This window comes from Pseudofulvibacter geojedonensis (assembly GCF_042675745.1).
Taxonomy (GTDB): Bacteria; Bacteroidota; Bacteroidia; order Flavobacteriales; family Flavobacteriaceae; genus Pseudofulvibacter; species Pseudofulvibacter geojedonensis.
This window is the reverse complement of record NZ_JBHTJM010000002.1, coordinates 1-57,671: the sequence shown is the minus strand read 5'-3', so window position 1 is coordinate 57,671 and position 57,671 is coordinate 1. Positions and strand designations below refer to the sequence as shown.

General features: G+C 30.1%; 50 protein-coding genes and 2 pseudogenes (1 of these 52 running past the window's edge). 31 read left to right on the top strand and 21 right to left on the bottom strand.

The window, feature by feature from the left end; all coding sequences use genetic code 11:
• A protein-coding gene (locus tag ACFQ1O_RS01015; RefSeq protein WP_377712388.1) for an SAM hydrolase/SAM-dependent halogenase family protein crosses the window boundary here: on the bottom strand, positions 1-718 show its 5' portion. 116 nt of this gene lie to the left of the window's left edge; only the first 718 of its 834 coding nucleotides appear in the window; it begins with the start codon at positions 716-718; its stop codon lies off the left edge, out of view.
• Between the two features lie 153 nt (positions 719-871).
• Between ACFQ1O_RS01015 and ACFQ1O_RS01010 the strand changes: the two genes are divergently transcribed.
• The 6 genes from ACFQ1O_RS01010 (at position 872) to ACFQ1O_RS00985 (ending at position 6,032) form a co-directional block, all read left to right on the top strand.
• Entirely contained in the window at positions 872-1,825 is a 954-nt protein-coding gene (locus tag ACFQ1O_RS01010) for a PhoH family protein (RefSeq protein WP_377712386.1), read from the top strand.
• An 81-nt stretch (positions 1,826-1,906) separates the two neighbouring features.
• Positions 1,907-2,725, top strand: coding sequence for a hypothetical protein (locus tag ACFQ1O_RS01005; RefSeq protein WP_377712384.1), 819 nt, complete (start codon positions 1,907-1,909; stop codon positions 2,723-2,725).
• A gap of 109 nt (positions 2,726-2,834) precedes the next feature.
• On the top strand, positions 2,835-3,782 hold the full coding sequence (locus ACFQ1O_RS01000) for a phosphoribosylaminoimidazolesuccinocarboxamide synthase (protein WP_377712381.1): 948 nt from the start codon (positions 2,835-2,837) through the stop codon (positions 3,780-3,782).
• A 102-nt stretch (positions 3,783-3,884) separates the two neighbouring features.
• Positions 3,885-5,117, top strand: coding sequence for a peroxiredoxin family protein (locus ACFQ1O_RS00995; protein WP_377712378.1), 1,233 nt, complete (start codon positions 3,885-3,887; stop codon positions 5,115-5,117).
• Between the two features lie 283 nt (positions 5,118-5,400).
• Entirely contained in the window at positions 5,401-5,574 is a 174-nt protein-coding gene (locus tag ACFQ1O_RS00990) for a hypothetical protein (protein WP_377712376.1), read from the top strand.
• A gap of 8 nt (positions 5,575-5,582) precedes the next feature.
• A complete protein-coding gene (locus ACFQ1O_RS00985; RefSeq protein WP_377712374.1) occupies positions 5,583-6,032 on the top strand; it encodes a hypothetical protein in 450 nt (149 codons plus the stop codon).
• A gap of 51 nt (positions 6,033-6,083) precedes the next feature.
• Here ACFQ1O_RS00985 and lptB read toward each other — a convergent pair whose 3' ends face one another.
• The 4 genes from lptB to ACFQ1O_RS00965 form a co-directional block, all read right to left on the bottom strand.
• Positions 6,084-6,824: an LPS export ABC transporter ATP-binding protein gene (gene lptB / locus ACFQ1O_RS00980; protein ID WP_377712372.1), complete on the bottom strand. Its 741-nt coding sequence runs from the start codon at positions 6,822-6,824 to the stop codon at positions 6,084-6,086.
• 67 nt (positions 6,825-6,891) lie between these two features.
• Positions 6,892-7,242 (bottom strand): carboxymuconolactone decarboxylase family protein, encoded by a 351-nt coding sequence (locus ACFQ1O_RS00975; protein WP_377712368.1) that lies wholly within the window; start codon positions 7,240-7,242, stop codon positions 6,892-6,894.
• 2 nt (positions 7,243-7,244) lie between these two features.
• On the bottom strand, positions 7,245-8,063 hold the full coding sequence (gene tatC / locus ACFQ1O_RS00970; RefSeq protein WP_377712366.1) for a twin-arginine translocase subunit TatC: 819 nt from the start codon (positions 8,061-8,063) through the stop codon (positions 7,245-7,247).
• On the bottom strand, positions 8,063-9,031 hold the full coding sequence (locus ACFQ1O_RS00965; protein ID WP_377712364.1) for a KpsF/GutQ family sugar-phosphate isomerase: 969 nt from the start codon (positions 9,029-9,031) through the stop codon (positions 8,063-8,065). Before ACFQ1O_RS00965 ends, tatC begins: the two co-directional genes overlap by 1 nt.
• Before the next feature lie 174 nt (positions 9,032-9,205).
• Between ACFQ1O_RS00965 and ACFQ1O_RS00960 the strand changes: the two genes are divergently transcribed.
• The 5 genes from ACFQ1O_RS00960 to ACFQ1O_RS00940 all read left to right on the top strand — a co-directional run bounded on the left by ACFQ1O_RS00960 (position 9,206) and on the right by ACFQ1O_RS00940 (position 18,236).
• The gene (locus tag ACFQ1O_RS00960) at positions 9,206-11,404 is read left to right on the top strand and encodes a RecQ family ATP-dependent DNA helicase (RefSeq protein WP_377712362.1); all 2,199 of its coding nucleotides are present in this window, start codon (positions 9,206-9,208) and stop codon (positions 11,402-11,404) included.
• A gap of 133 nt (positions 11,405-11,537) precedes the next feature.
• On the top strand, positions 11,538-12,833 hold the full coding sequence (gene pabB / locus ACFQ1O_RS00955) for an aminodeoxychorismate synthase component I (RefSeq protein ID WP_377712360.1): 1,296 nt from the start codon (positions 11,538-11,540) through the stop codon (positions 12,831-12,833).
• Positions 12,834-12,914: 81 nt separating this feature from the next.
• Positions 12,915-14,228 carry a tRNA lysidine(34) synthetase TilS gene (gene tilS / locus ACFQ1O_RS00950; protein WP_377712358.1) on the top strand — a complete coding sequence of 438 codons (1,314 nt, stop codon included), beginning with the start codon at positions 12,915-12,917 and terminating at the stop codon, positions 14,226-14,228.
• A gap of 66 nt (positions 14,229-14,294) precedes the next feature.
• The gene (locus tag ACFQ1O_RS00945; protein ID WP_377712356.1) at positions 14,295-16,313 is read left to right on the top strand and encodes a protein-disulfide reductase DsbD family protein; all 2,019 of its coding nucleotides are present in this window, start codon (positions 14,295-14,297) and stop codon (positions 16,311-16,313) included.
• A gap of 90 nt (positions 16,314-16,403) precedes the next feature.
• Positions 16,404-18,236, top strand: a complete 1,833-nt coding sequence (locus ACFQ1O_RS00940; RefSeq protein ID WP_377712354.1) for a DUF885 domain-containing protein — start codon at positions 16,404-16,406, stop codon at positions 18,234-18,236.
• A 122-nt stretch (positions 18,237-18,358) separates the two neighbouring features.
• On the opposite strand, the gene ACFQ1O_RS00935 is transcribed toward ACFQ1O_RS00940, so the two are convergent.
• Together ACFQ1O_RS00935 and ACFQ1O_RS00930 are read right to left on the bottom strand one after the other, a co-directional pair.
• Positions 18,359-19,159: a hypothetical protein gene (locus ACFQ1O_RS00935; protein ID WP_377712352.1), complete on the bottom strand. Its 801-nt coding sequence runs from the start codon at positions 19,157-19,159 to the stop codon at positions 18,359-18,361.
• A complete protein-coding gene (locus ACFQ1O_RS00930; protein ID WP_377712350.1) occupies positions 19,156-19,725 on the bottom strand; it encodes an RNA polymerase sigma factor in 570 nt (189 codons plus the stop codon). The genes ACFQ1O_RS00935 and ACFQ1O_RS00930 overlap by 4 nt, the downstream gene beginning before the upstream one ends.
• A 158-nt stretch (positions 19,726-19,883) precedes the next feature.
• Between ACFQ1O_RS00930 and ACFQ1O_RS00925 the strand changes: the two genes are divergently transcribed.
• The 10 genes and pseudogenes from ACFQ1O_RS00925 (at position 19,884) to ACFQ1O_RS00880 (ending at position 33,500) form a co-directional block, all read left to right on the top strand.
• Complete coding sequence (locus ACFQ1O_RS00925) at positions 19,884-20,528, top strand: hypothetical protein (RefSeq protein WP_377712348.1); 645 nt, start codon at positions 19,884-19,886, stop codon at positions 20,526-20,528.
• Positions 20,529-20,767: 239 nt separating this feature from the next.
• Entirely contained in the window at positions 20,768-23,464 is a 2,697-nt protein-coding gene (locus ACFQ1O_RS00920) for a CHAT domain-containing protein (protein WP_377712346.1), read from the top strand.
• Between the two features lie 45 nt (positions 23,465-23,509).
• Positions 23,510-24,247 (top strand): hypothetical protein, encoded by a 738-nt coding sequence (locus ACFQ1O_RS00915; protein ID WP_377712344.1) that lies wholly within the window; start codon positions 23,510-23,512, stop codon positions 24,245-24,247.
• 97 nt (positions 24,248-24,344) lie between these two features.
• A pseudogene (locus ACFQ1O_RS00910) lies at positions 24,345-24,983 on the top strand (magnesium chelatase domain-containing protein); the annotation flags it as partial.
• A gap of 439 nt (positions 24,984-25,422) precedes the next feature.
• Positions 25,423-26,256 (top strand): hypothetical protein, encoded by an 834-nt coding sequence (locus ACFQ1O_RS00905; protein WP_377712342.1) that lies wholly within the window; start codon positions 25,423-25,425, stop codon positions 26,254-26,256.
• A 238-nt stretch (positions 26,257-26,494) separates the two neighbouring features.
• Positions 26,495-28,840, top strand: coding sequence for a sensor histidine kinase (locus ACFQ1O_RS00900; protein ID WP_377712340.1), 2,346 nt, complete (start codon positions 26,495-26,497; stop codon positions 28,838-28,840).
• Positions 28,837-29,496 (top strand): hypothetical protein, encoded by a 660-nt coding sequence (locus ACFQ1O_RS00895; protein ID WP_377712338.1) that lies wholly within the window; start codon positions 28,837-28,839, stop codon positions 29,494-29,496. Before ACFQ1O_RS00900 ends, ACFQ1O_RS00895 begins: the two co-directional genes overlap by 4 nt.
• A 4-nt stretch (positions 29,497-29,500) precedes the next feature.
• Positions 29,501-30,127: a hypothetical protein gene (locus ACFQ1O_RS00890; protein WP_377712336.1), complete on the top strand. Its 627-nt coding sequence runs from the start codon at positions 29,501-29,503 to the stop codon at positions 30,125-30,127.
• Positions 30,124-31,725, top strand: a complete 1,602-nt coding sequence (locus ACFQ1O_RS00885; protein ID WP_377712334.1) for an Eco57I restriction-modification methylase domain-containing protein — start codon at positions 30,124-30,126, stop codon at positions 31,723-31,725. Before ACFQ1O_RS00890 ends, ACFQ1O_RS00885 begins: the two co-directional genes overlap by 4 nt.
• A 71-nt stretch (positions 31,726-31,796) precedes the next feature.
• Positions 31,797-33,500, top strand: a complete 1,704-nt coding sequence (locus ACFQ1O_RS00880) for a hypothetical protein (RefSeq protein WP_377712332.1) — start codon at positions 31,797-31,799, stop codon at positions 33,498-33,500.
• Here the strand turns inward: ACFQ1O_RS00880 and ACFQ1O_RS00875 are convergent.
• The 5 genes from ACFQ1O_RS00875 to ACFQ1O_RS00855 are packed head-to-tail and all read right to left on the bottom strand — an operon-like array spanning position 33,497 to position 37,926.
• A complete protein-coding gene (locus tag ACFQ1O_RS00875; protein ID WP_377712330.1) occupies positions 33,497-33,895 on the bottom strand; it encodes a hypothetical protein in 399 nt (132 codons plus the stop codon). The genes ACFQ1O_RS00880 and ACFQ1O_RS00875 overlap by 4 nt on opposite strands.
• A gap of 28 nt (positions 33,896-33,923) precedes the next feature.
• On the bottom strand, positions 33,924-34,478 hold the full coding sequence (locus ACFQ1O_RS00870) for a TniQ family protein (RefSeq protein ID WP_377712328.1): 555 nt from the start codon (positions 34,476-34,478) through the stop codon (positions 33,924-33,926).
• A gap of 8 nt (positions 34,479-34,486) precedes the next feature.
• The gene (locus ACFQ1O_RS00865) at positions 34,487-35,332 is read right to left on the bottom strand and encodes a TniB family NTP-binding protein (RefSeq protein WP_377712326.1); all 846 of its coding nucleotides are present in this window, start codon (positions 35,330-35,332) and stop codon (positions 34,487-34,489) included.
• 7 nt (positions 35,333-35,339) lie between these two features.
• Positions 35,340-37,172 carry a Mu transposase C-terminal domain-containing protein gene (locus ACFQ1O_RS00860; protein WP_377712324.1) on the bottom strand — a complete coding sequence of 611 codons (1,833 nt, stop codon included), beginning with the start codon at positions 37,170-37,172 and terminating at the stop codon, positions 35,340-35,342.
• Between the two features lie 4 nt (positions 37,173-37,176).
• Positions 37,177-37,926, bottom strand: coding sequence for a TnsA endonuclease N-terminal domain-containing protein (locus ACFQ1O_RS00855; RefSeq protein WP_377712322.1), 750 nt, complete (start codon positions 37,924-37,926; stop codon positions 37,177-37,179).
• Between the two features lie 18 nt (positions 37,927-37,944).
• On the opposite strand from ACFQ1O_RS00855, the pseudogene ACFQ1O_RS00850 reads away from it, so the two are divergent.
• Positions 37,945-38,628, top strand: a pseudogene (locus ACFQ1O_RS00850) (ATP-binding protein); the annotation flags it as partial.
• 320 nt (positions 38,629-38,948) lie between these two features.
• Here ACFQ1O_RS00850 and ACFQ1O_RS00845 read toward each other — a convergent pair.
• Both ACFQ1O_RS00845 and panB read right to left on the bottom strand, forming a co-directional pair.
• Positions 38,949-39,644 carry an RluA family pseudouridine synthase gene (locus tag ACFQ1O_RS00845; protein ID WP_377712320.1) on the bottom strand — a complete coding sequence of 232 codons (696 nt, stop codon included), beginning with the start codon at positions 39,642-39,644 and terminating at the stop codon, positions 38,949-38,951.
• A gap of 6 nt (positions 39,645-39,650) precedes the next feature.
• Complete coding sequence (gene panB / locus ACFQ1O_RS00840; protein ID WP_377712318.1) at positions 39,651-40,469, bottom strand: 3-methyl-2-oxobutanoate hydroxymethyltransferase; 819 nt, start codon at positions 40,467-40,469, stop codon at positions 39,651-39,653.
• A 68-nt stretch (positions 40,470-40,537) separates the two neighbouring features.
• Between panB and ACFQ1O_RS00835 the strand changes: the two genes are divergently transcribed.
• Complete coding sequence (locus ACFQ1O_RS00835) at positions 40,538-40,993, top strand: nuclear transport factor 2 family protein (protein WP_377712316.1); 456 nt, start codon at positions 40,538-40,540, stop codon at positions 40,991-40,993.
• Between the two features lies 1 nt (position 40,994).
• Here ACFQ1O_RS00835 and ACFQ1O_RS00830 read toward each other — a convergent pair whose 3' ends face one another.
• The 3 genes from ACFQ1O_RS00830 to ACFQ1O_RS00820 all read right to left on the bottom strand — a co-directional run bounded on the left by ACFQ1O_RS00830 (position 40,995) and on the right by ACFQ1O_RS00820 (position 44,412).
• On the bottom strand, positions 40,995-42,413 hold the full coding sequence (locus ACFQ1O_RS00830; protein WP_377712314.1) for an L-serine ammonia-lyase: 1,419 nt from the start codon (positions 42,411-42,413) through the stop codon (positions 40,995-40,997).
• Positions 42,414-42,591: 178 nt separating this feature from the next.
• Entirely contained in the window at positions 42,592-43,545 is a 954-nt protein-coding gene (locus ACFQ1O_RS00825) for a transketolase family protein (protein ID WP_377712312.1), read from the bottom strand.
• Positions 43,546-43,569: 24 nt separating this feature from the next.
• Positions 43,570-44,412, bottom strand: coding sequence for a transketolase (locus ACFQ1O_RS00820; RefSeq protein ID WP_377712310.1), 843 nt, complete (start codon positions 44,410-44,412; stop codon positions 43,570-43,572).
• A 256-nt stretch (positions 44,413-44,668) separates the two neighbouring features.
• Between ACFQ1O_RS00820 and ACFQ1O_RS00815 the strand changes: the two genes are divergently transcribed.
• The 8 genes from ACFQ1O_RS00815 to ACFQ1O_RS00780 all read left to right on the top strand — a co-directional run bounded on the left by ACFQ1O_RS00815 (position 44,669) and on the right by ACFQ1O_RS00780 (position 53,974).
• Positions 44,669-45,463, top strand: a complete 795-nt coding sequence (locus ACFQ1O_RS00815; RefSeq protein WP_377712308.1) for a hypothetical protein — start codon at positions 44,669-44,671, stop codon at positions 45,461-45,463.
• Between the two features lie 23 nt (positions 45,464-45,486).
• Entirely contained in the window at positions 45,487-46,617 is a 1,131-nt protein-coding gene (tgt, locus tag ACFQ1O_RS00810; RefSeq protein WP_377712306.1) for a tRNA guanosine(34) transglycosylase Tgt, read from the top strand.
• Positions 46,617-47,708 carry an LptF/LptG family permease gene (locus ACFQ1O_RS00805; protein ID WP_377712304.1) on the top strand — a complete coding sequence of 364 codons (1,092 nt, stop codon included), beginning with the start codon at positions 46,617-46,619 and terminating at the stop codon, positions 47,706-47,708. The genes tgt and ACFQ1O_RS00805 overlap by 1 nt, the downstream gene beginning before the upstream one ends.
• Positions 47,695-48,579 carry a DMT family transporter gene (locus ACFQ1O_RS00800; protein WP_377712302.1) on the top strand — a complete coding sequence of 295 codons (885 nt, stop codon included), beginning with the start codon at positions 47,695-47,697 and terminating at the stop codon, positions 48,577-48,579. Before ACFQ1O_RS00805 ends, ACFQ1O_RS00800 begins: the two co-directional genes overlap by 14 nt.
• Positions 48,580-48,647: 68 nt before the next feature.
• On the top strand, positions 48,648-49,601 hold the full coding sequence (locus ACFQ1O_RS00795) for an acetyl-CoA carboxylase carboxyltransferase subunit alpha (protein ID WP_377712300.1): 954 nt from the start codon (positions 48,648-48,650) through the stop codon (positions 49,599-49,601).
• 158 nt (positions 49,602-49,759) lie between these two features.
• Complete coding sequence (gene dnaB / locus ACFQ1O_RS00790) at positions 49,760-51,298, top strand: replicative DNA helicase (protein WP_377712298.1); 1,539 nt, start codon at positions 49,760-49,762, stop codon at positions 51,296-51,298.
• Between the two features lie 219 nt (positions 51,299-51,517).
• Positions 51,518-52,702, top strand: a complete 1,185-nt coding sequence (locus tag ACFQ1O_RS00785) for an asparagine synthetase B (RefSeq protein WP_377713208.1) — start codon at positions 51,518-51,520, stop codon at positions 52,700-52,702.
• Positions 52,703-52,783: 81 nt separating this feature from the next.
• Complete coding sequence (locus ACFQ1O_RS00780) at positions 52,784-53,974, top strand: sensor histidine kinase (RefSeq protein ID WP_377712296.1); 1,191 nt, start codon at positions 52,784-52,786, stop codon at positions 53,972-53,974.
• Positions 53,975-54,054: 80 nt separating this feature from the next.
• Here ACFQ1O_RS00780 and rplT read toward each other — a convergent pair whose 3' ends face one another.
• From rplT to thrS, 4 genes are all read right to left on the bottom strand, one after another.
• Entirely contained in the window at positions 54,055-54,399 is a 345-nt protein-coding gene (gene rplT, locus ACFQ1O_RS00775) for a 50S ribosomal protein L20 (RefSeq protein WP_377712294.1), read from the bottom strand.
• A 120-nt stretch (positions 54,400-54,519) separates the two neighbouring features.
• Complete coding sequence (gene rpmI, locus ACFQ1O_RS00770; protein WP_377712292.1) at positions 54,520-54,717, bottom strand: 50S ribosomal protein L35; 198 nt, start codon at positions 54,715-54,717, stop codon at positions 54,520-54,522.
• Positions 54,718-54,776: 59 nt separating this feature from the next.
• On the bottom strand, positions 54,777-55,289 hold the full coding sequence (infC, locus tag ACFQ1O_RS00765; protein WP_377713206.1) for a translation initiation factor IF-3: 513 nt from the start codon (positions 55,287-55,289) through the stop codon (positions 54,777-54,779).
• A gap of 58 nt (positions 55,290-55,347) precedes the next feature.
• Positions 55,348-57,294 (bottom strand): threonine--tRNA ligase, encoded by a 1,947-nt coding sequence (thrS, locus tag ACFQ1O_RS00760; RefSeq protein ID WP_377712290.1) that lies wholly within the window; start codon positions 57,292-57,294, stop codon positions 55,348-55,350.
• Positions 57,295-57,671: the final 377 nt, after the last annotated feature.

Below are 57,671 nucleotides of genomic sequence, written 5' to 3'. Positions count from 1 at the left end.
CATTGAATAGGGCTAACCTTTTTCCGTCGTCTTGTCTTTTTTCTTTCGGTATGTTAAAATTTACACATTCACTGTAAGCATTATACACTGTTTTAAAGGTGTAATTCCTAACTAAAACGGTATAATCTCTACCCTTTGCAATAGTTTGAATGAGTTCTTTGGTAATATTAGTTACTACATTGCCATAATGATCTACGTACAATACGTTGCCTACAATTAAGTCTTGCGTATTATTAACTACTGGTGATAGGTTAGTTACTTCTTTTAATTTATTAAACGGTTTGCCTATAACATCTAAGTTGCCACCACGAGCTATATGAGTTGCAACTTTTGTAAATATGTTTTTTACAGGGAAATTATCATTTAAATCGTTATGAATGTTAATGGTTACTAGCTTTTCTGGTAAAATACTAGAACTTAACATTGACAAAATACCATTATTGGCACAAATAAAATAATGCCCATCTAGCAACATAGCTAAATGTTCATTTTCTGGAGATAACTCAGAATCAACACCAATAATATGAATCGTTCCTTCAGGGAAACTTTGATAAGCATTTTTTATAATATAAGCTGCTTCTGTATAGTTAAAAGGAGAAATATGATGAGAAATATCAACAATTATACTAGAAGGCTCATATGAGTAAATAGCCCCTTTAATAGCGCTAACATAATGGTCTTTTAATCCAAAATCGGTTGTTAAGGTAATAATAGCCATTTAAATTAATTGTTGATAAGTTGTCGATAATCCTTAGCAAAAATGCAGAATTTTATGCAGTAAATCTAAGGATTTTTTAGTTAATTTATAGAAGCAATAGTAATCAGTTGGCTTACTATACATGTAAAGAAGTATAATTTAATACAATAGCTTTTGAACGAACTAATATTAGAATTAACCGAAATAAATCCGAGTGAATTTTTCGGACAACAGAACAAGAATATTAAGTACTTAAAAACTTTTTTTCCAAAGCTTAAAATAGTAGCTAGAGGAAATAAGATTCAAGCTTATGGTGAAGAAGAGATTCTCGAAGAATTTGACGAAAGAGCGCAAATGCTTATGCAGCATTTTGCCAAATACAATAAATTAGATGAGAATGTAATAGAACGTGTCTTAACCGCTGAAAATGGAGCAGATATACACACTTCTGCAGCAAGTGATGATATTTTAGTACACGGAGTTGGAGGTAAAAAGATAAAGGCACAAACTGTTAATCAGCGTAAATTGGTAGAAGTGTCTAAGGCTAATGATATGGTTTTTGCTATTGGACCTGCAGGTACTGGAAAAACTTATACAGGTGTTGCGCTAGCCGTTAGAGCTTTAAAAAATAAAGAGGTTAAGCGAATTATTTTAACTAGACCTGCAGTAGAGGCAGGAGAAAATCTTGGATTTTTACCAGGAGATATGAAAGATAAGTTAGATCCTTACATGCAACCATTGTATGATGCACTAAGAGACATGATTCCTCCAGAAAAGTTAGAATCCCATATGGAAAAGGGAATAATTCAAATAGCACCAATGGCTTTTATGCGTGGAAGAACTTTAGATAATGCCTATGTTATTTTAGATGAAGCTCAAAATACTACTCGAGCTCAAATGAAAATGTTTCTAACTCGTATGGGGAAAAACGCACGTTTTATGATTACTGGTGATCCTGGACAAATAGATCTACCAAGAAGAACCGTTTCAGGGCTAAAAGAAGCTATATTGGTTTTAAAAGGCGTGAAAGGAATAGGGTTTATTCATTTAGATGATAAAGATGTTATAAGACATAGATTGGTTAAAAAAGTAATAGAAGCCTATAAAAGTATTGAACATCAGGAATAGAAATAACAACTTCAATTTTTAAATTATAATAAAATAGTAGGGTACAGGTCTTATAAGTTGTTTTAGATGTAAAAACAAATTATGAGACCTTTATTTTTAAGCATTTGTTTATTAGTTGGCGGACTACTTTCTTGTCAAACACAAGTAGATAATGAAACAATTGGATCTTGGGAAATACACAATGGTATTTTGTTAGCAAATACTCATGTAAGTACTTCATTAGCCCAAGAAAACTGGAAGGTTTTTAAAGAGATGTTTCCAGAAGAATTAACACACAAGTATTTAAAGAAATTGGTTTTAATTTCTGACGGTATAGACGAAAAAACTGGAGCCTTGGGCTCTTTAAATGACGAAAACTCTCAATGGGAGCTGGTACTCGACACCATGGATGTTAATTTTAAATCTAAAGGAAAAGAACGTTTGTATCAGTCGGTATATACTTATGTACATGAGTTTGGACATTTGTTAACGCTCAATAATACACAAGTAAAGCCTACTAATAAAGAATATCAAGAAGATGGAGGTTTATACTTGACTTCTGAAGGAGAGGCGCTGAAAAGTAGTTATATAAACTTATTTGTTAATCAATTCTGGAATGGTAAGTTATTATCAAAATGGGATAAAATTCAATACAAATATTTTGATAATGAAGTAGAATTGGTAGATAGATTATATAATTTTTATTTAGACAATCAAGATCAGTTTCTAACAGATTATGCAGCAGAGAGTCCAGAAGAAGATATAGCAGAAAGTTGGACTGCCTTTGTAATGAAAGATAAAATTGATAACCCAAAAACTATAGCAGAGCAGAAGCAAAACTTTTTTTATCAGTTTCCAGAATTGGTATCTTATCGTAAGCATGTAAGAATCAAAACAGAAAAATATTTAAGAGTTCAATAGCAAATCAATGAGCTTTAAAAACAATATTAAAAATTGCCTTTATAATGAATGAATTTATAAAGGCTTTGTTTATTTTTGCCAAATCAACAACAACACAACAACTTAACTAATGAGTAATACCATTAATAACACAAATTATAACTTTCCTAACCAGAAGTCTGTTTATAAAGGAAAAGTGAGAGAGGTATATAATATTAATGATGAAAAGTTGGTCATGATTGCTTCAGACCGTTTATCAGCCTTTGATGTTATTATGCCTAAGCAAATTCCTTTTAAAGGTCAGATTCTAAATCAAATTGCTGCTAAAATGATGAAGGAAACAGAAGATTTGGTTCCTAACTGGATAATGGCAACTCCAGATCCAAACGTAGCTGTTGGGCATTTATGTGATCCTTTTAAAGTAGAAATGGTTATTAGAGGGTATTTGTCTGGTCATGCTGCTAGAGAATACAAAGCAGGAAAGAGAGTGCTTTGCGGGGTTGAAATGCCAGAAGGTATGAAAGAGAACGATAAGTTTCCAGAGCCTATTATAACACCATCTACCAAAGCTGATAATGGTGAGCACGATGAGGATATTTCTAGAGAAGATATATTGGCTAAAGGAATTGTTTCTCAAGAAGATTATGAAGTGTTAGAGAAATATACAAGAGCTTTATTTGCAAGAGGTACAGAAATAGCAGCAAAAAGAGGATTGATTTTAGTAGATACCAAATATGAGTTTGGAAAAACTAAAGATGGTAAAATTGTTTTAATAGACGAAATTCATACTCCAGATTCATCTCGTTACTTCTATGCTGAAGGTTACCAAGAGCGCCAAGATAAAGGGGAGTCTCAAAAGCAATTATCTAAAGAATTTGTTAGACAATGGTTAATAGCCAACGGATTTCAAGGTAAAGAAGGACAGGTAATTCCAGAAATGAATGAAGAAAAAATAACTGAAATATCTGAACGCTATATAGAGTTATATGAGCAAATTACAGGAGATACTTTTGTAAGAGCAGATTTATCTAATATAGAAAATAGAATTAAAGAGAATGTTGAAGCTTATTTAAGTTAAAAACAATTCTGAGTAGAAGTAAATCTTCAAAATAAAATTTAACAAGGGTTGTCTAAAAAAGGACAACCTTTTTTTGTAGTTTTAATCCACTAAAAAAATATCATGAAATATATTTATAGCCTTTTATTTGTTGTAGTAGTATTTTCTTGTAAAAAGGAAGTAAAACCAGTTGAAGAGAAAGAAGTTGAAAGAGAACTAAAATCTGGTATGTATAGAGCTGTTATCGATGTACAAGATAATAAGCAACTTCCTTTTTTGTTCGAAGTGAAGTCTGATAAAAGTATAGTAGTTTATAATGCAGAAGAACAAATACAGGTTTCAGATGTAAGTGTAGCAAACAGTATGGTACATATTACAATGCCTGTTTTTGATGCTCATTTAAAAGGAAGAATAGACGACAAAGGTAATATAGAGGGAACTTACGAAAAAGGACCAAATTATACTCCAGTACCTTTTGAAGCCATTCATGATATACATTTTAGGTATCCGGTAATGGCTAAAACACATCAGCCTGTTGGTGGTAATTGGGAGGTTACTTTTAGTCCAGGTACAGATAATGAATATAAAGCCAAAGGAGTATTTAAAGATGGAGACGAAAATGTAGTTACAGGGACTTTTTTAACAGAAACTGGGGATTATCGTTTTTTAGAAGGCGCTTTAGATGGTAACAAATTAAAGTTTAGTGCTTTTGATGGAGCTCATGCTTTCTATTTCGATGGAGAAGTAAAAGGAGATAGTATAGTAAACGGAATGTTTTATTCGGGGAATCATTACAAAGAACCATGGGTCGCTATAAAGAATTCTACATTCGAACTAACGGATCCTAGTAAATTAACTTATTTAAAAGAAGGTTACGATAAAATTGAATTCGCTTTTCCAGATATCAACGGAAATCAGGTTAGTTTAAAAGATGAACGCTTTAAAGATAAAGCGGTTATCGTTCAGATTATGGGAAGTTGGTGTCCAAATTGTTTAGACGAGAGCAAGTATTTAAGTAATTATTATAAAACCAAACCAGAAGGAGTTGAATTTGTTGCCTTAGCTTTTGAAAATGCAAAAGAAGATAAAGCTGTTAAAAATTTAAAAAGATTAAAAGAGCGTTTAGAAATACCATATCCAATATTGTTAGCCCAAACAGGTACGGCGAGTAAAAAGAAAGCAGCAGAAAAGCTACCAATGCTAAATCATGTATTATCGTATCCAACAACAATATTTATTGATAAGAAAGGTCAAGTACAAAAAGTCCATACTGGGTTTAACGGGCCAGCTACTAGGCAAAAGTTCCTAGACTTTAAGAAAGAGTTTGAAAGTCTTGTTAAGGAGTTAGGGAAGTAATTTTTATATGGATAGAAGAGGTTTTCTGATAGCTATTTACAACAGTGTTACTTTCTTTTGGGTTAAGATTCTGAAGCCCTTACTTTTGATAGCTTTAGTGGTTTTTTGTTTAAGATTTATATTTAATGCAACATTTCAAAATGGTACAGAGAGATTCACTATAGCTACACTTGTGTTTATTGTTGTTATTTCATTGTTGTTCAGGTTTTTGAGTGGGTTTTTAAATAGATCAATTCAGACAATTTTGTCAAAATTTCCAGTAAAAATCCAATCATTTTTAAGAGTGATTTCGAAAATTATAGATTTTGTAACTCCCTTTTTATTAGGAGGAATGATTTATCATTATTACAGAGAGAATGGAGATTGGGCAACTATTGTAATTGTATCGCTTATTCTTTTAATAGATAAGGTAAAAGAGGTGCTTAAGGCAGAAAAATCACTTTTGCTTGAAAAATAATTTTGATAATGGTTTATTGGGAAGGAACTCATAAAGATTTTCATTGGTTTGAAGTTGTGTCTGGCTACCAATTGTGTTTATATACTTTGATAGATGACTTGCCTGATTTATTTTTAAGTAAATATTTATGTATCTCTCATTTTGATGGAGGAGAGTTTGCACCAACAAATAAAGAGGTTGAAATTGGTTGGAAAAAAGAAGAAGAAATTGCTTATTCTCCAAAGTTAACAAATGATATATTAAATGGTCCGATATGTGATAATTATGATCAATGGTATTTATTTGAAAATCCAACAGAAATACCAAGTGTAGAATCATATGTCAACTATGAAAACTTTTCATTACAAGAGGATTTGGAAGAGTGGTCAGAATTACAAAAAAGTTTTTGGAGCCACATAGAAAGTATAAATCCAGATATTTTTTATCTTAGACGGTGTAAGATTAATATTTGTATCTAAAAATAAAATGGAAATAGATAGAGTTGTAAATCTAAGTCTTAGTAAAAAAGTTTAAAAATCTAACTTCTTTTTACGCAGCTCAAAGTTTTGCCCTAAATACACTTTACGTACCATTTCGTCTGCAGCGAGTTCTTCTGGTACTCCGTGTTTAAGAATGCTCCCTTCAAACATTAAGTAGGTACGGTCTGTAATAGCTAAGGTTTCTTGTACGTTATGGTCGGTAATTAATATACCAATATTCTTGTCTTTTAAGCGAGCTACAATTCGTTGTATGTCTTCTACAGCAACCGGATCAACACCAGCAAACGGTTCATCTAATAAAATAAAGCTAGGGTTGGTAGCTAAAGCACGTGCAATTTCAGTACGTCTACGTTCCCCACCCGAAAGTAAATCTCCTCTACGGTTTCTACGCTCTTGTAAGTTAAATTCTTCAATTAATTGTTCTGTACGCTCTTTTTGTTCTTTCTTAGAAAGATTAGTAAGTTCTAAAACACTCATGATGTTTTCCTCCACGGTAAGCTTTCTAAATACAGAAGCTTCTTGAGCTAAATAGCCAATACCGTGTTGAGCTCTTTTGTACATAGGAAACTTGGTGATTTCTGTTTGATCTAAAAAGATTTGACCGTCGGTTGGTTTTACCAGTCCAACAATCATATAGAAAGAGGTGGTTTTGCCTGCTCCATTAGGACCTAATAAACCAACAATTTCTCCTTGTTTAACTTCTACAGAAATGCCTTTAACAGCTAATTTGTTTTTATAGGCTTTTCTTATGTTTTCGGCTCTTAATATCATTGCGTTTTTGTTGCTCAGAGGTAAAAGTAAGTAATTAAAATGTAATGTTTAAAGCTTTAATATATTATTAACCTTCTTGTAAAGCATCCCAATATTCGTAAGCTCTACGCAAATGTGGAATAACGATAGTACCACCCACAAGTGTAGCAATACTCAAAGCTTCTGCAACCTCTTTACCGTTTAAACCAGCTTTATTGCATGATTCTAAATGGTATTTAACACAATCGTCGCAGCGCAACACCAAAGAGGCAACTAAACCTAACAATTCTTTTGTCCTAACATCTAAAGCTCCACCCATAAAAGCTTTGGTGTCTAGATTAAATATTCTATGTAGTATTTTATTATCGTCTTGTAAGATGCGTTTGTTCATCTTTTCACGATACTCATTAAATTCTGCTACTTTATTATGATCAGTCATTTTTATGAAAGGGTTTTCTTTTGTTCTTTTTTTACAATTCGTTTAGATATTATAATACTAATTTCATACAGTATCATAACGGGTATGGCTACTACTATTTGGCTGGCTAAGTCTGGCGGAGTAATTATAGCCGAAACAATTAAAATTAAAACTAAGGCTACTTTTCTATTTTTCTTTAAAAATTCAGGAGTTACTAAACCAATTTTAGTTAAAAAATAGATAATAATGGGTAGTTCGAATAATAGCCCAGAAGCTAAAGAGCAAGCTCTTACAATACCAACAATAGAATCTAAGTCAAAGTTGTTCTCTACAGATTTTGAAACAAAATAATTTGCTAAAAAGTTAATAGAGAGTGGACAAATAATAAAGTATCCAAAAAGTACTCCTAAAAAGAATAATAAAGAAGATACCACAATAAATCCTCTAGAATTTTTTCTTTCGTTTTGGTGTAGACCAGGGCTAACAAATTTCCATAGTTCATAAATAACATACGGAAAAGCAACAATGAAACCTAGCGTTATAGATACCCATATATGTGATGAGAACTGCCCAGCTAGAGTTCTGCTTTGAATTTTAAAATTAAAAGATTCAATACATAAGCCTTCGTCCATACCAATGGCTTTAGAAAGGTTACAAAGTCCTTTGTAGGTCATAAATCCAGGATCTGTAGGGCCAAATATTAAAGTGTCATAAACAAATCCGGGTAAAGAAAACATAATAGCTGCCACTATTAGAACAGCTAAAACAGCTCTAATTAAATGACGTCTTAAAATTTCTAGATGATCTAGAAAAGACATTTCATTTGGGTCTTTTTTAGCCATTATATAATTCCTTCTTTTATTAAATCATGTAAGTGAACAACACCACTATATTCATTCTTGTCTGCCACTAATAATTGAGTAATATCATTATTTTCTAAAATTTCTAAAGCATCAATAGCCATCATATTACTTTCTACAATTTTAGGGGAAGCAGTCATGATGTCTTTAGCAGTAAGGTTAGAAAAATCAGTAGTCTTTGCTAACATTCGCCTTAAGTCTCCATCTGTAATAATACCTAACACTTTTTTAGAGTTATTTACAACAGCAGTAACACCTAATCGTTTGTTAGATATTTCTACAATAACTTCTTGAATAGTAGCATCTTCTGTAACCTGAGGTTTTTCGTTTTTAGAAACTAAATCAGCAACGCGTAAATACAATCTTTTTCCTAAAGCACCTCCAGGGTGGTATTTAGCAAAATCGTTACTTGTAAATTCTTTCAGCCTCAATAAAGATACAGCTAAAGCATCGCCAATAACTAGTTGAGCAGTTGTACTAGTTGTTGGAGCTAAATTATTAGGACAAGCTTCTTTTTGTGCATAGGCATGTAAAACAAAATCGGCTTCTTGCCCTAAAAAAGAATCTCTATTAGAAGTAATGGCAATAAGTTTATTTCCGCCACTTTTTATTAGAGGAACCAATACTTTAATTTCTGGAGTGTTACCACTTTTAGAAATACAAATAACGGTATCGTCTTTTTGTATAGTACCTAGATCTCCATGTATAGCATCTGCAGCGTGCATAAAAATTGCTGGAGTTCCTGTAGAGTTTAGGGTAGCTACAATTTTAGTGGCTATATTAGCACTTTTCCCTATTCCAGAAATTACAACTCTACCCTTAGATTGGTATATATAATTAACAGCTTGAGCAAACTCTTGATCTATTAAGTTTACTAGGTTGGCAATAGCTTCTTGTTCTATTAGGATAGTCTCTTGAGCTATTTGAATAATTTTATTTAAATTACTCATTAAAAATTATGATTTGGCAACTCGCTGAAAATCTTTTATTTAAAAGATAGCTAGTTTAGATTGTTTTAAAATTGATTTTATACTCGTTAAAAAAATGAAAATCTTATTTCATGTTTTAAATAAAGTAGTATCTTTAATTATTGCAAATGTAATGTAAAATAGTAAAACTCTATAATGGATTTTAATGAAAATGACATACTTGCAGCCCTAAAAAAACATTTTGGTTTTTCTCAATTTAAAGGCTTGCAAGCAGACGTTGTAAAAAGCGTTCTAAATGGCGAAAACACTTTTGTAATAATGCCTACTGGTGGAGGTAAATCACTGTGCTATCAATTACCAGCTTTAATGAGTGAAGGTACTGCAATAGTTGTTTCACCACTTATAGCGTTAATGAAAAATCAAGTTGATGCTTTGAGAGGAATTTCCTCAGAGAACGGAATAGCACATGTATTAAATTCATCATTAACTAAAACAGAAGTCAAAAAGGTTAAAGAAGATTTAACTAATGGAGTGACTAAGTTGTTATATGTAGCTCCAGAATCTTTAACCAAAGAAGATAACATAGAGTTTTTAAAAAGCATCAAAATTTCTTTTTTAGCAGTAGATGAGGCTCATTGTATTTCGGAGTGGGGACATGATTTTAGACCTGAATACCGAAATTTAAGAAATATCATCCAAAAAATAGATGAAGGTATATCTATTGTAGGGCTTACAGCTACCGCTACTCCCAAAGTTCAAGAGGATATACTTAAGAATTTACGTATGGCGAATGCTACTACATATAAAGCCTCGTTTAACAGACCTAATTTATATTACGAAGTAAGACCAAAAACCAAGGCAGTTGATGCAGATATTATTCGTTTTGTTAAGCAAAATCAAGGTAAAAGTGGCATTGTTTATTGTTTAAGTAGAAAAAGAGTAGAAGAGTTAGCTCAAGTTTTACAAGTTAATGGCATAAACGCTGTTCCATATCATGCAGGTTTAGATGCCAAGACTAGGGCCAAACATCAAGATATGTTTTTAATGGAAGATGTAGATGTTGTTGTAGCTACTATTGCTTTTGGTATGGGGATAGATAAACCAGATGTTCGTTTTGTAATACATCATGATATTCCAAAGAGTATCGAAAGTTATTATCAAGAAACCGGAAGAGCTGGAAGAGATGGAGGAGAAGGACATTGTTTGGCTTTTTATGCCTACAAGGATATAGAAAAATTAGAAAAATTTATGTCTGGTAAACCAGTAGCAGAACAAGAAATTGGTCATGCCTTACTACAAGAAATGGTTGCCTATGCAGAAACATCTATGTCCAGAAGAAAGTTTATCCTTCATTATTTTGGAGAAGAGTTCGATGAGAATACAGGAGAAGGTGGAGATATGGACGATAATATGCGTAACCCGAAGAAGCAACATGAAGCTCAAGATGAGTTAAAGATGATGTTAGAAACGGTTAGTGATACTAAAGAAAAGTATAAATCCAAAGAAATTGTAAATACTTTAATCGGAAATAAAAACGCTTTAATTAGTTCTCATAAAACAGATACAAAACCTTTCTTTGGAAGGGGGAAACATAAAGACGATAAGTATTGGATGGCATTAATACGCCAAGCTTTAGTAGCTAAATATGTAAAAAAAGATATAGAGACTTATGGTGTTGTGAAGTTAACAGATAAAGGTAGAGATTATATTGTTTCTCCTCAATCTTTTATGATGACAGAAGACCATATATATGCTGCAGATGCAGATGACAGTATCGTAACTATGGCAAAAGGCGGTGCAGCTGCAGATGAGAAGTTAATGAAGATGCTGAAAGATCTACGTAAAAAGGTAGCTAAAAAATTAGAAGTACCTCCTTTTGTAGTTTTTCAAGACCCTTCTCTAGAAGATATGGCTCTTAAATATCCTATTACAATGGACGAATTAAAAAATGTTCACGGTGTTGGAGATGGAAAGGCTAAAAAATACGGAAAAGAATTTATAGATTTAATTGGTAGGTATGTAGAAGAAAATGAAATAGAAAGGCCAGACGATTTAGTAGTAAAAAGTACAGGAGCAAATTCTGCGTTAAAACTTTACATTATTCAAAATGTAGATAGAAAGTTACCTCTAGATGATATAGCAGCAGCTAAAGGTATGGAAATGGCAGACTTTATTAAAGAAATGGAAATGATTGTTTTTTCTGGTACAAAGTTGAATATAGATTATTGGATAGACGATCATTTAGATGAAGATCAGCAAGAAGAAATACACGAGTATTTTATGGAAGCTGAAAACGATAAAATAGCAGATGCTATAGAAGAGTTTGATGGGGATTACGAAGATGAAGAATTAAGACTTTATCGAATTAAATTTATTAGCGAAGTAGCTAATTAAAAACTTTTGTCTTTGTGAAAAGTATTTTTTTACAGAGATAATCACAGTTTATTATAGAATAATAAAAATAAAATAAAGATAGTTTCCAATTAGTAATTGGAGACTATTTTTATTTTTATAAACTCGATTTTTTTTGAGAAAAATAACAACTAAAAATATAAAGAATTTTCCTAAGCTAAAAGAACAATTGTTGTCTTGGGCGCAGCAATATGACGAAGTTGTATGGTTAGATTCTAATAATTATGAACAAAAGTATGCAGATTTTGATGCTGTTTTAGCGGTAGATGCCTTTACGGTTTTACAAACAGATTACGTAGATGCTTTTGATAAGTTAAAAGAATACCAATCAATAACGAAAGATTGGTTGTTTGGTTATTTAAGCTATGATTTAAAAAATGACACCGAAAATTTAGTCTCTCAAAATCCAGATCATTTACTTTTTCCTGAATTATTTTTTTTTCAGCCTAAAAAGCTTTTTTTGCTAAAACAGAATGAAATAGAATTACATTATTTATATGCTGTAGATGATGAAATAGAAGACGATTGGCAAGAAATTTTAAATAGTTATACATCTTTTTCTGAAGAGAGTTCAGAAGTAAAAATTAAACTTAAAATAACAAAAGACAGTTATTTTGAGAAATTTCAAAAAATAATTAACCATATAAATAGAGGAGATATTTACGAAATGAACTTCTGCCAAGAGTTTTTTGCAGAAAACACTACAATAAATCCTCTACAAGTCTATCAAAAATTAAATAACATATCTAATTCGCCTTTTGCCACATTCTTAAAGGTATCAAATAAATTTCTTTTGTCTGCTTCGCCAGAGCGTTATATTAAAAAAAGCGGTACTCAAATAGTATCGCAGCCAATTAAAGGAACTGCAAAAAGATCTACTAATAAAGAGGAAGACGAAAAGTTAAAATACGATTTAGAGCATGACCAGAAAGAACGTTCAGAAAATATAATGATAGTTGATTTGGTCCGTAACGACTTATCTAAAACTGCTTTAAAGGGTAGTGTTCAAGTTCCTGAGTTATGTAAAATATATACATTCGACCAAGTGCACCAAATGATAAGTACCATTACATCTAAAGTAGCTCATACTAAAAGTCCTGTAGAAGTTTTAAGAACAACTTATCCTATGGGAAGCATGACAGGTGCTCCAAAAGTTTCTGCTATGAAGATTATAGAAGAGGTAGAAGAGAGTAAGAGAGGTTTGTATTCTGGCTCAGTAGGTTATTTTACTCCTGATAATGATTTTGATTTTAATGTAGTAATAAGAAGCATATTGTATAACGAAACTAATAAATATGTATCTTATTCGGTAGGAGGAGCAATTACCGCAAAAGCAAAAGCAGAAGCTGAGTATGAAGAATGTTTGTTAAAAGCAAAAGCCATGCGAGAAGCTTTGTTAAATAAAGGATAGGGAATTTAATAATTAAGCTGTTGTATTTAAGTAAGTCTTAAATAAATAAAAAGTATCTAGAACTATTGTATATTAGTTGCTATGCTAGAAAAGTTTAAAAATCATATAGAACAAAAATTACCTTTTCTAAAAGAAGGCAATCTATTAATTGCTATTTCTGGAGGGATAGACAGTGTTGTTTTAACGCACCTATTACATCAGTTAAATTACTCTATAGCTTTGGCTCATTGCAATTTTAAACTTCGTTTTGAAGATTCAGACAAAGATGAAGTTTTTGTTAAGAGACTTGCAGAAAAGTTAAAAGTTAAGTGTTTTACAACTAGTTTTTCTACTCAAGATTATGCCAACAATAACAATTTGTCTATTCAGATGGCAGCTAGAGAGCTGAGATATAATTGGTTTAATGAACTCTTAAAACAAGAGAACTATCAGTACGTTTTAACTGCTCATCAATTAAATGATAATGTAGAAACAGTTCTTATTAATTTAACAAGAGGTGCTAATATACAAGGTTTAACTGGTATACCAGAAATAAATGGTAATATTATTCGCCCGTTATTACCCTTTTCTCGAAACGAAATCCAACAATTTACTATAGATAATCAAATAAGTTGGAGAGAAGATGAAAGTAATCAATCTACCAAGTATTTTAGAAATAAAATTAGGCATAAAGTGATTCCTGTTTTGCAAGAATTAAACGCTAATTTGCTTCATACTTTTCAAGAACATTTAGGATATTTAAAAGAAGAAAAAGAAGTGTTAGAAAAGCACTTAAATGAGGTGAAAAATGATTTGTGTTTTGAAGAAGAAAATCAATTAAAAATAGACATTAAAAAGCTAAAAAAGTATAAAAATTTTAAAGTCTATTTATACCATATACTAAAAGGTTGTGGATTCTCTGAATGGGCGAATATAGCGGATTTACTAGATGCTCAAGCTGGAAAGTATGTTGCGTCTAAAACCCATAGATTAATAAAAGATAGAGGCTTTTTATTATTAACAAAAAATGATATACTTTTGCTAGATAGTGTTTATGAAATTCCTCTTAAAACAAGTGTAATTTCTAAACCTATTTCGTTGCAATTTCAAGAAGTAAATCAGTTAGAAAAAAATACTTCAAGTAAAGTGTTTTTAGACAAAAGCAAATTGCAATATCCGTTACGCTTAAGAAAGCGAAAAGACGGTGATGTATTTTACCCTTTCGGTATGAAAGGAAAAAAGAAAATTAGTAAGTTTTTTAAAGACGAAAAAATGTCTTTAATAGAAAAAGAAAACACGTGGTTGTTGTGTAATGCAAATGATGACATTATTTGGGTGGTAGGAAAACGCCTAAATAGTGAATTTGTTGTTAAACAAACAACTGATAAAATATTGAAAGTAACCCTTAATTATTAACCCAAACGAACCCTATTTATGAAAAAAATGTGTTTACTATTTGTATTGCTGTTTAGTATAAGCAGCTTGCAAGCACAAATTTTTAAACCTGTTAAGTGGACAGGCGAAGTTGAAAAACTCTCGGAAACAGAATTTAATTTAATTTATAAGGCCAAGATTGAAGACCATTGGCACTTGTATTCTCAAACATTACCAGAAGGTGGTGCTTTGCCAACAGAGTTTTTTTACGATGAAGAAGCTTTAAATAAGAAATTTGAGATAATTTCTAAAAAAGCTGCTGAAAGTAAAACCATTACCAAATTTGATAAAGTATTTGAGATGGATTTAACTTTCTTTGATAACGAGGCTACTCTAGTTCAAAAAATTAAGTTATTAGATCCAACTTTAAAAAGTATTGAAGGAGAAGTGTCATATCAAGCTTGTGATGATGAAAAATGTATGTTTGAGTCAGAAAAGATAAAGTTTGATCTATCTACGGCTAAATTAATAGAAAGTAAAAATGATACTTATTTATTATTATCAAAGGCTGAGTCAAAAAAAGTATCGGTTAAGGAAAAAGAAATAAACGAAAGTAAAAAAGAAACAGAAGAAGAAGAAGAGAGTCTTCATCAAGAAGAAGAGGTAGATAATGAAGAAGAGGAAAAAACTTCAACCTTAGGTGTTTTTATATTAGGATTCTTAGGTGGTTTAGCAGCTTTATTTATGCCATGTATATTTCCTATGATTCCTATGACAGTTAGTTTCTTCACAAAGCAAAGTAAGTCTAAAGGCGAAGGAATAAAGAAATCGATTATATATGGTTTGTCAATTATCTTTATTTATGTGGCTTTAGGAATGATAATAACCATGATATTTGGTGTGTCTGCATTAAATGAGTTTTCAACTAACCCTTGGGTAAATATTGCTTTCTTTATATTATTCATAATTTTTGCTTTATCATTTTTTGGAGCTTTTGAAATAACATTACCAAGTTCTTGGGTAAATGCTGCTGATAAAAATTCTGATAAAGGTGGTTTAGTAGGTATCTTTTTTATGGCTTTTACTTTAGCCTTAGTTTCATTCTCTTGTACAGGTCCAATTATCGGTTCTTTGCTAGTAAAAGCTGGAGAATCAGGTGATTTATTTGGCCCAGCAATGGGTATGTTAGGTTTTGCAATAGCATTAGCATTACCATTTACATTGTTTGCAATGTTTCCTGGATGGTTAAATTCTATGCCTAAATCAGGTGGTTGGTTAAATTCAGTTAAAGTTGTTTTAGGATTTTTAGAACTAGCTTTTGCATTTAAATTTTTATCAAATGCAGATTTAGTTTGGCAATTACATATATTAGAACGAGAAATGTTTTTGGCTATTTGGATTGCAATATTTATAGCAACTATATTATACTTAATGGGGAAAATACAAATGCCTCATGATTCTCCTGTAGAAAGATTGAGTGTGACTCGTTTAATGTTTGTATTGGTATTTTCTACTTTCGTTGTTTATATGATTCCAGGTTTATGGGGAGCTCCTTTGAAAATACTAAGTGGATTAACTCCTCCTAAAGTATATAGTGAAGCTCCATATGGTTTAGAAACTACTGATGCTGTGGATTTGTCTAGTGATATTTTAAAACAAAAGCATACAAAAATTGGAGCTAACGGAATACCAGTTTTTTTAGATTATGATTCTGCTAATAAATATGCTAAAAAGGTTAACAAACCATTATTTATAGATTTTACAGGTCATGCATGTGCTAATTGTAGAAAAATGGAAGATAATGTTTGGTCAGATCCAAGAGTTAAAGATTTATTAAAAAATGATGTAGTAGTTGTATCTTTATATGTTGATGAAAGAAAAAAATTAGATAAAAAAGATTACTTTCATTCAGAAGCATTAGATAAAGAAGTAACAACGACAGGTTTAAAATGGATGGATTTTTCAGTGAAACATTTTAAAGCTAATTCTCAGCCTTACTATGCTATAGTTGATTCAGAATTGAATAGAATGAATAAACCTCAGGGAGCAGATTTTGATGCTGATAGTTATTATAAATGGCTTAGGAAAGGTGTTGTAAAGTATAAAAAGAAATATAAAAAGAAATAAATAGTAATTTATATTTTTTAAAAGCGAGCTTCGGCTCGCTTTTTTTATACTCTAATTTTGTACTTTTAAGTTTCTTAAAACATAAATCAAATGAAATATATAGCTAAGCTAAGTTTAAGTGCTATGTTGGTTGTTGCATTTAGTTCTTGCAAAAAGGATTCTAAGTCTGAAGTAATACTTGATAATACAGAAGCAATAACAAAGGAAAGTGTTAAATTAAATACCTATTTCGAAAATCAGTTTGTTGCATTTTTAGACAGACATCCACAAAGTCAGACTAGGTTAGGAATTAAAGATGATTATGATAAATGGGATGATATTTCTCCTTACGCAAAAGCTTTAGAAGTAGAAGAATCTAAAAAGGCGTTATCGTACTTGATAGATTCTATACAAACAAGCTTGTTAAATGAAGATGATTTGTTAAGTTACCAATTATATAAGCAAACTTTAGAAAATGAAATAGCAGATCATCAGTATGTTTTATATAAATATCCAGTAGAGCAAATGCATGGTATGCAAGCAGAAATTCCTGCTTTTTTAATCAACATGCATCAAATAGAAACTGAAGACGATGCCGAAGATTATATAGCTAGATTGAATGGTATTAAGCCTTTGTTTAATCAGTTAGAAGAGAATTTAAAAGCTAGTGAGAAGCAAGGAGTTATGATTCCTAAGTTTGTTTTTGCTCACGTTATAAGTGATTCAGAAAATATTATAAAAGGATATCCCTTTGATAAAACAGAAGGTTTGAGCACGCTTTATGAAGATTTTAAAGAAAAAATAGTGAAAATAGATTTAGGGGCTGATAAAACAGATACTTTGTTTATAGAGGCCGAAAAAGCTTTGTTAGAAAGTGTGTTACCAGCATATAAAAGCTTGATAAGTTTATTAAAAGAACAAGAAAAAACATCTAGTACAGACGATGGTGTATGGAAATTTCCTAAGGGAGAAGCGTTTTATAGCAATGCTTTAAAAAGGACTACAACAACTAATTTAACTGCAGATGAGATACATGAAATTGGCTTATCTGAAGTAAAGCGTATCCATTCAGAAATGAATGCTATAAAAGAACAAGTTGGTTTTAATGGAACCCTACAAGAGTTCTTTACATTTATGAGAACAGATAAAGAATTTTATTTTCCGGCAACAGCAAGTGGGAAAGAGCAGTATATGAAAAAAGCTACTGCTATAATAGATAGTATGAAAACTCGTTTAGATGAACTTTTTTTAACCAAGCCAAAAGCTGGTTTACAAGTAAAACAAGTAGAAGCATTTAGAGAGAAATCAGCAGGAAAAGCTTTTTACCAAGGTCCTTCTAAAGATGGTAAAAGACCGGGAACCTATTATGCTAACATGTACGATATGGCCTCAATGCCAAGCTATCAAATGGAAGCGCTAGCTTATCATGAAGGAATACCAGGACATCATATGCAAATATCTATTGCGCAAGAATTAAAGAATGTTCCAGAGTTTAGGAAATATGGAAGATATACAGCATATATAGAAGGTTGGGGGCTGTATTCGGAATTTATACCTAAAGAAATGGGTTTTTATAGTGATCCTTATTCGAATTTCGGAAGATTAGCCATGGAATTATGGAGATCATGCAGATTAGTTGTAGATACGGGCATACATGCTAAAAAATGGACAAGGCAACAAGGCATAGATTATTATAGTACTAATACACCTAATGCTATTGGAGATTGTGTTAAAATGGTAGAAAGACATATTGTAATGCCTTCTCAAGCTACAGCTTATAAAATAGGTATGAATAAGATTATAGAATTAAGAGAAAAGGCTAAAAAGCAATTGGGTGCTCAATTTGATATAAGAGAGTTTCACGATGTAGTATTGGTCAACGGGCCCATACCATTAAATGTGTTAGAGGATTTAGTTGATAAGTGGGTAAATGATAAAAAATAATCCATCTATATTCTTAGATAAGAAGATAAATGATTATTTAATTTGCTAATTAATTATAGTAATTAAAAAAAACACCGTTTAGAATATCTAAACGGTGTTTTTAGTACAAATAACATTAGGGTTTAGTCAATTTGTAATAAAAGTTGGTTAGCTTTTACATGATTGTGATACTTATTTTTTACAATCTCTTTAAGTAAAGATTTAGTTGTTTTTAAATCTTTACGTTTTAAATGTGTCATCGCTAAATACCAATAAGCTTTATCGCTATCTAAAGTATTACTATTTTGTAAAAGAGTAAAAGTTTCAGCGGCTTTATTAAAGTTATTTGTTTCTAATAAGCAAATACCTTTATATAAAATAGTAGATGGGTTAGAGGTCTTGTATTTAGCTTCATACAACTCTAAGGCAATTAAAGCGTTTGTGTACTCTTTCTCTAAAAATAGTTGTTCTGCATCAGATAGTAATTTGTCGGCATCATTTCTCAGTGTAAGAGAAGGAAGGCTTGACAAATCACTGTAATCTGCATACAGATTTTCAGGGGTATTACTATCTGTAAACCAAAGGCTGTAGCCAACAGCAAGTAGAATTACAAAACTACTTGCAACAGCGTACCATGAATATCGTTTTCTTGGGGAAATAGAAGTTCGCCTGTATTGTTTGTTGGCTTCAGTAATGGCTTGTTGTATTTTTTTTGCATCCTCGCTAAGAATATATTCTTCATATGCAACACCATCTTTATTTAAGTGATGAATTTCTTCCCATTCGTCTGTTTCAAACATGGCAAATAAATTTTTATTTATCTGCACTTCTTCTGCTAGACTAGGATCTGCAAACATTTCTTTTTTAAATTGTAAACGTTCTGCGTCAGAAAGATTACCTCTTAGAAACTGGTCAATAATCAATGTTCTTTGTTGGTCGTTCATATCTTTTTTAACTTTTTATAGTTAGGGTCTGCTTGTATTAACTTAGTGAGTTTTGCTTTGCATTTAAAAACTCTCTGGCGGGTTACTGTTTCAGAATTGTACTGTAAAGTTTTAGTTATTTCAGCATAGCTTTTCTTTTTTAAAAAAAGAGATAATACTTTTTTACAGTTATCAGACAGAAGGTTGAAATTTCTTAAATATGCCTCCCATCTGTCGTTTTCCAAAATGGCTAGTGCTAGCATTTTTGCACTCCCTTCATTATTAAGTTCCGAGTTTTGTGATTTTGTTACCCACTTTTTTCGAAAATTTAATTCTTTTAACCATAAATTCTTACAAACGCCTAGTAAATACGACTCAAAATTCTCTATAGGTTCATAATCTTTTACTTTAAACTTTGTAGTTATCATTATTAATGCCTTCTGAAAAATATCTTCGGCATCTTCTTTATTACCACTGTTTCTTGCAATATGTTTTAGAGCAATAGGGAATACTGTCTCGTAGATTTCTAAAATTCCCCTAGAATCTCCTTTAATTAAGGCATTAAAAAGACTGTGTTTTTCAGGCATTGAATTGCTTTATATTATACATAAAGTAAAGCTAATTATAAATTTTTAAAAAAAAAATGAAAAAGTATGGGTAACAAAACTCATTTTATAGGAACTATAAAATGAGCCCCTCCTAGAAATATCTAATAGCAACCAACATTCACCAAAAAAAAAAAATCATGAAAAAAATTGTATTATTTCTTACCGTAACTATTTTTTTAGTATTGTCTAGCTGTTCTATCGAAGATACGAATATTTTATCTAATAATCAGATTAACAGTGAGTTAAATGGTTCTTTTAAAAGAGTTGTTGTGACTTATAAAGAAGGAGCTGTTTTTGTAAAAAAGCAAGAGTTAAAAAATGAATTTATTATAGAACAAATTATAAAGCATAGTGATAATATGGAAATGTGGTTGTTAAAACCAAATTTTGATATAGCTGTTGTAGAAGAGGTTATAGCAATGCATAGCGAAGTAGAAAAAGTTAGTATTGATGATAATATATTAATATTTCAAGCTTCTAGAGAAGGAAATTCAACTGGAGATGGAAAAGATGATGATGAGTCAGATAATACAGAAGAGAGAGAGACATCAGGAGATGGAAAAGATGATGATGAGTCAGATAATACAGAAGAGAGAGAGACATCAGGAGATGGGAAAGATGATGATGTGTCAGATAATACAGAAGAGAGAGAGACATCAGGAGATGGGAAAGATGATGATGTGTCAGATAATACAGAAGAGAGAGAGACATCAGGAGATGGAAAAGATGATGATGAGTCAGATAATGGAGAAGAGAGAGACATCAGGAGATGGAAAAGATGATGATGTGTAAGATAATACAGAAGAGAGAAATTCATCAGGGAGATAAGAAAGATGATGATGCATTATAAGCTAATAATAAATAAAATGAATTTTGAAACTATTACTTTTATTGAAAATTATGATAAACAACTTGTAATCAACTGATGTCAATAAAAAATATATTTTTTCACACATTTTTAATACAATGCTAATACTAATATCTTAAATTTGATAGGTCGAATAGATAAGCATTAATTAATTTGAGGTTACATATATTTTTTATAATAGTTTTAGTTGTTAATACTCTATTATCTCAAGAAACTAGCTATAATAAAGCTTCTATAGATAGTATATTTAAATATGATGAATCTTTTTTTAGTAAAAAAAAGAAGATAGACTCAATAATAAATAATACTGCATTAACCAATCAACAAAAATCTTACATATATCATGTTTATGCACGTTATTTAAATAAAAATAATAAATACAGTGAAAGTATTTTAGCAATAAAAAATGCGATAAGTATTAGAGAGTTAGATGATGATACTTTAAACTTAGCTAAAAGCCTTTTTAATTTAGGGTTGTATTATAACAAATCTGGTAATTATTCTTTAGCTATAAAAACTTTTCAGCGACTTGTAGAACTTGAAGGAAATGAACGGTTAAAAAACAAAGCTTACGCTGAGCTTATTCTAGTGTATAAAAGATTAGGAGATTTTGAGAAATGCTTTAGATATTTTGATAAAATAGAAAAATTCTATCTAGCAAATAAAGATTTTAATAGTTTATGCAAAAGTTATATCAATATATCTAGTGTCTATACGTCAATGGGGTATAAAAATAATGACTTGACAATTCTTTATTTAAAAAAAGCAGATTCTTTAGAAAAATATGTTGGTAGTAGAGATAAATATATTATCAATTTAAGTTTCGGAAATGTTTATGAAGAACTTAAAAAAAAGGAATTAGCACTTAAGCATTATAATACTGCTCTCGAAATTTCATATAAACGTAAAGATTCTAATGCTATAGCGTTGTTGTATAATAATATTGGTTATTTATACTTACAAGATTCTTTATATGATAACAGCTTTAAGTACTTAAAGAAAGGTTTTTTATTTGCTGAAGATAACGCAAGAAGAAAGGCTTCATTGAATTATAATTTAGCTGATTATTATTTAAAATCAATGAATTATATAGAAGCTAAAAATTGTTATGATAAGGCAATAAATTTATTGGCTTTTGAAGATGAAGAAGCTAACCAAGAATTAGATATAGCTGTTTTAGAAAACTCGCCTAATCGTTTAAAAGTTTTAAGCTATTTAATTAAACGTGCAAATTTTTGGTATTCATGGTATAAGTTTGATTCTAAGGACGAATACTTAAAAAATGCTTTGACAGATTTTCAGTTAGCAGACCGACTAACAGATGCAATAACATTTAATACAGGAGAACGCTTGTCTAAATTGTTTTGGAGAGAAAAAGGAGCCAATTTATATATACAAGCAATTGCGGTTTGTAATAAACTAAAACGAACAGATTTAGCTTATTACTTTATGGAAAAAAACAAAGCTTTATTGCTTTTAGAGCGGGTAAATGATAAACAAGCAAAATTAGTTAGTAATCTGCCAGAACAATTAGTAACTAAAGATTTCAGCTACAGACAACAAATAACACAAGCTAGTAATAATGCAGATTTATTGTTTGATTTAAAAAATGCTTACTCTAGGTTTAAAGATTCTTTAGCTTTTGCATACCCAGAATATGCCAGGTTGCGTAAACAATTACCAATATTAAGTATTGAAGAACATAAAGAGCTATTTGTAAAATCAAATGAGGCTACTTTACAATTTATTATTAATAATGATGATGCATTTGCTTTAGCAATTACTAATAATAGTACTGATTTGTACGAGTTGAAAAATGTTTCAGACTTGAATAAAAATATACTTGAGTTAAGGAAAAAGCTACAGCAACCATTTATAACTAAAGAAGAAGTATTAAGCTATAATTTGCTGGCAAATAAAATATTTAACACAATATTACCAACTCATATCTATCAAAAATTAAAAGGAAAAAAATTATCTATTGCTACCGATGGTAATCTGCAAAATATTCCTCTAGAAGCTCTTGTAGTTGAGAAAGTAAAAGATACTAAAAACATACCCTATTTAATTATTTCTAACCAAATAGATTATGTGTACTCTTTTTCATATTTAAATTCAAAGAATAGTGTTTTAAGAGCTCCAGAGAAAACTTTTTTAGCATTTGCTCCTAAAAAGTTTAAAGATAATAGCTTGAGTGTTCTTTCTAATTCAGTAAAAGAAGTAGAAACCATAAATACTATTTTTAATGATAAGGTTTATACAGAAAGCGAGGCTTCTAAAAAGCAATTCTTAACAGATTTTGGAAACTATAACATTGTACACTTGGCAACACACTCTGGATTAGATGAACAAACCAATCCGTGGTTAGCCTTTTATGACTCTAAAGTTTGTTTAAATGAAATATATGCAACAAAAAACCAGGCAGATTTAGTGGTGTTAAGTGCTTGTAAAACTTCACAAGGAATATTAAAAAGTGGTGAGGGGGTTATGAGTTTAGCTAGAGGCTTTTTCTTTTCAGGAACAAATACAGTAATATCTAGTTTATGGAACTTAAATGATAAAACTACTGAAAAGATAATGGTAGATTTTTATAAGAAATTAAATAATGGAAACTCTAAATCTGAAGCACTTCATAAAGCAAAGCTAGATTATATTAGTAACAATTCTGGATCTGAAGTGTCTCCTTTTTATTGGAGTTCATTTATTTTAATTGGAGATGGAATTGGTGTAATACAAGCCAAGTCTAATTCATATTTGTATCCAATTTTAGTATTACTAATCACACTATTATTTCTCTTAATATTACTTTTTTTTAAAAAAAGTAAAAAAGTATGGGTAACAAAACGCTAATAATTAGAACTATATAGTGAGGACCAATTACTATATACATTTATTATGAAAGCAAATAATACTGCAAAATTAACCCCAATTAATTATCATAATGTACAACTTCAAGAGCGTTTAGCAATTATGCAAACCTTAGTTTTTGATGAATGGGAATACATCCAAGAAATCCAAGATAAGGTTGATGTAAGAGCTTTTGCTGACACTCTATTGTTAGAATATTTTAATTGTAAAAGTAAAGCGTATCCAAAATCTTTAAAACAATTATTGTACGGTTATATTGAGCCTAGTTATAGACCAATAAAAATAAAAGTGGTTGCTAATAATGAAGGAATCGTATATATGCCACAAATAGGATATTTTCATTTAGAGAAAAAAGGAATTGCAAGTTATTATTATTTTGAAGTAGAAGATAAAAGTCAATTTTTTGATTCTGAAGGAAAAGAGATAGCTTATACTTTTGAACCATTGGTTTTTGAAAAAGGACTTGAAGTTTTAAAATACATACATCCATTGCTATATTCAAAGTATAAAACAGTGGGTGCTACTTTTACAGAAATTACAGCAAATTATTCTTTATGTAAAGAAAAAATAGCTCAGTATGTAAATGAATTATTTATACATAATAAGTTAGGTTACGATACAGTAATAACTATAAACAGAAGAATATTTATTTCGAATTTGCCCTCAAAAAATACACTACCCCACGGAATGTTACTTTGGCAAGTAAGTTCATTTTTAGACTATGCCTTACCTCAAGAAAGTAACTTATTAGTGAATTTAAATTAAATAATTATTATTAAGTTATTTAATGAAAAAAAGGTGCTTAAAAGCACCTTTTTTTGTATCTTATGTTTACCTCAAAGTAAACCCTAATTTTGTTAATATGCTTGTAAAAGTGTTCGGAAGTGCATTATTTGGTGTAGAAGCTACTACTATAACTATAGAGGTTAATATCGCTAAAGGAATAGGTTATCATTTAGTAGGTTTGCCAGATAATGCCATTAAAGAAAGCAATTATAGAATTGCTGCAGCGTTAAAAAATAATAAGTATCAAGTTCCCGGAAAAAGAATAACTATAAATATGGCACCAGCCGATTTGCGAAAAGAGGGTAGTGCTTACGATTTGTCAATAGCTATCGGTATACTTGCTGCTTCAGGGCAAATAAAGTCTGAAGGTCTAGAGCAATATATTATTATGGGCGAATTATCTTTAGATGGAGGATTGCAACCTATAAAAGGAGCTTTACCTATTGCAATTAAGGCTAGAGAAGAAGGGTTTAAAGGCTTTATTTTACCTAAACAAAATGCCAAGGAAGCTGCTATTGTTGATGGTTTAGAAGTATATGGTATAGAAAATATTGTAGAATTAATTGCTTTTTTTGATGAAAACAAACCCTTAGAGCGATCAATTGTTGATACCAGAGCAGAATTTTATAAAAAATTAAATTTCCCTGAATTTGACTTCTCGGACGTAAAGGGTCAAGAGTCTATCAAGCGTTGTATGGAAATAGCGGCAGCTGGTGTCAATTCTAAAAGTAAATGATAATTAATAATAGTATATGATAAAAGTACATTATTTTTTGATAAATTTTTCGTCATTTAATTATTCCTATATTATCTAATTTAGTTATGATTGAAAGTAAGTGTTTTTCAATGAAGCTAATTATTGATATAACTAATTTTAAATTTTCGTAAATCTATATTATAATTTGTAAAAAAATATCAAATTAAAATCATCACTCAAATAGGTTAGTTTGTAAAATCACTATTTATTGGTATTGGTTTTTTGAATTATATAAAATATTTTAGCGAATATATTGTAGTAAAAATTAATCATTTTATTTTACTAGAATAATTACTAAAACAAATTGTTTTTTTTCGTAACTGAAATTTAGGTTAGATAAAGAAGGTTTCCCAAAGCCTAAACTATTTAAGACTTTATAGTATCTAAACTAACTATTATGAAAAAAATGTTTTTTGCATTATTATTTTGTGCGTCAATTGCTAACGGTCAGATTGTTGAAATGGCCTATCCTGATTCTAACTTTTCTAAAAAAGTTGAAGACACTACAGTAACTAAAAGTGTTTCTGATATAAAAAGTGAATTGGAGAAGGAGAAGAATAAAAAAGATGACAAATTGATGCTTTTTGGAACTGGCTATCTAGATTATTTTTCTGCAGGTAGTGTTCAGGCTACTGCTCAGATATTAAAACTTAATATTGGAGACCCTGAAAGGTTTATTGTACCGTTATATATATTTGCTGGAGGGTCTGGTGATGTTTTAGGAGAAAATGAAGAAAATAAGAGTGCTATAGGAAACTTGCTAAACCCAACAGGGGGATTGTTTAATGCTACTTTCTACAAGCAATTTTTAAAACCATCAGATAAGGTTACTAGAATAGGTTTTACTCTTCAAGCTACTTTAAAATTAATATCTGGAGATGATGTTCAATCAAAGGATAACTTTTTGTTCGGATCTACTTCATTTAGTACTGGGTTTCATTTTCAAACAGGTGCTTGGAAAGAAGGTGAAGACGATATAGGTTTATTTTTTGTAAAGCCTAGACTAATTGGGTCTTTGGTTGGAAATACTCAATCTGAAAGTTTATTTTCGACTGTTCAAGAGCATGATAATTTTTTATATGGATTTGCAGTTGATGCTGGAATAAATGTTAAAGATGTAATCGATTTAAAATTTGGAGTTTATCAGTTTTGGAATGATTATGATATTGAAGGCTTTGATAAGCCCCTGTTAAAATTTTCTGTTGATTATAAGTTTAAAGATAATGATTAGAACTACGAAAATAATTAGTTTTAATTGCTACCAAATATTCAAGGAAATATAAGTGTTTAATAATTTTGATAGATATTAAAAAAAATGCATGATAAGTAATGTAAACTTTCCTATAAATTAATTCTTATTTTGTTATTAAATTTAATGATTGTTCTTATTAATTTAGATTTCACACTTGTATGAAATGCAAATACTTTTGAGGCACAGAGGTATTATATAATTTTAATTGAAATATTTGATGTCAAGGAATATAGATATAATAAAAAAAGAAATTACAGAAGCTTTATCAGATAATCCACCAGATTTTGATAAGGTGTTAACTCTATCGAGTGAATTAGCCAAGTTAGATCCAAATCATCAAAGATTTTTTGTTGATGCAAAAACTCTTATTCACTTAGGGAGAGATAGCATTAAAGACCATACAACGGCTCTTTTGGAGTTAGTTAAAAATAGTTATGATGCAGACGCCAAAAATGTTGAAATTGAAATTTTTTCAAAAACATCTGACAAAATAAGAATTGCTGATAATGGTTTTGGTATGACTGAAGATGAGTTGAAGAATAATTGGTTAAGAGTAGGTTTTTCAGCAAAAAGAGTTTCTAAAAAAAGCAAGTTAGGTAGAAGAAAAACAGGAGAGAAAGGTATTGGTAGAATCTCTACCGACAGACTTGGTTCTATTTTAGAAATTCGAACAAAGTCTGCTAAAGATAGATTAATAGGTTTAAAATTAAATTGGGATGATTTTGATGTTGAGGGAAAAAATGTTTCCGATATTAAAGTCAAAATGTTTTATCCTGATGAAATTAATTTGCCCCCTGTTCAAGGAAAAAAATCTGATACTGGAACAGAAATTATAATTTCTGGTCAAAGACAATCTTGGAGTCTAAGTAATATTGAAAATCTATATCAGGAATTAGTAGCATTAACCCCTCCCTTTGAAGAAGTTGAAGATTTTGACATTACTTTATCTAATGATATTTATACAGAAGTAACGAAAAAAATAGATAGGAGTTACTTAAAAGCTGCTGAAATAAGTATTGAAGCTTACTATGATGGGAAGGGATCAGAAATAATATATACTTATTGGGATAAATATAATAATAAAGAAAAAATTGAAAGAATTGATTGGCAAAATTTGTTGTCAAAATCTAATTTAAGTGAGGAGTATGATAAATCAAATAAGCTAAGATGTGGGCCAGTTAACTTAAAGTTATATTTTTTTTTAAGAGAAGCTGCATCAGTAAAAGATATGGATTTTAACTTAAAGAAGTTAAGAGAGTTTTTAGATAATAATGCTGGAATAAAAGTTTATAGAGATAAAATAGTTGTTAAGCCCTATGGTTTTCCTAGTTCTCAATTTGGTTATGATTGGCTTGAGTTAGCTGATAGAAAAGCCCAAGATCCAGCCGGAATAAGTAGGTCACAAAGTTATAGGGTTACTCCTAATCAATTAGTAGGAGGAGTATTTATAACAAGAGATTCTAATGTTAAATTATCTGATAGTGCTGCAAGAGAAGGTTTGGTTGAATCAGAAGCTTTTTATGATTTAAGGAACCTAACGTTAGGTTCGATAAATATGTTAGAATCTTATAGAACAAAATTAGTACCACAGATAAAACAATCTAAGGGGAAAAGTAAGTCTACTAAAACTAATGCTGATAAGATTATTAAAACTTTATCTACAATAGAAAAAGATTTAGATGAGATTAATCATGATATACAAAATAGTAGTGATGTAGATTTAGATACTAAAGATAGAATACAGAAAAATGTATTGATATTAAGTAAAACTACAGCAAAAGTTGAAAAAACAATTAACGATCTACTTAATTGGAATAGGACTCTTAGTGGTTTAGCTACTATTGGTATTTCATCTGCAGTTTTTGGACATGAAACAGAAGGATCAATTACACAATTTAAAGGTTCGATCAATGCTGCAAAATTAACATTAAAGAGGAGACAACCGAATATTGAAAATGCATTATCTGAAATAGAAAAAGCGATAAAATACTCAAATAAAGTTGCTGCATGGGGAGCATATGCGTTAACTAGAGTTCAAAGAGAAAAGAGAGGAAAGAAAGATATTAATCTTAAAAGAACGATTAATAATGTAATAAGTGAGTTAAAACCAGCATTTAAAGCAGCATCGATAAATATAACTTTTATTGGGGATGTGATGTATTCATATACCTATCAAATGGATATTGAAACAATTTTAATAAATCTTTTAACTAATGCTTATACAGCAGCAACACAAAAAGCAGGAGAAAGAAATGTTTTAGTTAAACTGACATTTAAAGATAAAAAACTTAACAAGCGTAAAGAGTTAAGAGGATGTATGATATCAGTATCAGATTCTGGCCATGGAATATCAGAAGAGTTCAAGCATAGAGTTTTTGAACCATTATTTTCTACAAAGGTAAACCCAACTAAAGGTAGTAATAGTGTGGGAACAGGCTTGGGGTTAACCGTAGTTAGTTCGATAATTAAGGAATTGAAAGGAGAAATAACATTTGATAAGGATCCAGACTTGAAAGGAGCAAGGTTTAAAGTATGGTTGCCAATAGAGAAAAAAGCAAAATGAATATAGGAATAATAGATGATAATAAAGATCAAAGAGAGACATTAAAATTAGCTCTTGAAGCCCATTTAGAAGATAAAGAGTCTTCATTAGGAGTTTTAGATATATTTCCCTTTGTGACAGAGAGTTTTGATGAATATTTTTCTTGGATTGAAGAAAATGAAATTATTTGTTTAATTTTTGATGAAAGAATGCATAATGAGTCAGAAGAGGATAAAGGGCCAGTTGATTATAGGGGTAATGAATTAGTGACTATAATTAGAAATAAATTTAAAGAGATCCCTATTTATGTAATAACTTCTCATAAAGGAGATCCTGATTTGCAGGCTAAGTTTAGTTATTTTGAAGATATTATTGATAGGCAAGAATTTATTGATGAAGGAGAGAAGTATGTTGACCGCTTTATTAGAGCTTCACAAAGATTTTTAGAAGAAAATTCACAAGAGTTAAATGAATTTCAAGAGCTTTCAGAATTAATTGCTTCAGGTAAAGCTAGTAAAGAAGATAATGAAAGATTGAAGGCTCTTCAGGTAAAGCTTGATTTGCCCTTGAATCAAGAATTAGGAGAAAGAAGTGATTGGCTAGATGAGTACGAATCTATGATTAGCTCTTTAGAATCTTTAAAAGAAGAAATAGAATCTAAAATAAGCAATAAGTGATTCAATGAATTGGAAGAAAATAGACAAGGATAAGTCTACGCAACCTAGCAATGGTACTTATTCTGATTGGAAAGAACAAATAGCCAAAGAATGTTTTTATCAATGTATTTATTGTTCAATTCATGAAGAACAGTTTGGAGGAATTGATCATTATCATATTGAACATTATCGCCCTAAATCAATTAAAAGATTTAAAAAGTTAGAGAATGATATAAAAAACCTTTTTTATTGTTGTCCAATTTGTAATAGATTTAAGAGTAATGATTGGCCAAATGATCCAGATGATTTAGAAGTTATATGCTATCCAGATCCTTCAGAATATGATTATTCAAATCTAATAGATGTTGATGGAGATAATTTTAAAGTAGAAGGAAAGTACCTTAGTACAAGGTATTTAATAGAACGTTTATATTTGAATAGGCCACAGTTAATTTATGAAAGAAGGGAAACTGTTTTAAGAAGTAAGCAAATTAAGCTTGTGTCTGAAATAAATCATTATAAAGAAAAATTTCAATTAGATGATGATGTTGTTTTTTTAAAAAATTATCTTAGCATAATTTTACAGTTGCAAGAGACATTAGATAAGAGGCGTAAAATTAGACCATATAAATTAGTTGAAATTAGAAAATGAATAAAAAAGAACTAGGATCATATTATACACCAATTCGATTGGCAAAATTTATTAGTGATTATTGCTTATCAAGATTAGATTCTAGTGAAATTTCTATTTTAGAACCAAGCGTTGGAGATGGTGTTTTTGTCGATGCTATTAATGATAGTAAAGAGATTGATAATTTTGACAATATAAGTTTAAATGTAGTAGAAAGGGAAGCTGGAGAACTTAAGAAAGTAGAATCTAAAAATATAAAGAGTAATATATCTTTAACGTGTATTAACGAAGATTATTTGAATTTTAATTCAAATAATAATGACAAATATTCATTAATCATTGGTAATCCACCATATATAAAAAGTAATTTATTAACTGAAGTTCAAAAAGATTTATCAAGAGAAATACATATTAATCATGGATTGTCTTCAAGAAAAGTTAATAATATTTGGACTGCTTTTCTAATAAGTTCAATTTCTCGACTTAAAGATAATGGAATAGTGTCATTTATATTACCATTAGAATTACTCCAAGTTAAGTTTACAGAAGAAATTAGAGCTTTATTAAAAGATTATTTCGATCGTTTAGAGATATTTATGTTTGATGAATTGCAATTTCAAGAATGTAAAGGACAAGATACAGTTTTATTAATTGGCTATGTAAATCATATTCAAAAAGGAACTTTTTATACTACAATTAGTACGATGGAAGACCTTGAGTCAGAGAAATTTAATTTGCAACAAAATATAAGTGTTTCTGAATCTAATAAGAAGTGGACACATCATTTTATAACTCCTGATGAGTATAGTTTTTTAGAGAATTTAAAGAATAACTTAAGCCTAATTTCTAATTATGTGGATAATAGAGCAGGAATTGTTACAGCAGCTAATGATTACTTCATAGTTAATAAAGAAATTTTAGATAAGTTTAAATTAAATGAATTTAGTAAGCCGATAGTACAGAAAGGGTATTTTGTGAATGGCTCTGCAAGTTTTGATGAGGGAGATTTTGAAAATTTAGTTAATAAAAATAAACCTTCATATTTATTGGATTTTAATTCTGTTGGTTCCAATGAAATGAGTAGAGAGTTAAAGGAATATTTAGCTAAGGGGGAAGAATTAAAAATTCCATTTAGGTTTAAATGTAAAAAAAGAAAGTATTGGTTTCAGGTTCCTAATTTAGTAGAACCAACTGAAGCCTTTTTTTTTAAGAGAGCTCATGAATATCCCAAATTTTTGAAAAATGAGGCAGGTGTTTACGTTACTGATAGTGCATATGTTGTTAAAACTAAAGAAAATATAAATATTGATGATGTTATTTATTCTTTTTATAATTCTCTTACTTTAGCTTTTTCTGAGTTAGAAGGTAGATACTATGGTGGAGGAGTATTAGAGTTAACACCTAATGAGTTTAGAGCTTTGCCAATACCGTTAGTAAGATCTGGTAATTTTGATTTATATAAGGAAACATTTGGTAACAAAAATTCAATCAAAGAGATATTGGATAATAACAATGGACATATATTAAATACTTCTTTGGGTTTAAATATTGAAGAAATATCATTACTTGAAAATATAAGAATGAAGTTAATTAATAAAAGGCATAGAAAAAAGAGTTGAGTCTTACCATGTTTTGTGGTACTAAGGAATTTGTTAAAAGTTTTAATTGACTCTAAAGATTTTAATTAACTATGTCAAACCTTCCTAAAAAAGCATTTGAAAATTCGACTAAGTCTTTTAAAAAGCAATTTAAATCTACTCTGTGGTATTTGTTTTGTAAAGGAAAAAACTTTCTTGTAGGTGATACTTGGTTTACAGAGTTATGGTTAATTAATGTTTCAAGTAAAGAATATCCAGTAAGAATATTTTTTAAAACTAAAATAAAAGTAGAAATTCTCTCTATATCATCAAGTAAATTTATTTTAGGAAGTATTTATGATTATAAAGGTAAATTAGTAAATGAGCCTAAAATTAATTCTGGGGGGCTAATTAATATTAATACTATTTTAAATAATAGATATTTTAAAGACAAAGGACTGTATAATATTTATGATAGTTGTATGTACCCAAAGCCGTCTATTTATGGTGTTTTAAAGAATGCATATTACTATAGAAAAAAGCAGCTAATAGACGATAAACCAATTGATATTATAATTCCATTACAACTAATAAATGACTTCTTCTTTTTTTCTCATTCTACAAAACTGAATAGATGTATTATAAATAATACAATATCAGAAAGTGTTAAGTGTTTGAAAGATGAGATAGTTGATGGTAAGAGAGTAGGAGTGATTTCTCAAAATAGAATGGAGATAGCAAAATCACAGGCACTTTATTACGGAAGATATTTTTTTACACGTGATAAAGCAGGAAAAAAAGCAATTAATCAACTGAGAACAGATCATTTAATTCGTTATAAGAGCGGAGAAAAATCAGTTTATTTTAATTCTAAAATTCCGTTTTCATTTGATGTAGAGTTGGATCTTATTGGTCAATATATAGATGAAAAAACATATTTAGCTTTTAGAATAGTTGGTGTAAATTCACCAGATAAAACCCCTTTTTTTGATATAGATAAAGTAGTTGTTTCAGTATTAAATGATACTAGATCGGTAAAAACTAGTCAAAATAAAGAAGCTAAGTTATTTACAAAAGTAATAAATAAATATACAGGTATAGAGAACAATAACGAATATAATTATTCGGACCAAAGTGGAGAAACCTATGAAATAATAGAAAAAAAGAAAGCAGATTATTCTTTTAATGATATACCTGAAAATGAAGTCTTACCAAAGGATTCAAATAAATTTAATTATATCATTGGTAAAATCGTTTATGGAAAAGAATATAAAGGTGGAACGGTTAATTTAGATGGCATTTTTAAAGAAAAAGGAATAACTAAAACAAATGTAGAAATAGTGATATATGATTTAATAAATTGGAATCACTTAATAATTAACACTTTGATTGAAATATGTAAAAATAAAGGTTATGAAGGAGTTTTTCTTAAGCTTCATTCAAGCCATTATACAGAGATTGCTTACAATGAGTATAATTCTGATAATAATTTTGATATTCTTTCTTTTACTCCCTCTAATGTTGAAAAAACATTTAAGTTTTTACTTTTTAAAATATCTTCAAATAATAAGACATATTACTATTTTGATAAAGGGGTTGGGACTCATTCAGCTTTTTTTTCTGACTTATATTTTAATGAAATTAAGTTTTCAAGATTAAATGCCTTTTTAGCACGTGTCATTAATCATGAAAATTTAAGGTGGTCTAAACTTTATCAAAATCAAAAGTTCAAGCCAGAAGGGATAATTGTATATCAGCCATTAGAACACAGAGAAAATGAATTGAAAGAAAGGTTAATGAAAAGGTTAAAATTTTAACTTTTAAACATTAAATAATAGTAGGCCCAATATGGCATCTTTTCTAAATTATCTATTATATGTGAATTATTAAACTTTTTTAAATTGTGAATTTTAAAAAAGGTATTTGGCCATTCCATTAGCATTTTATTAACACTAACGATTATTTCTCTCCTTTTTTTAATGGGTAAAAAATCGAAGATGATAGGTTCGTCATTAAAGCTTAAGTTATAGAATTTCTGAAAGTTAATTTTAAATTGATTTAAAGCACTAGTAGTTTTCAATTTACTGCTTAATTGAATCAAGACATATATATAAGAAAAAGAATAGTTAGAAATATGGTTAAAACCTTTAGAAATAGTTTTGTCTATGAAGTTTTGATAAAGTATTTCAGCTTTTATGGGCTTTTTCTCCACCCTTACTTTTCTTAAGTCATATTTACAATTAGAGCAATAAAACAACTTTTCCTTTATTTTGATTTTTATTGCCAATGTTGATTCTATGAAATGAAATAGGAGAATAACATTTTCCACATCGATCTAACAAGTATTGATTACACTTGACACATATTAAAGAAGTTAGCAGGCGCCAACTTGTTCTATAATAATTTTGTTTAACACATATAGGACAATAAACTAATCCATATTTTTGTCTTTTACGATGATTTATTCCAATAGACCCTATGTTTAAGTTCCTAGAATTTAATTTTATAGATTCAAAAGCGAAACCCTCATAAGTTTTTAATGACATTTTAATAATGTCAGCTTTTTTAAGAGGAGTATGTTTTATTGTTTTATCTATTATTTTTGAAGGAATAATTAAATCAATATCTCTATTCCAAAACGAAGACTCTTTTCCAAAGCAAGATTTTACAAATGGAATAGGCTTTGTATTACTTTTTATCGCCATTCTATATATCCAACTTGTGAATAATTCATCATGCTTAGGCTTTAAATAAAAAGGCCAAATATTCTTGTTTATCGCTTGAATAAAAACCATTTTAATTATTATAGTTTGTATATTATCTTTTTTCTATCTGAGGGTGAAATATATTTTATTTTTTCAATCATATCTGGAGTCATTTTTTTATAATCGTTTTCTACTGCAAAAATTGCCATTAATTTAATAACAGTTGATATTTCTCCAATTAGCCCCTCACTTACTGCTAAAATTTTTTGAGCAAAACCGGTTTCTATTAAATGAGAGCTTTCTTTAAATGGAAGCTTAGATTCAAAACTTATTAATAGACGTTTATATTCTTTGTCAAATGTCCAACGTTTCAATACTCTAGGGGTAAATCTATTTGATAATTGTGGATCAGTATGAATGGCATTGAAAGCATCTCTTGTGCCGGCACAAACAAGTGAAATTTTTAATTCATTAGATAAAAACTTTAATACATTTAAGAATTTTCTTTGTTTTATTGGGGGACCAGCTAAAACATGATGTATTTCATCAATAATAAGAATTTTAACACTAAGCTTTTCAAGTAAATGTTTTACTCTGTTTTGCCTAGCATCAAGTTTTTCTGAAATTTTATAAGGTGCTAATAATTTTTCCAGTATAGAATTATAAAAACGACGTTCATCAGGTTCAGGAGGGGCTTGAACGGCTACTACAGGACAAATAATTTCCTCTTGGGTATTGTCAAATGATGCAGGGTTTATAGATAAGAATTTTTCTATTAAAGCAGTTTTGCCATTATTTGAATCTCCTACTAATAAAATATTAGGCATTCTTGTTGATTTAGGGTACGTTTTTAGATCGTTTAACTCTTTAATAATATCAACAGCTCCACTATAATTAATCCATTTAGAGGATTTAATATTTTCTATTTTCTCTCTTTTAGTCATAGGCTACTTATTTAAAGATATCATCAGAATCATCGAAAGGAATTATATCGTCATCATCTATTTTAGGAATAGCTTTATTTTGGTATATTTCATTATTAATAGCTGATTTATTTATTTTTTTCGTATCCTTTTTTAAATCTCTAGTTTTTTTTATTGAGTTTAGCTCAAGCTTATCTAATTCTCGATATGATTCAAATATTTTTTCTTCATTAAGCTCAATTTTATTTTTCTTTAAAACTCTTAAAACATCTTTATATTCCCATATTGATATAGGAGGTAAGGATGTATTTCTATATGGAATTTCAAAATAATCTTTTAGCTGTGGGTCATAAAAATATATAACACTAATATCTCGAGGATTCCTTCTAAACAAAAACTTGTTTTTTACTTTTCCAGTAGAACTATGAACATACTTTCTTAGTACTTCATCATAGTAATGTATATGATCAATGACCACCCCATATTCTTGTATACTCCTTTCATAATATGGCATAAAATCTAATCTAAGTCTTCTTTCATCACTTATCTTTTTTGGAAGGCCACGACCAATTTGATTTTCATTTCCAAAAATTCCTTCTTTAAATTTTTGAAGGGGAGACATGCTTAATGATGAATGGACTTTGTGGTGATAAATTTTGGTAATGTAAATCGTTAGCCATTTTTCAAACTCTTTTAGTGTTAATGAAGCATGTTCTTTTGAGTTATAATTTTTACGCTTTTTTAAATCTGAAAAAGTTGTTCCAGATAGATTATGTATCTCTTTAGAAAAAGTACCAAGTAATCTTTCAACATGGCCTCCCCAATGAGGAGTGCCAGGGGGTCTAAATTCTAAATTTATCCCATAATTAAAACAAGCTTTTTTTAACATGTCTCCTCTAAATTCCTTCGCATTATCAACATGAATGGTATTCATTATACCCCAGCATGGCCAGTCTTCTTCTATATCCATTTTCCTTAGCCATAATTCTTTTGGCAATATTGAATGAGATATACACATACCAGTTCCATAAGCTCCTGGTGTATTATAAGATAAGTAAAAACCTATGACCATTCTGCTAAAGACATCAATAGCTACAGTTAAATGAGGACGTTTATATGGTCTACGATATTCTTCATCTACTAAAATAATATCCACAACAGTGTGGTCTATTTGTACTACAGATAAAGGATAGTCAGCACCAGGGAAATGACCTTTATGTGGTTCGAATTTATATTGAGCTTCTTTTTGCCCATATCTTTTACGTAATTTAAGTTCTTCAGATAAGTTATTTATTCGTTGCCTGATAGTATTTTCATGAGGTCTTTTAAGATTATTATCATGGCATTTCTGATGAACTATTCTAATGGTTTTTGATATTGATTTTTTCGAAGAGTTTAAATATATTTCATTGATAGTTTTATTTATAATATCATTTACTTTATTGCTTAAACGGCTTTTCCCTTTTCCACCAGAACGTTCTTTTCCAGCTAATGATGAAACCAAACCTGTTTCATTATAGGTTTTTATCCAACGATAAAGAGTTGGAACACTGATATTATTTTCTTGAGAAGCAGATAATATTAATTTTCTTTTTTTATCTGCACTTAATATTGGCTTAATTATTTCATATCTACGTTGAGCTAGATCCCATTTTTCTTCTGATAATGTCTTTATTTCATATTGAGAAGTTTGTGGTATTGAATTGTGATAGGATTTCAACTCATAAATGCGAACAGTCCTAATTATATTAGTGTGAACTTCTTCAATAGTAACTGTATCTAAATCAATAATTTTAGTAATAATTGATTCTTTATTATCGTATAAAACTTTTTCTCCTGGCGCAATAAAAAAATTAGACATAGTACTAAATCCAAATTTTTGAGTTCATATTTATTTTATTTTCTAGGTCAATATTTACTATATAGTTTGCAATCATAAACCATAAAGTATGTAATAACTCTGCTTTTCTGTCTTCAGGAAAATTTGATTGAATTATTATATTATTTGGTGTTGGGTGTTTATGATTTTTGATTCTCTCTTCAATTATACCAACATCAATAAAATCAATGTTATTCTTTAATCTCCTGAAGGGTAGAAGAAATTTACAATTCTCCATGAAAGGTGTTCTCACATAATTTTCATCAAGAATTTTGAAAATCATGTTATTATTATCACAAAATATTTTAGCTGCTTTAAATTTATCTTCATACTTCTGTTTATTTCGTGAAAGATCTGTTTTGTATTTGACTTCAACTAATTCATCAATACGTTCATCATTATATTTAATATAGAAATCAGGTACATAATATTTTTCTTTTGAGTTTGACGTGAAAAATATTTTTATTGGTTGTTCGCAATAAGTTAAAACTGAATTATCAAATTCTAAACAATTAATGAAATCCCTCTCTAAAGAAGACTCGAATGAAACAAAATCATTAGTTTTTAAACTTGTGATATTTCCTGATAAACTATAATTTTTAAGTCCTATTTCTCTAACTTTTTTCAAACTTATTATTACCTCTTCTTTAAAAAATGAATAAAATTCATCATCAAGATAAGAATTTATCATTTTCTTTTGTAAGCTGATGAGCTTTTTTCCTGTGTTTTTTATCATTTAGTTATGTTTTTTACAGGAGGTTCTTACCCTCAACCTGGTGAAATTTCGTTATCACACAATGGGATTTTATTTTTAGATGAATTACCAGAATTTAAACGCAGTGTTTTAGAAGTAATGCGTCAACCACTAGAAGATAGAGAAGTTACCATATCAAGAGCTCGTTTTACTGTTACTTATCCAAGTAGCTTTATGTTGGTAGCGAGTATGAATCCGAGTCCAAGTGGGTATTTTAATGATGTAGATAGCCCAAAAATGTCTTCTCCTGCCGAAACCCAGCGCTATTTAAGTAAGATTTCTGGACCTCTTTTGGATAGGATAGACATTCATATAGAAGTAACGCCAGTGCCTTTTGATAAATTATCAAATAACCGCAATGGAGAGCCCTCAAGAGTTATTAGAAACAGGGTAATAAAAGCAAGGAATATACAAACAAGTAGGTTTGTAAATTTAGATAACGTTCATTATAATGCTCAAATGAATACAAAGCAAATTAGAGAGTTCTGTAAAATTAATAATGAATCTTTAGAATTGCTAAAGAAAGCTATGGGGAGATTAAACCTTTCTGCAAGAGCTTATGATAGAATTTTAAAAGTTGCTAGAACAATAGCAGATTTAGATGGTAAAACAGAAATATTAAGTAATCATATCTCTGAAGCTATTCAATACAGAAGTCTAGATAGAGAAGGGTGGTTGGGCTAAAAATATTATATATATTCTAATAGTTAGCTAAAAATCGATCAAGTTTTTATTTAGAAGTTAGTGGAGTTGTTGTAATAGTCTAATTAGGCACTGATGAAAATATTTAAAATGTATTATTGTAATTTATTTACAATTAACTATAGTGATTATTTATTTTTTTAACAATAAAAAAAACAATTTATTAAAAAAATAAACAAATGTTTATGTATTGAATATTTTTATGTATATTAGCTTAAGCTTTTAAATAAAGCTATTATAAAGTAATTTTTTTGGGGTAAAAAAACCGTTGGCAGTGCTAACGGTTTTTTGTTAAATTAATTCTAGTTCTTACAAGCTTGCCATAAATTGTCAAGAGGCAGTGGGGCAATAATAACGATAGGTATTTTTTTTACTGGATGAATAAATTCTAGTTTTCGTGCATGTAAATGTATACTAGCGTCTTTATTACTTCTTTTAGCTCCGTATTTTAAATCTCCTTTAATTATTGCACCAATAGTAGATAGTTGACACCTAATTTGGTGATGTCTGCCAGTTTCTAAGTTAATTTCTAAAAGAGAGTATTTGTTTAGTTTTTTTAAGAGTTTATAGTGTAAGATAGCTTTTTTAGATCCTTCAATTTCTTTCTTGTGTGCAGTAGATTTATTGGTTTTTGTGTTCTTTTTTAACCAATGAATTAAACTGTCATTTTCTTTTTTAGGTTGTTCAGTAATAGCCCAATAGGTTTTATGAGCTTTTTTTTCAGAAAATAGTTTGTTAAGTCTTGGTAAAGCCTTTGAGGTTTTTGCAAATAAAACGATACCTGTAGTAGGCCTATCTAGTCTATGTACAACACCTAAATAAACGTTACCAGGTTTATTGTACTTATCCTTAATGTATTCTTTTACAATATCACTTAAAGGTTTATCACCTGTTTTGTCCCCCTGAACAATATCGCCAGCTCTTTTATTGATAACAATAATATGATTGTCTTCAAATAAAACTTGTAGGTTTTTTTTATTAGAGGTAATCTTATTCAAAATGACTTAATATTGTTCTTTTTCGTTTGGAAAATCAACCGATTTGACATCATCACAATACAGACTAATAGCTTTAGTCATTTCATCATATAAATTCATATATCGTCTTAAGAATCGTGGATTAAATTCATGAGTCATACCAAGCATATCATGTAGTACCAACACTTGTCCATCTACACCATTACCAGCACCAATTCCTATTACTGGAATTGTTACACTATCAGCTACTTCTTTAGCTAATTTTGCAGGTACTTTTTCTAAAACTATAGCAAAACACCCTAACTTTTCTAGCATCAAAGCGTCTTCTTTAAGCTTTTTAGCTTCTTCTTCTTCTTTAGCTCTAACGGAATAAGTTCCAAATTTATATATAGACTGAGGAGTTAAACCAAGATGCCCCATAACAGGAATTCCAGCATTAAGAATTCTTTTTATAGATTCTTTAATTTCTTTACCTCCTTCAAGTTTTACCGCATGACCACCAGATTGTTTCATTATCTTAATAGAAGAACGCAATGCTTCTTTTGGATCTGATTGATAAGAACCAAAAGGCAAGTCAACAACAACAAGTGCCCTTTTTGCAGCTCTTACTACAGATGAAGCATGATAAATCATTTGATCAAGAGTAATTGGTAAAGTAGTTTCATGACCAGCCATAACATTTGAGGCAGAATCTCCTACTAGTATTACATCTGTTCCTGCACTATCTACTATTTTTGCCATAGTGTAATCATAAGATGTAAGCATAGATATTTTTTCTCCATTAGCTTTCATCTCAATTAAAGATTTAACGGTAACTCTTTTATATTCTTTTTTTGCTATTGACATTTTTTTAAGATTTTCTTAGCGTAAAATTACTAATTTAGTTGTCTATAATTCTCAATAAATAAAAAAAGATGAAAAAATATATTTTTATTGGTTTTGTATTCTTTAATTACTTTGTAATAGCTCAAACAGCACAAGAATATGAGGTAAAATATGCTATAGAAACATTTTTTGAAGGTTTTCATAAATCAGATAGCTTAAAAATGAAATCTGTCATGTTGCCAAATATTACTTTACAAAGTATTCAACCTAACAAAGATGGTAAAGAAATGGTGATAACAGAAAATGTATCTCGTTTTTTAAAAGTTGTAGCTCAGTATGCCAAGACTCAAAATTGGGAAGAAGAGCTTTTATCTTTCAAGTACAATATCGACGGGAAATTAGCTCAAGTATGGGTACCGTATCATTTTTACTTAAACGGAATGCTAAGTCATTGTGGAGCCAATTCTTTTCAGCTTTTTAAAGAAGAAGATGGTTGGAAAATAGTTTCAATTCTAGATACAAGAAGGAAAAACTGTGGAGATTAGATTAACAGTCGGCTATATTTACAGCAATAGCTAATCCACCTTCAGAAGTTTCTTTGTACTTTAAACTCATATCTTTTGCTGTTTCCCACATGGTGTCGATTACTTTATCTAAAGGAACTTTTACAAACTCTGGATTGCTATCTAGTGCTAATTCTGCTGCGTTAATAGCTTTAATTGCTCCCATAGAATTTCGCTCTATACAAGGTATTTGAACCAATCCGCCAATAGGGTCGCAGGTTAATCCTAAATGATGTTCCATGGCTATTTCTGCAGCAATTAGTACCTGAGCTGGCGAACCACCTAATAGCTCACATAAAGCAGCAGCAGCCATGGCAGATGATACTCCTATTTCTGCTTGGCATCCACCCATAGCAGCAGAAATTGTAGCATTTTTTTTGAATAAACTCCCAATTTCTCCAGCAACTAATAAAAATTGCTTGATTTGATTAAAATTGGCTTCATGATTTTCTATAGCTAAATAATAACCTAGTACAGCAGGAATAACTCCTGCACTACCATTGGTAGGTGCGGTTACAACTCTACCCAAAGAAGCATTAACTTCATTAACTGCCAATGCAAAACAATCAACCCACTTTAAAATCTCTCTAAATTTTACTTCAGTATCTCTTATACTCTCTATCCAATCACTAGGAGCTGTATATTGTGCATTCTTTTTAAGTTTTTCATGCAAATCGTATGCGCGCCTTCTAACGTTTAATCCTCCGGGTAAAAAACCTTCGGTATGGCAACCAATATACATACATTCTAACATGGTATCCCAGATACGTCTTAATTCACGATCTACTTCTTTTGTACTTCTAATTGCAGTTTCGTTTAACAAAACAATATCAGATATATTTTTTTCTTCTTTTTGACAGTATTCTAGCAACTCTTTAGCTCTTTGTATTGGGTATGGTATATTAGAACTAGAATCAGTTTCATTTAATATATTATCATCCTCTTTAACAACAAAACCACCACCAATAGAATAAAATGTAGAGGAAACTATAGATCCATCTAGTTTTGTACCAGTAAAAGTTATGCCATTAGAATGGAAAGGAAGGAACTCTTTGTTGAATTTTATTTGATCAGTAGAAAATACAATTGCTCTTTGTCCATCAAAATCAAGTGTATTGGTATTTTTAATATCATCTATTATAGATTGGATATGATTAACTGGAACATACTCTGGGTCAGCACCGCTGAGTCCTAAAAGTACTGCATAATCTGTAGCGTGACCTTTACCAGTAAGTGATAAAGATCCAAATAAATCTATATTAATAGAGGTGATAAGATTAAAATCATTAGTATCTTTTAGTTCTTTTATCCATCTTTCTGCTGCTCTCCAAGGACCTAGAGTGTGAGAACTAGATGGTCCAACACCAATTTTAAGCATATCAAAAACACTAATCCTTTCCATAGCTAGTAATTCTTATATAAGGGTTATTACAAATATATATTAATAGCTCTTATATCTAGCTAGATTTATCTAAAAAAAGCAAAAGCCACTTTTATATTATAAAAGTGGCTTTTTTTGGGGTGATTAACTATATACACAGGGTATATAACTCTTTATAATAGTAATTACTTTCTAGTAATTACTTTCTAGTAATTACTTTCTTTGCAGCTTTTTGTATAGATACTGCGTTTAAACCGTATTTCTCCATTAATTGATCTGGTGTTCCAGACTCACCAAAAGTATCATTAGTAGCTACAAATTCTTGAGGGGTAGGTAGTTCTTGACTTAAAATTCTAGAAATACTTTCTCCTAAGCCACCTAAATGGTTGTGCTCTTCAGCAGTTACAATGCAACCTGTTTTTTTAACAGAATTAATAATAGCGTTTTTATCTAATGGTTTAATAGTATGAATGTTTATCACTTCAGCAGATATTCCTTCAGTTTCTAATTGCTCAGCAGCTTGAAGTGCTTCCCAAACTAAATGACCAGTTGCTACAATAGTAACATCTGTACCTTCTGTTAAATGCACAGCTTCACCAATTTTAAACTCTTGATTTTCTGGGGTAAAATTAGCAACTTTTGGTCTTCCGAAACGTAAATATACAGGACCATGGTAATCTGCAATAGCTAAAGTAGCTGCTTTGGTTTGGTTGTAATCACAAGGGTTAATAACTACCATTCCTGGTAACATTTTCATTAATCCTATGTCTTCTAATATTTGATGTGTAGCTCCGTCTTCTCCTAAAGTTAAACCGGCATGAGAAGCACATATTTTTACGTTTTTATCTGAATAAGCGATAGATTGGCGAATTTGATCGTAAACTCTACCTGTAGAGAAATTAGCAAAAGTCCCTGTAAAAGGAATTTTACCCCCAATAGTCATACCAGCAGCAATACCCATCATGTTGGCTTCTGCAATACCTATTTGAAAAAAACGTTCAGGATGATTCTTTTTAAACTCATCCATTTTTAATGAACCAATTAAATCTGCACATAATGCAACAACTTTTTCATTGGTTTTTCCTAATTCTGTTAATCCAGCTCCAAATCCAGAACGGGTGTCTTTTTTACCTTGATCTATATATTTTTTCATCTTAAAAGTGTCTGAATTTAAAGTTTAGTAATCTCCTAAAGTAGATGGGTTTTGGTTTAAAGCACTTTCTAGTTGTTCGTCACTAGGAGCTTTACCATGCCAAGCATGAGTTCCCATCATAAAATCTACTCCATTACCCATTTCAGTGTGCAATAATACACAAACAGGCTTTCCGTTCCCCGTTTTAGCTTTAGCCTCTGCCATTCCAGCTATAATGGCATCGATGTCGTTTCCTTTAAAGATGTCTAATACTTCCCATCCGAAAGCTTCAAATTTTTGTTTTAAATCACCAAGAGGTAAAACATCGTCGGTAGCTCCGTCGATTTGTTTTTTGTTGTAATCTACAGTAGCAATATAGTTGTCTACTTTATTTCCAGCTGCATACATAGCAGCTTCCCAAATCTGTCCTTCTTGTAATTCTCCATCACCATGTAAACTATAAACAATACTATCGTCATTATTTAGTTTTTTAGTCAGAGCAGCTCCAATGGCAACGCTCATTCCTTGTCCTAAAGAACCAGAAGCAATACGAATACCTTCTAATCCTTCATGAGTTGTTGGGTGGCCTTGTAAACGAGAATTAATTAATCTAAAAGTATTTAGTTCTTCAACAGGAAAATATCCGTTTCGTGCTAGAACACTATAAATTACCGGAGATATGTGACCATTAGATAAGAAAAATAAATCTTCATTAATACCATCCATTTTAAAGTTGGTATCATGATTCATAATTTTACCATATAAACTAACTAAAAACTCTGTACAGCCTAAAGAACCACCTGGATGACCAGAATTTACTTTGTGTACCATTCGTAAAATGTCTCTACGAACTTGAATAACTTGATCTTGTAATTGTTTTGTTGACATGTTGTGTTGTTAATCCCAATAGTGGGTTTAATTACTCGAGGCTTGCCTCAAATGAAAAATGTTATTTTAATTTACATCTCTAGTACTGAATACTAAAGATATAGATTGAATGTGGCAAAAATAGATTTTTAATTCCCTTATACAAAACAATTTGTATGACAATTATTAACCAATTTTAATTGTTACTAACAATTTTGATTTTATTAAGATTAATTGACAGGAGAGTTGTTATATTTGCTGCAATAGTAAGTTTTATATGAACAAAATATTATTGGTATTAACGTTATTGTTGTCAAGCTTTATGTTAGCTGATAATGCTTGTTTGGTTACATACCAATATAAAATATTTCCTGTTGGAGTATTTGATAATAAAATAATTGCGGTTGATGTTGAGATAATGAGGAGTGATTATAAAGGTAAAGAGAATGATGTAAAAGTTCAGTGGCAGTTAAAATCTTTTTATTCAGTATATAATTTTAACCAAAAAAGAATTAACTCTGTTGAGTTAAATAATGAAGTAATTAAAAGCTCTTCATATTTAGATGTGTTAAAAGAGAAATATTCTCTAGTTCTAGAAGAAATAAAAGCTAAATTTAAAAATATAGATTATTTTGAGGTTAATTATTTGTCGTACTGTGATTTTCAGAAGAATTGTGAGAAAGTTAAAATGATCTCGGATAATAATGAAAATACTTATCTATCTTTTGAGGGTGAAAAGTTTTTATTAAACTTTAGTTTAAATTATAAATTAAATGATAGCGCTCTAGCGAGTAACGATTTAAGTGCTTATTATATTAGTTCGGTTAGAATATACCAATCAAAAAAAATAAAGATAGTATTGCCGCATTTAGAAACTGGTCATGAGATCTCTATGGGGTGGTATACATCAGACCCTAAAAAAAAACCTAAAGATTATTACAATACTGGAACGGTAATTATCTCTAAAGAACATAAACCTAATTTTAGTTTGCATAAACAAGAAATACCTGTTTATGAAGAGCCTTTATTGCACCATGCATATGGATATGATTTTTTAATTAAGGTAAACTAAAGAATGAATTTGAAGCAAGATATATGCAATTTGAAGTAAAAGGAAAAGATACTCAATCTAAAGCAAGAGCAGGAAAAATAACTACAGATCATGGAGTGATAGAAACACCTATTTTTATGCCTGTTGGGACTATAGGAACCGTTAAAGGAGTACATCAGACTGAACTTAAAAACGAAATTAATCCAGATATAATTTTAGGTAACACCTATCATTTATACTTACGACCAGGAACACAAATTCTCGAAAAAGCTGGAGGGTTACATAAGTTTATGAATTGGGATAGAAATATTTTAACCGACTCTGGTGGATATCAAGTTTATTCTCTTTCTGCTAATAGAAAAATAAAAGAAGAAGGTGTTAAGTTTAAGAGTCATATAGATGGGTCGATGCATTTCTTTTCTCCAGAGTTTTCTATGGATATCCAAAGAAGTATTGGAGCTGATATTATAATGGCTTTTGATGAATGTACACCTTATCCTTGCGATTATCATTATGCTAAGCGTTCTATGCACATGACGCATAGGTGGTTAGATAGATGCATCAATCATTTAGAAAGGAATCCGCCAATTTATGAGCACAATCAAGCCTTTTTTCCGATAGTTCAAGGTAGTACTTATAAAGATCTAAGAAGGCAATCGGCAGAGTTTATAGCTTCTAGAGAGGCAGTGGGGAATGCTATTGGGGGGTTATCTGTAGGAGAACCAGCTGAAGAACTATATGGTATGACAGAAGTTGTTTGTGAAATATTACCAGAAGACAAACCAAGGTATTTAATGGGAGTTGGAACTCCAATAAATATTTTAGAGAATATTGCCTTGGGAGTTGATATGTTCGATTGTGTTATGCCAACTAGAAATGCTAGAAACGGAATGTTGTTTACGGCTTACGGATCTATTAATATCAAAAATAAAAAATGGGAAGATGATTTTTCTCCTATTGATGAAATGGGTATTACTTGGGTAGATACGTATTACTCTAAAGCGTATGTAAGACATTTATTTACAGTAAATGAAATGTTAGGAAAACAAATTGCAACGATTCATAATTTAGGATTTTATTTATGGTTGACTAGAGAAGCCAGAAAACATATATTAGCAGGAGATTTTAGAGAGTGGAAAGATAAAATGGTTAAGCAAATGAATAATAGGTTATAATGCTAAAAACCCTAGATAAATACATACTAAAACGTTACTTAGGTACATTTATAACAATGCTATTGTTATTTGTACCTATTGGTATTATAGTAAACCTATCTGAAAAAATTGATAACCTAATAGAAAGTAAAGCACCATTTGATGAAATAGTATATTACTATGCTTGTTTTGTAGTGAATTTAGGTTATCTGCTATTTCCCTTGTTTTTGTTTTTATCGGTTATATGGTTTACCTCGAAGTTGGCTAATAAAACTGAAATTATTGCAATATTAAGTTCGGGTATATCTTATACTAGGTTTTTAAGACCTTATTTAATAGGGGCTACCTTAGTAGCAATTATCTTTTTTGTTATAGGCTTATTTATTTTGCCTAAAGCCAATAAAGGATTTTACGATTTTAAGTACACATATTTAAGAAGTAAAAGTAAAGTACTTAAAACATCTGATATTTTTAGACAATTAACAGACAATGATTTTATATATGCTTCTAGTTCTAACCCAAGTTTGAATGAGGCTTATAACTTTACATTAGAGCATTTTGATGGTAATGTATTAAAATACAAAATTGAAGCTTCTAGAATTAAGTTTAAAGAAAAAGATTCATTAGGTAATAATATTTACAAGTTAACCAGTTATATTAAAAGAAACATTGGTGTAGATGGTGACTCTATAGAGCGTAAAGTGCGAAAAGAGTTAATAATGAATTTTGATATTGAAGATTTAACTCCGGTGAATTATATGGCAGAGACACTAGGCTATAACGAATTAAATGATTTCATTGAAAGAGAAAAGAGCAAAGGATCTGCAGATGTAAATAGGTATTTGGTTGCAAAATACAAAAGATGGAGCACTCCGGTTGCAGCCTTCATTTTAACCATTATAGCAGTAGCAGTTTCTTCTATGAAAAGAAGAGGAGGAATGGGAGTTAACCTAGCAATTGGAATTGCAATTGCTTTTATATTTGTCTTTTTCGATAAAATTTTTAGTGTTATGGCAGAACAATCAGGTTTTAACCCTTTGCTAGCTGTGTGGTTGCCAAATATGTGTTTTGCTTTTATAGCTGTTTATTTACTTAACAATGCCAAACGTTAAATTATCTAACCTTCTACATTTACATTTTATAGTATTTATTTGGGGGTTTACTGCAATTTTAGGAGAATTAATTTCTATTAAAGCTACTCCGCTTGTGTGGTTTAGAATGAGTATAGCTAGTTTGTTTATTTTGGCTTATATTCTTTATAAAAAATTATCATTAAAAATAACCTTTAAACAAGTTGTACACTATTTAATAGGAGGAGTTATCATTGCTGTTCATTGGATTACTTTTTTTTATGCCATTAAAATATCTAATGTGTCTATAGCTCTAGCTACAATGAGTACAGGAGCTTTTTTTACAGTTTTTATAGAAGCAATTATAAAAAAAAGAAGAATTAAAACACTAGAGTTTATTTTCGGAATAATGGCAATTATAGGGCTATTTATAATATATAGCTCGGCTATTAGTTTGCAGTGGGGTATATTATTTGCTTTAGTTTCTTCTTTTTTATCTGCACTGTTTTCAGTACTCAATGCAGATTTTGTAAAACAAGAACATCCTGCAGTTATCTCCTTCTATGAAATTCTTTTTGGAGTTATAGCTGTTAGCTTGTATTTGTTTTACGAGGGGAAAATATTTGATCCTACTTTTTTTCAATTACAGCTTACAGATTGGTTATGGCTATTAGTATTAAGTAGTATATGTACTGCTTATGCTTTTATAGCTTCAGTAGATTTGTTAAAAGTTCTCACACCTTTTACAGTAATGCTAACTATAAATTTAGAACCAATTTATGCAATCGTACTCGCTTTTCTTATTTTAAATGAATCGATGCCACCCTTGTTTTATGCAGGAGCAATACTCATATTAACAACAGTTGTAGCAAACGGATTCTTAAAAATGAAAAAAAATAAAAACAAAGGTTAATTAGTAGTCGGTTAGAAATACTAAATTTTTATATTTGTCATCAAACTAAAAATAAACTTAAAATCATTATGGAATACTTAGATTTTGAGCTTCCTATAAAGGAATTAGAAGAGCAACTAGAAAAGTGTACAGTTATTGGAGAAGAAAGTGATGTAGATGTAGCTGAAACATGCAAACAAATCGAGAAAAAAATAGCTGAGAAGAAAAAAGAGATATACAAAAACCTTACTGCTTGGCAACGCGTTCAAATGTCAAGACACCCTTCTAGACCTTATACATTAGATTATATCAAAGCTTTATGTGGAGATTCGTTTTTAGAGCTTCATGGCGACAGAAATGTACGTGATGATAAAGCAATGGTTGGTGGCCTTGGTAAAATTAACGGTCAATCTTATATGATTATTGGTCAGCAAAAAGGGTACAATACCAAAACACGTCAGTATAGAAATTTCGGTATGGCTAATCCGGAAGGATATAGAAAAGCTTTACGCTTAATGAAATCTGCAGAAAAGTTTGGCGTACCTGTAATTACTTTAATTGATACTCCTGGTGCTTATCCAGGTTTAGAAGCAGAAGAAAGAGGGCAAGGAGAAGCTATTGCTAGAAATATTCTAGAAATGACTCGTTTAAAAGTGCCAATTATTTGTGTGATTATTGGTGAAGGAGCTTCTGGTGGTGCCTTAGGAATTGGAGTAGGAGATAAAGTATTAATGTTAGAAAACACTTGGTACTCTGTTATATCTCCAGAATCATGTTCTTCTATACTATGGAGAAGTTGGGAGTATAAAGAACAAGCAGCAGACGCATTAAAGTTAACAGCTACCGACATGAAAAAAATGAAATTGGTAGATGAGATCGTTAAAGAACCTTTAGGAGGTGCTCATAGAGATAGAGAGACAACTTTTGATAATGTAGCTAAGGCTATAACTAAAGCTTATGGTGAATTTAAAAAGTTATCACCAACAGATTTAGTAGCTCAGCGTATGGATAAATATTCTGAAATGGGAGTCTTCGAAGAATAGATTCCTTTTAAATCAATAGATTACTAAAAACCGAAGTAATAACTTCGGTTTTTTTGGCGGTTATTAACAATATTTTTAACTTGTTAACGGTTATAATGTTGATAACCTGTGAATTACTATAAAAAATAAAAGTAAAATTATTACCTACTTTCGCATACATGGAACAACCCAAAGCTATTAAAGGATATCCAGTTGATAAAGGAACTCTTATCAACTTAGAAAAAGGAAAAGTACCGCCTCAAGCTCTTGATTTAGAAGAGGTTGTGTTGGGTGCTATGATGATTGATAAAAAGGGAGTAGATGATGTTATTGATATATTATCGCCAGAAGCGTTCTATAAACAAGCACATCAGTATATTTTTGAAGCTATATTTACATTGTTTGAAAAGTCAGAACCAATTGACTTATTAACAGTTTCTAATCAGTTAAAAAAAGACCAACGATTAGAAGCATCCGGAGGAGATTTTTACTTAATTTCTTTAACTCAAAAAGTATCTTCATCGGCACATATAGAATTTCATGCTAGAATTATATTGCAGAAATTTATTCAACGAAGTTTGATTAAAATTTCAAATGAAATTATAGAAGATTCATATGATGAGACTCAAGATGTTTTTGATTTGTTAGATAAAGCAGAGGCAAAATTATATGAAGTAACCCAAGGTAATATTAAAAAATCTTCTGAAACAGCTCAAAGCTTAGTTATTCAAGCTAAAAAGAAGATTCAAGAAATATCTAATAAAGATGGATTAAGTGGAATTACTACAGGCTTTACCAAGTTAGATGAGTTAACTTCTGGATGGCAACCTTCAGATTTAATTATTGTTGCAGCTCGTCCGGGTATGGGTAAAACTGCTTTAACTTTAACAATGGCCAGAAATATTGCTGTTGATGGAAATAATGCTGTTGCATTTTTTTCTTTAGAGATGTCATCAGTTCAGTTAATAACACGTTTAATTTCATCAGAAACAGGATTATCTTCTCATAAATTACGTACTGGTAAATTAGAAAAGCATGAGTGGGAGCAATTAAATGTAAAAGTAAAAGATTTAGAAAAAGCTCCTTTATTTATAGACGATACACCTTCGTTATCAATTTTCGATTTAAGAGCAAAGGCTAGACGTTTAGCTTCTCAGCATGATTTAAAAATAATCATGATAGATTATTTGCAATTAATGACGGCCGGAGGAACTAGTAAAAATGGTAATCGTGAACAAGAAATATCGATGATTTCTAGAAACTTAAAAGCACTTGCAAAAGAACTAAATGTTCCTGTAATAGCTTTATCACAATTATCTCGTGCTGTTGAATCTAGAGGGGGCAGCAAAAGGCCTTTGTTATCAGACCTAAGGGAATCTGGAGCAATTGAGCAAGATGCTGATATTGTTTCGTTCATTTACCGTCCAGAATATTATAAAATTGATGAATGGGATGATGAAGAACGATCGCCAACTGCTGGTCAAGGAGAGTTTATTGTTGCTAAACACCGTAATGGTGGATTAGAAAACATAAGACTAAAGTTTATAGGTGAACTTGGTAAGTTTGATAATTTAGATGATTTTTCTACACCTTTCGAAATTGCTTCTTCTATGAATAATGAAGTAGATCCGTTTAACCCTGCTTCTTTGCCTAGTCCTGAAGATGCCTTTGGTAGTTCGATGAATAATGTTCCAGAAGATGATGATGTGCCTTTTTAGAAAGTAAATATTTCAAAAAACTAATACAATGAGCCTTATAATTATTTTTATAAGGCTTTTTCTTGTGTTAAAATATAGATAACTAATAGTATTAGAGGTATATAATTTGTTATATTTAATGCAGTAATTTAATGCAATTTTAATTTGAAATTTTACCTAACTATATTATTCGTTTTGTGTTGCTTTTCTAAGTCATTGGCATCTTATATTTTAATTCCTATGGATGCTAATGGACAAAAAAATCATTTAAAAGCTTATGGTTTAACCTATTGGTCTTTAGAAAAACAAATTAAAGTTAAATGGTTATTAAATTATAGAGGAGGTTCTTTTTTATTGCCAGACATAGAAGAAATTAGAAAAGAATGTATTATTAGAGGGATTTCTTACGAAACACTATCCACCTCTAAAACTGAAAAAATACTAGAAGAAATTGCAAGCCCTTCTCAAAATCAAGAAGCAGTCATTTTAGAAAAAGCACCAAAGATTGCAGTTTATTCTCCTAAAGGAAATTTTCCTTGGGATGATGCGGTTACCATGGTATTAACGTATGCAGAGATTCCCTATGAGGTAATTTATGATGAAGAAGTATTAAATGATGCTTTGGTTCTTTATGATTGGTTGCATCTACATCATGAAGATTTTACAGGTCAATATGGTAAGTTTTATAGAAGTTTTAAAGCAGCTCCTTGGTACATAGAAAATAAAAAAAACGCAGAAGCTTTAGCTAAACAACTAGGCTTTAATAAAGTGTCGAAATCTAAAGAAGCAGTGGCACTAAAAATTAGAGATTATGTGGTAGGAGGAGGCTTTATGTTTGCTATGTGTAGTGCAACAGATAGTTTTGATATTGCATTAGCAGCACAGGGAGTAGATATTTGCGAACCTATGTTCGATGGAGATCCTAGTGAACCTAATTATCAAAGTAAATTAAATTATCAAAACACCTTTGCTTTTAAAAATTTCACTTTAGAGAGAAACCCTAATGTATATGAGTTTTCTAGCATTGATATGACAGATAAAAGAAAAATAAAACAAGAATTAGATTATTTTTCTTTGATGCAGTTTTCAGCAAAATGGGACCCTATACCAACTATGTTGTGCCAAAATCATACTCAGTTAGTTAAAGGCTTTATGGGGCAAACAACTTCATTCGAAAGAACAGAATTAAAGTCAAATATCCTTGTAATGGGTGAAAATAAAACGAATAATGAAGCACGTTATATTCACGGAATAAAAGGAAAAGGTTTTTTTACTTTTTATGGAGGCCATGATCCAGAAGATTATAGGCATAGAGTAGGGGATCCAAAAACTGAATTGGAATTACATTCTACCTCTCCAGGTTATCGTTTAATTTTAAATAACGTATTATTTCCAGCAGCCAAAAAGAAAAAGCAAAAAACCTGATTATCTTCAATAAATAAACTAAATCAATATTTATTTTAAACATTTTTTTATCTTTAAGAGTAACTAACTTTATAATAAGTTATGAATAATGATAAGAAGTATAAAAATAAGTATGGAAGAACAACTGTTCTAACTTTAAATGTACTGTATACTTTATCAATAGTTACCTTTCTACACTCAATGTTTTGTTACTTCTTTTTAGATATTAAAGAAGTATTGTTTAAAGTCTTATTGGCATATTCAATTGTAAACACTATTAATATTTTATTGTTTTATTATCATAAGAAAATCTTACTTTCTTATAATTTAGGTTCTATATTAAGTTTTGTAGGAGCTTGTGTAATGAGTTTATATAGTGGTGGTATTAATAGCCCAATTTTACCTTTTCTAGTTTTGCTCATTTATTTTGCGTATCTCATTGGAGAGATTTATGGCAATTTATGGTTTGTTGTAGTTACATTAACGGTTATTTGTTTTTACATATTTGATTTATTAAATGTGAGTATGGTTAATGAAATAGATGATCATAATATGGCCGAATTTAATCTTATATTTTTACTTTTTTTACTGATTTTACTCGGTGGGGTTTTTGGTAGAATGATGAACAAAATAAATTTGGCAATAAAAAAAGCTAAACAAGAAATAGTTTATAAAAATGATGAGAAATCTATTATGCTAAAAGAAATTCATCATAGAGTAAAAAACAACCTACAAACAGTAAATAGTTTATTAAGAATACAAGCTAGAGGGGTAGATGATCCTAAAGTGCAATCGATGTTTAAAATGGCTCAAAGTAGGATAGTAGCTATGGCTAGATTACATGAGAAAATATACAATACAAATGATTTTAAGCATATAGACGTTAATGAGTATATTAAACTTTTAATAGATGATTTAATAAACAGTTATAATTTAGATAAAGAAATTACTGCAACAATGTCTGTAGATTCTTTAAAGATGTCCATAGATACTTTGTTGCCGTTAAGTTTAATTATTAATGAATTCGTTTCAAACTCTTTAAAACATGCATTTAAAGATAAAGTAAATGGAGAGGTTTATGTTGAGTTAAAAAACAATCATGAAAACAATTATGAATTAATTATCGGTGACAATGGAGTAGGAATTAGTGACGATGAGTTTTTGTTTATTGAAAATTCTACAGGAATGATACTTATAAAAACATTTGTAAAACAATTAAAAGGGAAAATTGAAAAGCTAAAGACAGATCAAGGAACCTTGTTTAAAATTTCTTTTTTAGGAGCAGAATCTTAATATTTAAACGTAAATAAAAAAATGGCTATCTAAAATTTAGATAGCCATTTTTAGCGAGATAATATTTTGTTAAACGTTTATTATTTTACTTTATCAACAATTGCTTTAAAAGCAGCTGGATTGTTCATAGCTAAATCTGCTAAAACCTTACGGTTTAACTCAATGTTATTAGCTTTTACTTTACCCATAAATACAGAATATGACATACCATGTTGTCTTGCACCTGCATTAATACGTTGTATCCAAAGTGCACGGAAAGTTCTCTTTTTATTTCTACGGTCTCTATACGAATATTGCATCGCTTTATCAACCGCATTCTTAGCAACTGTCCAAACGTTTTTTCTTCTACCAAAGTATCCTTTGGCTTGCTTCAATACTTTTTTTCTTCTGGCTCTACGAGCAACAGCGTTTACTGATCTAGGCATAATTTTAAATTGTTTTTTGTAGTAGGCGTTCGTAAAACGAAACTTTTATAGGCCTAACTCCAGGGTTATTAATTTATTTAACCAGCTTATGAATAAACACAAGCTAAAATTAAAACTTGATTACTTTAAACGTAATTGAGTTTTAATACTGTCTTCATCACTCTTGTGAACTAATCCATCATGAGTTAATGCTAACTTACGCTTTTTAGACTTCTTGGTTAAGATGTGACTTTTAAAAGCGTGCTTTCTTTTAATTTTTCCAGTACCTGTAAGCTTAAAACGCTTCTTAGCACTAGATTTGGTTTTCATTTTAGGCATAATTTCCTAAGTTTTTAATTATCTCGCGTATCTTAAAATAGAGTAAATAACTCTTTTTATTATTTCTTTTTAGGAGCGATGAACATTGTCATACGTTTCCCTTCAAGTTTAGGCATTTGTTCAACCTTACCATAGTCTTCTAATTCTTGAGCCAATTTCAATAGTAAAATTTGCCCTTGATCTTTATAGATAATAGAACGACCTTTAAAGAATACATAAGCTTTTAGTTTAGCTCCTTCTTGTAAGAACTTAATAGCATGCTTCTTTTTAAATTGATAATCATGATCATCAGTTTGCGGACCAAAACGAATCTCTTTAATGGTAACTTTCGTAGCTTTTGCTTTTAAGGCTTTTTCTCTTTTTTTCTGTTCGTATAAGAATTTTTTATAATCCATTATTTTACAAACAGGAGGCACTGCTTTAGGAGAAATTTCTACTAAATCTAACTCCAGTTCTTCTGCTAAAGCTAATGCTTTTCTAGTTTGATAAACACCAACTTCAACATTATCTCCAACAAGTCTTACTTCTGGAACTCTAATTTTTCCATTAATTCTGTGCGGATCTTCTTTAATGATCCTAGCAGGCCTTTTCGATCTTTTTCTACGTATTGCTATGACTTAAAAATTTTAGTTAAACGTTAAACTCTTTTAATGTACTTCTAATTTCTGAATTTACAATAGCTGAAAATTCTTCAACTGAAATACTACCTATATCTTCTCCACCATGTTTTCTAACAGAGATTGTGCCATTTTCGGCTTCTTGCTCTCCTACAATTAACATGTACGGAATTTTATTCATTTCTGCTTCGCGAATTTTCTTACCCATTGTTTCATTTCGATTATCCACGAGGGCGCGAATTTCGTGATTTTCTAATAAATTTAAAACTTTTTGAGCATATTTTTCATATTTCTCACTGATAGAGAGAACAATAGCTTGCTCTGGCATAAGCCATAATGGGAAATTTCCACCCGTATGCTCTAATAAAATAGCTATAAAACGTTCCATGCTACCAAATGGTGCTCTGTGTATCATTACAGGTCTGTGTAATTTGTCATCAGAACCTTTGTATGATAAATCAAAACGTTCAGGTAAATTATAGTCTACTTGAATGGTTCCTAGCTGCCAGCTTCTTCCGAGTGCATCACGAACCATGAAATCTAATTTAGGCCCGTAAAAAGCAGCTTCTCCAGATTCAACTACATAATCTAATCCTTTTTCTTTTGCTGCATTGATAATAGCATTTTCTGCTTTTTCCCAATTTTCAACAGAACCTATATATTTTTCAGGTTTATCTAAGTCTCTAACAGATACCTGAGCAGTAAAGTTTTCAAAACCTAACGAACCAAAAACATATAAAACTAAATCAATTACATTTTTAAATTCTTGATCTAACTGATCTGGTGTACAGAAGATATGAGCATCATCTTGAGTAAAGCCTCTTACACGGGTTAAACCATGTAGCTCGCCACTTTGTTCGTATCTATATACAGTTCCAAATTCAGCATAACGCTTAGGAAGTTCTTTATAACTAAAAGGTTTAGAATTGTATATCTCGCAATGATGAGGACAGTTCATAGGTTTTAATAAAAACTCTTCATCTTCTTTAGGAGTTTTTATAGGCTGAAAGCTATCCTCTCCATATTTGGCATAATGACCAGAAGTAACATATAATTCTTTCTGACCAATATGAGGAGAAACTACCATTTCATATCCTGCTTTTTTCTGAGCTTTCTTTAAAAAGTTTTCTAAACGCTCACGTAAAGCAGCACCTTTAGGCAGCCATAAAGGTAAACCTTGCCCAACTCTTTGAGAGAAGGTAAACAACTCTAATTCTTTTCCTAGTTTTCTATGATCTCTCTTTTTAGCTTCTTCTAATAGTTCTAAGTATTCTTTTAATTCCTTTTGTTTAGGAAAAGAGATACCATATAAACGAGTTAATTGAGTATTGTTTTCATCACCTCTCCAGTAAGCTCCTGCAACATTTAAGATTTTAACAGCCTTTACAATACCAGTATTAGGAATGTGTCCACCTCTACATAAGTCCGTAAAAGTGTCATGATCACAAAAAGTAATTGTACCGTCTTCTAAGTTTTCTATTAACTCGACTTTATATTCGTTATCAATACTTTTGTAATATTCTAAAGCTTCAGCTTTAGTTGTAGAACGCATTTTATATTCATGTTTTCCTCTGGCAATATCTAACATTCTTTTCTCTATAGCAGGAAAGTCTTTGTCAGAAATACTAGTACCGTTAAAGTCAATGTCATAATAAAAACCTCTCTCAATAGAAGGACCTATAGTTAATTTAGCATCTGGGTACATTTCTTTAACAGCTTGAGCCATTATGTGAGATGTAGAGTGCCAAAAAGCCTGTTTCCCTTCTTCATTCTTCCAAGTAAATAATGTTAAACTACCATTAGAGGTTAAAGGAGTAGTAGTTTCTACTGTTTCAGTATTAAAACTTGCAGAAATAACATTTCTAGCTAATCCTTCACTAATGCTTTTAGCAACATCCATAGGAGTGATGCCGCTTTCAAAGCTTTTTATACTACCATCTGGTAAGGTAATTTCAATCATAATTATTAATTACTTGTTAAAAATAAAAAAGCAAAGATACTACCTACTTATAAGTAATACAATAGTAGTATGAATTTTGTTTAACATATATATAAGGTAATTATATGTGGAAGGTTTTTAGAATTTGAATTGAATAGGGCATGTGCATTATGAAGAGGGAGGAATTTACAGGCTTAAACATACAATAGGGAGTCTATATATATAGTATAAGTAGAGTGTTTTTTAGCTGTTCAATAATTCTACCACAAAATGTGATGTTTTTACAACAGTTAAAACGCATGTTATCAGCTGGTTCAAAAATACTTTGTAAAAAAGTTCAAAAAAAGGGTTAAAAAGTTTGTTCAGAAGAAAAGAAAGGTAGTATATTTGCACCCGCT

What these genes read in the sequence shown, in the direction of transcription:
- ACFQ1O_RS00855 (WP_377712322.1), bottom strand. Translation starts at nt 37,926, where the DNA reads ATGATAAAAAACACAGGAAAAAAGCTCATCAGCTTACAAAAGAAAATG.
- thrS (WP_377712290.1), bottom strand. Translation starts at nt 57,294, where the DNA reads ATGATTGAAATTACCTTACCAGATGGTAGTATAAAAAGCTTTGAAAGC.
- ACFQ1O_RS00940 (WP_377712354.1), top strand. Translation starts at nt 16,404, where the DNA reads ATGAAATATATAGCTAAGCTAAGTTTAAGTGCTATGTTGGTTGTTGCA.
- ACFQ1O_RS00780 (WP_377712296.1), top strand. Translation starts at nt 52,784, where the DNA reads ATGAATAATGATAAGAAGTATAAAAATAAGTATGGAAGAACAACTGTT.
- ACFQ1O_RS00805 (WP_377712304.1), top strand. Translation starts at nt 46,617, where the DNA reads ATGCTAAAAACCCTAGATAAATACATACTAAAACGTTACTTAGGTACA.
- ACFQ1O_RS00995 (WP_377712378.1), top strand. Translation starts at nt 3,885, where the DNA reads ATGAAATATATTTATAGCCTTTTATTTGTTGTAGTAGTATTTTCTTGT.
- ACFQ1O_RS00865 (WP_377712326.1), bottom strand. Translation starts at nt 35,332, where the DNA reads ATGACTAAAAGAGAGAAAATAGAAAATATTAAATCCTCTAAATGGATT.
- ACFQ1O_RS00975 (WP_377712368.1), bottom strand. Translation starts at nt 7,242, where the DNA reads ATGACTGATCATAATAAAGTAGCAGAATTTAATGAGTATCGTGAAAAG.
- ACFQ1O_RS00985 (WP_377712374.1), top strand. Translation starts at nt 5,583, where the DNA reads ATGGTTTATTGGGAAGGAACTCATAAAGATTTTCATTGGTTTGAAGTT.
- ACFQ1O_RS00890 (WP_377712336.1), top strand. Translation starts at nt 29,501, where the DNA reads ATGAATTGGAAGAAAATAGACAAGGATAAGTCTACGCAACCTAGCAAT.
- tgt (WP_377712306.1), top strand. Translation starts at nt 45,487, where the DNA reads ATGCAATTTGAAGTAAAAGGAAAAGATACTCAATCTAAAGCAAGAGCA.
- ACFQ1O_RS00925 (WP_377712348.1), top strand. Translation starts at nt 19,884, where the DNA reads ATGAAAAAAATTGTATTATTTCTTACCGTAACTATTTTTTTAGTATTG.
- ACFQ1O_RS00815 (WP_377712308.1), top strand. Translation starts at nt 44,669, where the DNA reads ATGAACAAAATATTATTGGTATTAACGTTATTGTTGTCAAGCTTTATG.
- rplT (WP_377712294.1), bottom strand. Translation starts at nt 54,399, where the DNA reads ATGCCTAGATCAGTAAACGCTGTTGCTCGTAGAGCCAGAAGAAAAAAA.
- ACFQ1O_RS00905 (WP_377712342.1), top strand. Translation starts at nt 25,423, where the DNA reads ATGAAAAAAATGTTTTTTGCATTATTATTTTGTGCGTCAATTGCTAAC.
- ACFQ1O_RS00900 (WP_377712340.1), top strand. Translation starts at nt 26,495, where the DNA reads ATGTCAAGGAATATAGATATAATAAAAAAAGAAATTACAGAAGCTTTA.
- ACFQ1O_RS00800 (WP_377712302.1), top strand. Translation starts at nt 47,695, where the DNA reads ATGCCAAACGTTAAATTATCTAACCTTCTACATTTACATTTTATAGTA.
- ACFQ1O_RS00795 (WP_377712300.1), top strand. Translation starts at nt 48,648, where the DNA reads ATGGAATACTTAGATTTTGAGCTTCCTATAAAGGAATTAGAAGAGCAA.
- tatC (WP_377712366.1), bottom strand. Translation starts at nt 8,063, where the DNA reads ATGGCTAAAAAAGACCCAAATGAAATGTCTTTTCTAGATCATCTAGAA.
- ACFQ1O_RS01000 (WP_377712381.1), top strand. Translation starts at nt 2,835, where the DNA reads ATGAGTAATACCATTAATAACACAAATTATAACTTTCCTAACCAGAAG.
- ACFQ1O_RS00860 (WP_377712324.1), bottom strand. Translation starts at nt 37,172, where the DNA reads ATGTCTAATTTTTTTATTGCGCCAGGAGAAAAAGTTTTATACGATAAT.
- ACFQ1O_RS00825 (WP_377712312.1), bottom strand. Translation starts at nt 43,545, where the DNA reads ATGAAAAAATATATAGATCAAGGTAAAAAAGACACCCGTTCTGGATTT.
- tilS (WP_377712358.1), top strand. Translation starts at nt 12,915, where the DNA reads ATGCTAGAAAAGTTTAAAAATCATATAGAACAAAAATTACCTTTTCTA.
- lptB (WP_377712372.1), bottom strand. Translation starts at nt 6,824, where the DNA reads ATGATATTAAGAGCCGAAAACATAAGAAAAGCCTATAAAAACAAATTA.
- ACFQ1O_RS00870 (WP_377712328.1), bottom strand. Translation starts at nt 34,478, where the DNA reads ATGGTTTTTATTCAAGCGATAAACAAGAATATTTGGCCTTTTTATTTA.
- dnaB (WP_377712298.1), top strand. Translation starts at nt 49,760, where the DNA reads ATGGAACAACCCAAAGCTATTAAAGGATATCCAGTTGATAAAGGAACT.
- ACFQ1O_RS00835 (WP_377712316.1), top strand. Translation starts at nt 40,538, where the DNA reads ATGAAAAAATATATTTTTATTGGTTTTGTATTCTTTAATTACTTTGTA.
- ACFQ1O_RS00880 (WP_377712332.1), top strand. Translation starts at nt 31,797, where the DNA reads ATGTCAAACCTTCCTAAAAAAGCATTTGAAAATTCGACTAAGTCTTTT.
- ACFQ1O_RS00960 (WP_377712362.1), top strand. Translation starts at nt 9,206, where the DNA reads ATGGATTTTAATGAAAATGACATACTTGCAGCCCTAAAAAAACATTTT.
- rpmI (WP_377712292.1), bottom strand. Translation starts at nt 54,717, where the DNA reads ATGCCTAAAATGAAAACCAAATCTAGTGCTAAGAAGCGTTTTAAGCTT.
- ACFQ1O_RS00935 (WP_377712352.1), bottom strand. Translation starts at nt 19,159, where the DNA reads ATGAACGACCAACAAAGAACATTGATTATTGACCAGTTTCTAAGAGGT.
- ACFQ1O_RS00930 (WP_377712350.1), bottom strand. Translation starts at nt 19,725, where the DNA reads ATGCCTGAAAAACACAGTCTTTTTAATGCCTTAATTAAAGGAGATTCT.
- ACFQ1O_RS00915 (WP_377712344.1), top strand. Translation starts at nt 23,510, where the DNA reads ATGAAAGCAAATAATACTGCAAAATTAACCCCAATTAATTATCATAAT.
- ACFQ1O_RS00885 (WP_377712334.1), top strand. Translation starts at nt 30,124, where the DNA reads ATGAATAAAAAAGAACTAGGATCATATTATACACCAATTCGATTGGCA.
- ACFQ1O_RS00820 (WP_377712310.1), bottom strand. Translation starts at nt 44,412, where the DNA reads ATGTCAACAAAACAATTACAAGATCAAGTTATTCAAGTTCGTAGAGAC.
- ACFQ1O_RS01005 (WP_377712384.1), top strand. Translation starts at nt 1,907, where the DNA reads ATGAGACCTTTATTTTTAAGCATTTGTTTATTAGTTGGCGGACTACTT.
- ACFQ1O_RS00785 (WP_377713208.1), top strand. Translation starts at nt 51,518, where the DNA reads ATGGATGCTAATGGACAAAAAAATCATTTAAAAGCTTATGGTTTAACC.
- ACFQ1O_RS00895 (WP_377712338.1), top strand. Translation starts at nt 28,837, where the DNA reads ATGAATATAGGAATAATAGATGATAATAAAGATCAAAGAGAGACATTA.
- panB (WP_377712318.1), bottom strand. Translation starts at nt 40,469, where the DNA reads ATGTCAATAGCAAAAAAAGAATATAAAAGAGTTACCGTTAAATCTTTA.
- ACFQ1O_RS00830 (WP_377712314.1), bottom strand. Translation starts at nt 42,413, where the DNA reads ATGGAAAGGATTAGTGTTTTTGATATGCTTAAAATTGGTGTTGGACCA.
- ACFQ1O_RS00965 (WP_377712364.1), bottom strand. Translation starts at nt 9,031, where the DNA reads ATGAGTAATTTAAATAAAATTATTCAAATAGCTCAAGAGACTATCCTA.